Annotated in this window: 49 protein-coding genes and 1 pseudogene; 16 read left to right on the plus strand and 34 right to left on the minus strand. The window is 66.3% G+C overall.

All coding sequences use genetic code 11. The annotated features are described in order from the left end of the window. The first annotated feature begins 199 nt into the window (after positions 1–199). The gene (locus NFW30_RS15625; RefSeq protein WP_295354067.1) at positions 200–649 is read left to right on the plus strand and encodes a c-type cytochrome; all 450 of its coding nucleotides are present in this window, start codon (positions 200–202) and stop codon (positions 647–649) included. A gap of 106 nt (positions 650–755) precedes the next feature. Here the strand turns inward: NFW30_RS15625 and NFW30_RS15630 are convergent, their stop codons facing one another. The 19 genes from NFW30_RS15630 to NFW30_RS15720 all read right to left on the minus strand — a co-directional run bounded on the left by NFW30_RS15630 (position 756) and on the right by NFW30_RS15720 (position 17,023). Further along, positions 756–1,148, minus strand: a complete 393-nt coding sequence (locus NFW30_RS15630; protein ID WP_295354070.1) for a hypothetical protein — start codon at positions 1,146–1,148, stop codon at positions 756–758. 157 nt (positions 1,149–1,305) lie between these two features. Next, positions 1,306–3,291 carry a UvrD-helicase domain-containing protein gene (locus tag NFW30_RS15635; RefSeq protein ID WP_295354073.1) on the minus strand — a complete coding sequence of 662 codons (1,986 nt, stop codon included), beginning with the start codon at positions 3,289–3,291 and terminating at the stop codon, positions 1,306–1,308. Positions 3,292–3,356: 65 nt separating this feature from the next. After that, the gene (locus NFW30_RS15640; protein ID WP_295354076.1) at positions 3,357–4,748 is read right to left on the minus strand and encodes an ATP-binding protein; all 1,392 of its coding nucleotides are present in this window, start codon (positions 4,746–4,748) and stop codon (positions 3,357–3,359) included. Continuing rightward, the gene (locus NFW30_RS15645; protein WP_295354079.1) at positions 4,748–5,410 is read right to left on the minus strand and encodes a response regulator; all 663 of its coding nucleotides are present in this window, start codon (positions 5,408–5,410) and stop codon (positions 4,748–4,750) included. The genes NFW30_RS15640 and NFW30_RS15645 overlap by 1 nt, the downstream gene beginning before the upstream one ends. Continuing rightward, the gene (locus NFW30_RS15650; RefSeq protein WP_295354081.1) at positions 5,411–6,067 is read right to left on the minus strand and encodes a tetratricopeptide repeat protein; all 657 of its coding nucleotides are present in this window, start codon (positions 6,065–6,067) and stop codon (positions 5,411–5,413) included. 23 nt (positions 6,068–6,090) lie between these two features. Beyond that, positions 6,091–6,876, minus strand: a complete 786-nt coding sequence (locus NFW30_RS15655) for an SDR family oxidoreductase (protein WP_295354084.1) — start codon at positions 6,874–6,876, stop codon at positions 6,091–6,093. Continuing rightward, on the minus strand, positions 6,867–7,532 hold the full coding sequence (locus NFW30_RS15660; RefSeq protein WP_295354087.1) for an iron-containing redox enzyme family protein: 666 nt from the start codon (positions 7,530–7,532) through the stop codon (positions 6,867–6,869). Before NFW30_RS15660 ends, NFW30_RS15655 begins: the two co-directional genes overlap by 10 nt. Beyond that, positions 7,519–9,042 carry an AMP-binding protein gene (locus tag NFW30_RS15665; protein ID WP_295354090.1) on the minus strand — a complete coding sequence of 508 codons (1,524 nt, stop codon included), beginning with the start codon at positions 9,040–9,042 and terminating at the stop codon, positions 7,519–7,521. Before NFW30_RS15665 ends, NFW30_RS15660 begins: the two co-directional genes overlap by 14 nt. Then, the gene (locus tag NFW30_RS15670) at positions 9,039–9,641 is read right to left on the minus strand and encodes a thermostable hemolysin (RefSeq protein ID WP_295354093.1); all 603 of its coding nucleotides are present in this window, start codon (positions 9,639–9,641) and stop codon (positions 9,039–9,041) included. Before NFW30_RS15670 ends, NFW30_RS15665 begins: the two co-directional genes overlap by 4 nt. Positions 9,642–9,850: 209 nt before the next feature. Then, positions 9,851–10,426: a Uma2 family endonuclease gene (locus NFW30_RS15675; protein WP_295354272.1), complete on the minus strand. Its 576-nt coding sequence runs from the start codon at positions 10,424–10,426 to the stop codon at positions 9,851–9,853. A gap of 153 nt (positions 10,427–10,579) precedes the next feature. Then, on the minus strand, positions 10,580–11,203 hold the full coding sequence (locus NFW30_RS15680; protein WP_295354096.1) for a Maf family protein: 624 nt from the start codon (positions 11,201–11,203) through the stop codon (positions 10,580–10,582). Next, entirely contained in the window at positions 11,204–11,674 is a 471-nt protein-coding gene (gene rlmH / locus NFW30_RS15685) for a 23S rRNA (pseudouridine(1915)-N(3))-methyltransferase RlmH (RefSeq protein WP_295354099.1), read from the minus strand. Beyond that, entirely contained in the window at positions 11,671–12,054 is a 384-nt protein-coding gene (rsfS, locus tag NFW30_RS15690; protein WP_295354102.1) for a ribosome silencing factor, read from the minus strand. The genes rlmH and rsfS overlap by 4 nt, the downstream gene beginning before the upstream one ends. Before the next feature lie 7 nt (positions 12,055–12,061). Further along, positions 12,062–12,739: a nicotinate-nucleotide adenylyltransferase gene (nadD, locus tag NFW30_RS15695; protein ID WP_295354105.1), complete on the minus strand. Its 678-nt coding sequence runs from the start codon at positions 12,737–12,739 to the stop codon at positions 12,062–12,064. Further along, entirely contained in the window at positions 12,732–13,511 is a 780-nt protein-coding gene (locus NFW30_RS15700; RefSeq protein ID WP_295354108.1) for a BPSS1780 family membrane protein, read from the minus strand. The genes nadD and NFW30_RS15700 overlap by 8 nt, the downstream gene beginning before the upstream one ends. A gap of 13 nt (positions 13,512–13,524) precedes the next feature. Beyond that, the gene (locus tag NFW30_RS15705; protein ID WP_295354110.1) at positions 13,525–14,262 is read right to left on the minus strand and encodes a BPSS1780 family membrane protein; all 738 of its coding nucleotides are present in this window, start codon (positions 14,260–14,262) and stop codon (positions 13,525–13,527) included. A gap of 86 nt (positions 14,263–14,348) precedes the next feature. Then, positions 14,349–15,635: a class I SAM-dependent methyltransferase gene (locus tag NFW30_RS15710; RefSeq protein ID WP_295354112.1), complete on the minus strand. Its 1,287-nt coding sequence runs from the start codon at positions 15,633–15,635 to the stop codon at positions 14,349–14,351. Then, positions 15,628–16,629, minus strand: coding sequence for a homoserine kinase (locus tag NFW30_RS15715; protein WP_295354115.1), 1,002 nt, complete (start codon positions 16,627–16,629; stop codon positions 15,628–15,630). Before NFW30_RS15715 ends, NFW30_RS15710 begins: the two co-directional genes overlap by 8 nt. A gap of 52 nt (positions 16,630–16,681) precedes the next feature. Then, the gene (locus NFW30_RS15720; protein WP_295354118.1) at positions 16,682–17,023 is read right to left on the minus strand and encodes a DUF2782 domain-containing protein; all 342 of its coding nucleotides are present in this window, start codon (positions 17,021–17,023) and stop codon (positions 16,682–16,684) included. A 238-nt stretch (positions 17,024–17,261) separates the two neighbouring features. Here NFW30_RS15720 and polA point away from each other — a divergent pair, with 238 nt between their 5' ends. From polA to NFW30_RS15735, 3 genes are all read left to right on the plus strand, one after another. Beyond that, positions 17,262–20,006, plus strand: a complete 2,745-nt coding sequence (gene polA / locus NFW30_RS15725; protein WP_295354120.1) for a DNA polymerase I — start codon at positions 17,262–17,264, stop codon at positions 20,004–20,006. Between the two features lie 26 nt (positions 20,007–20,032). Then, positions 20,033–20,626 carry a DUF2242 domain-containing protein gene (locus tag NFW30_RS15730; RefSeq protein ID WP_295354123.1) on the plus strand — a complete coding sequence of 198 codons (594 nt, stop codon included), beginning with the start codon at positions 20,033–20,035 and terminating at the stop codon, positions 20,624–20,626. Positions 20,627–20,758: 132 nt separating this feature from the next. Next, positions 20,759–21,085 (plus strand): hypothetical protein, encoded by a 327-nt coding sequence (locus NFW30_RS15735; RefSeq protein WP_295354126.1) that lies wholly within the window; start codon positions 20,759–20,761, stop codon positions 21,083–21,085. 84 nt (positions 21,086–21,169) lie between these two features. Here the strand turns inward: NFW30_RS15735 and ahpF are convergent, their stop codons facing one another. Both ahpF and ahpC read right to left on the minus strand, forming a co-directional pair. Further along, a complete protein-coding gene (ahpF, locus tag NFW30_RS15740; protein ID WP_295354128.1) occupies positions 21,170–22,729 on the minus strand; it encodes an alkyl hydroperoxide reductase subunit F in 1,560 nt (519 codons plus the stop codon). Positions 22,730–22,854: 125 nt separating this feature from the next. Continuing rightward, on the minus strand, positions 22,855–23,418 hold the full coding sequence (ahpC, locus tag NFW30_RS15745) for an alkyl hydroperoxide reductase subunit C (protein WP_295354131.1): 564 nt from the start codon (positions 23,416–23,418) through the stop codon (positions 22,855–22,857). A 447-nt stretch (positions 23,419–23,865) separates the two neighbouring features. On the opposite strand from ahpC, the gene NFW30_RS15750 reads away from it, so the two are divergent. The 3 genes from NFW30_RS15750 to NFW30_RS15760 all read left to right on the plus strand — a co-directional run bounded on the left by NFW30_RS15750 (position 23,866) and on the right by NFW30_RS15760 (position 27,440). Then, positions 23,866–24,723, plus strand: a complete 858-nt coding sequence (locus tag NFW30_RS15750; RefSeq protein ID WP_295354133.1) for a class I SAM-dependent methyltransferase — start codon at positions 23,866–23,868, stop codon at positions 24,721–24,723. A 74-nt stretch (positions 24,724–24,797) separates the two neighbouring features. Next, a complete protein-coding gene (locus tag NFW30_RS15755; RefSeq protein WP_295354136.1) occupies positions 24,798–25,598 on the plus strand; it encodes a polysaccharide pyruvyl transferase family protein in 801 nt (266 codons plus the stop codon). Between the two features lie 207 nt (positions 25,599–25,805). After that, complete coding sequence (locus NFW30_RS15760) at positions 25,806–27,440, plus strand: ATP-dependent helicase (protein WP_295354139.1); 1,635 nt, start codon at positions 25,806–25,808, stop codon at positions 27,438–27,440. Positions 27,441–27,553: 113 nt separating this feature from the next. On the opposite strand, the gene NFW30_RS15765 is transcribed toward NFW30_RS15760, so the two are convergent. After that, positions 27,554–28,000: a DUF3427 domain-containing protein gene (locus NFW30_RS15765; RefSeq protein ID WP_363322116.1), complete on the minus strand. Its 447-nt coding sequence runs from the start codon at positions 27,998–28,000 to the stop codon at positions 27,554–27,556. 238 nt (positions 28,001–28,238) lie between these two features. Here NFW30_RS15765 and NFW30_RS15770 point away from each other — a divergent pair, with 238 nt between their 5' ends. From NFW30_RS15770 to vsr, 6 genes are read left to right on the plus strand one after another with little or no spacing between them, the layout of a single operon-like run. Continuing rightward, positions 28,239–30,395 (plus strand): sigma-70 family RNA polymerase sigma factor, encoded by a 2,157-nt coding sequence (locus NFW30_RS15770; RefSeq protein WP_295354142.1) that lies wholly within the window; start codon positions 28,239–28,241, stop codon positions 30,393–30,395. A 34-nt stretch (positions 30,396–30,429) separates the two neighbouring features. Continuing rightward, positions 30,430–31,902 carry an ATP-binding protein gene (locus NFW30_RS15775; protein WP_295354145.1) on the plus strand — a complete coding sequence of 491 codons (1,473 nt, stop codon included), beginning with the start codon at positions 30,430–30,432 and terminating at the stop codon, positions 31,900–31,902. After that, entirely contained in the window at positions 31,899–34,757 is a 2,859-nt protein-coding gene (locus tag NFW30_RS15780; RefSeq protein WP_295354148.1) for a Z1 domain-containing protein, read from the plus strand. The genes NFW30_RS15775 and NFW30_RS15780 overlap by 4 nt, the downstream gene beginning before the upstream one ends. Continuing rightward, the gene (locus NFW30_RS15785) at positions 34,741–35,763 is read left to right on the plus strand and encodes a PD-(D/E)XK motif protein (RefSeq protein WP_295354150.1); all 1,023 of its coding nucleotides are present in this window, start codon (positions 34,741–34,743) and stop codon (positions 35,761–35,763) included. The genes NFW30_RS15780 and NFW30_RS15785 overlap by 17 nt, the downstream gene beginning before the upstream one ends. Further along, complete coding sequence (locus tag NFW30_RS15790; protein WP_295354153.1) at positions 35,763–37,556, plus strand: AIPR family protein; 1,794 nt, start codon at positions 35,763–35,765, stop codon at positions 37,554–37,556. The genes NFW30_RS15785 and NFW30_RS15790 overlap by 1 nt, the downstream gene beginning before the upstream one ends. Before the next feature lie 15 nt (positions 37,557–37,571). Next, positions 37,572–38,036: a DNA mismatch endonuclease Vsr gene (vsr, locus tag NFW30_RS15795; RefSeq protein ID WP_295354156.1), complete on the plus strand. Its 465-nt coding sequence runs from the start codon at positions 37,572–37,574 to the stop codon at positions 38,034–38,036. Here vsr and NFW30_RS15800 read toward each other — a convergent pair. Genes NFW30_RS15800 through NFW30_RS15810 form a run of 3 tightly spaced genes read right to left on the minus strand, consistent with a single transcriptional unit; the run spans position 38,011 to position 41,531 of the window. After that, the gene (locus NFW30_RS15800) at positions 38,011–39,807 is read right to left on the minus strand and encodes a DNA cytosine methyltransferase (RefSeq protein ID WP_363322117.1); all 1,797 of its coding nucleotides are present in this window, start codon (positions 39,805–39,807) and stop codon (positions 38,011–38,013) included. The genes vsr and NFW30_RS15800 overlap by 26 nt on opposite strands. Beyond that, a complete protein-coding gene (locus tag NFW30_RS15805) occupies positions 39,779–41,098 on the minus strand; it encodes a hypothetical protein (protein ID WP_295354158.1) in 1,320 nt (439 codons plus the stop codon). Before NFW30_RS15805 ends, NFW30_RS15800 begins: the two co-directional genes overlap by 29 nt. Next, on the minus strand, positions 41,091–41,531 hold the full coding sequence (locus NFW30_RS15810; protein ID WP_295354161.1) for a hypothetical protein: 441 nt from the start codon (positions 41,529–41,531) through the stop codon (positions 41,091–41,093). The genes NFW30_RS15805 and NFW30_RS15810 overlap by 8 nt, the downstream gene beginning before the upstream one ends. Positions 41,532–42,120: 589 nt before the next feature. On the opposite strand from NFW30_RS15810, the pseudogene NFW30_RS15815 reads away from it, so the two are divergent. Then, positions 42,121–43,291: pseudogene (locus NFW30_RS15815) on the plus strand (WYL domain-containing protein). 40 nt (positions 43,292–43,331) lie between these two features. Here the strand turns inward: NFW30_RS15815 and NFW30_RS15820 are convergent. From NFW30_RS15820 to NFW30_RS15830, 3 genes are all read right to left on the minus strand, one after another. Next, complete coding sequence (locus NFW30_RS15820) at positions 43,332–43,568, minus strand: thioredoxin family protein (protein WP_295354166.1); 237 nt, start codon at positions 43,566–43,568, stop codon at positions 43,332–43,334. Continuing rightward, positions 43,565–45,013, minus strand: a complete 1,449-nt coding sequence (locus NFW30_RS15825; protein WP_295354169.1) for a permease — start codon at positions 45,011–45,013, stop codon at positions 43,565–43,567. The genes NFW30_RS15820 and NFW30_RS15825 overlap by 4 nt, the downstream gene beginning before the upstream one ends. A gap of 234 nt (positions 45,014–45,247) precedes the next feature. After that, entirely contained in the window at positions 45,248–45,799 is a 552-nt protein-coding gene (locus NFW30_RS15830) for a Uma2 family endonuclease (protein WP_295354171.1), read from the minus strand. A gap of 261 nt (positions 45,800–46,060) precedes the next feature. On the opposite strand from NFW30_RS15830, the gene NFW30_RS15835 reads away from it, so the two are divergent. Beyond that, complete coding sequence (locus NFW30_RS15835; protein ID WP_295354173.1) at positions 46,061–46,315, plus strand: AbrB/MazE/SpoVT family DNA-binding domain-containing protein; 255 nt, start codon at positions 46,061–46,063, stop codon at positions 46,313–46,315. Between the two features lie 198 nt (positions 46,316–46,513). Here the strand turns inward: NFW30_RS15835 and NFW30_RS15840 are convergent, their stop codons facing one another. Beyond that, the gene (locus NFW30_RS15840; RefSeq protein WP_295354174.1) at positions 46,514–46,927 is read right to left on the minus strand and encodes a type II toxin-antitoxin system VapC family toxin; all 414 of its coding nucleotides are present in this window, start codon (positions 46,925–46,927) and stop codon (positions 46,514–46,516) included. A gap of 8 nt (positions 46,928–46,935) precedes the next feature. Then, positions 46,936–47,193: a hypothetical protein gene (locus tag NFW30_RS15845; protein ID WP_295354177.1), complete on the minus strand. Its 258-nt coding sequence runs from the start codon at positions 47,191–47,193 to the stop codon at positions 46,936–46,938. A gap of 219 nt (positions 47,194–47,412) precedes the next feature. Here NFW30_RS15845 and NFW30_RS15850 point away from each other — a divergent pair, with 219 nt between their 5' ends. Next, positions 47,413–47,751 (plus strand): helix-turn-helix domain-containing protein, encoded by a 339-nt coding sequence (locus tag NFW30_RS15850; protein WP_295354180.1) that lies wholly within the window; start codon positions 47,413–47,415, stop codon positions 47,749–47,751. Positions 47,752–47,868: 117 nt separating this feature from the next. Here NFW30_RS15850 and NFW30_RS15855 read toward each other — a convergent pair whose 3' ends face one another. From NFW30_RS15855 to NFW30_RS15870, 4 genes are read right to left on the minus strand one after another with little or no spacing between them, the layout of a single operon-like run. Next, entirely contained in the window at positions 47,869–51,024 is a 3,156-nt protein-coding gene (locus NFW30_RS15855) for an efflux RND transporter permease subunit (RefSeq protein ID WP_295354182.1), read from the minus strand. 25 nt (positions 51,025–51,049) lie between these two features. Beyond that, positions 51,050–54,229: an efflux RND transporter permease subunit gene (locus NFW30_RS15860; RefSeq protein WP_295354184.1), complete on the minus strand. Its 3,180-nt coding sequence runs from the start codon at positions 54,227–54,229 to the stop codon at positions 51,050–51,052. Positions 54,230–54,247: 18 nt separating this feature from the next. After that, positions 54,248–55,426, minus strand: coding sequence for an efflux RND transporter periplasmic adaptor subunit (locus NFW30_RS15865; RefSeq protein WP_295354186.1), 1,179 nt, complete (start codon positions 55,424–55,426; stop codon positions 54,248–54,250). A gap of 36 nt (positions 55,427–55,462) precedes the next feature. Next, the gene (locus NFW30_RS15870; protein WP_295354188.1) at positions 55,463–57,166 is read right to left on the minus strand and encodes an efflux transporter outer membrane subunit; all 1,704 of its coding nucleotides are present in this window, start codon (positions 57,164–57,166) and stop codon (positions 55,463–55,465) included. Between the last annotated feature and the right edge of the window lie 107 nt (positions 57,167–57,273).

The raw sequence follows: 57,273 nt of genomic DNA on the forward strand, positions 1-57,273 counted from the left end.
GCCCGAGACGATTCGAACGTCCGACCCCTGCCTTCGGAGGGCAGTACTCTATCCAGCTGAGCTACGGGCGCGTGCAGGGCCCGAAGCTTAACCGGTTTGTCGCGGCCAGTCCAGCCCGCGAGCACTTTCCGCCACTTCTGGCTGGCGCCAAACGGCGGTAGAATACGGTCTTTGACCAGCAGACCACTAAGGACTTGGTATGGCTCAGCAGCAATCCTCCTCGCGCTTGATCCTCGTGATCACCATCGTCGTCGCGCTCCTCCTCATCGTCGTCATCTGGCCGTTGTCGCTGATGGGCAAGGGGGGGGCGGCCGCACCCCGCGCTGCGGATGACGCCGACGCGCGCATCCAGCCGGTCGCGAAGGTGGAACTGGCGAAGGCTGCTGCCGCCAAGTCCGATGGCAAGCCACGCGACGGAGCAGCGGTCTATCAGTCGGTGTGCATGGCCTGCCACGCCAGCGGCGCGGCTGGAGCGCCGAAGGCGGGCGACAAGGCGGCGTGGGCGCCGCGCATCGCGACGGGTACCGCCGCCCTGGTGAAGAGCGTCACCAACGGCAAGGGCGCCATGCCGCCGAAGGGAGGCGGCGCGGATCTCAGCGACGCCGAGATCAAGGCAGCGGTGGAACATCTCGTCGGTCTCGCAAAATAGACTTCCTCGGGGCAGGATGGAAAAGGAGGCCGCTGGCCTCCTTTTCCTTTCTGCTCGCAGTCGGCGCCGCTGCCGGACAACGGCGCCTGCTGCGCCCTGCTGGTGATTACTTGCCTGCTGCCGGGGCGGAACCGGTGGTGGCGGCCGGTGCGGGCGTCGTCACGGCGGGAGCAGCTTGCGCCTTCTTCGCCTGCGGTTTCGCGTGCGGGGTCTTCTCGACCGCTACCGTTTCGCCTTTCGCCGGCGTCGCGGTCGTTGCGCTGCCGGTGGCCGGGGTGGTGGTGACAGGGGCGGGCGCCGCGGCGACCTGGCCAACCGGCTTGGCGGATTCGACCGGTTTCGCCGCGCTGGTGGCACCGGTGGCAGCCGGCACGGCGGCAGCCTGGGCGGCCGGCTTGGCCGTGTCGGCCGGTTTCGCGGGACTCGTAGCGGTGCCCTGGGCAAAGGCGGCGGTGGCGAAAGCAGCGGCGACGGCGATGGCGATGACGTTCTTCAGCATGATGATCTCCTTGAGTTGATTGGGGTTTGCTCGGCCACTCCAGGGAACTGTCGGATTGTCCTGCGGCCTTGCACCGATCAACGCGGTGGCCCACGGCTTCGATGTCAGCGGTTGCGTAACGCGCTGTGACGTGCTTTGACCTCCTGCCCGAGCCGGCTTACCGGGCTCCGCCAAGCATCGCCCGCAGCGCCGCCAGGCGCTGCGCGCCACCCGCCCGGTCGGGCACGCCGTCGCTGCCACGCCCGACGAAGCGCAGGTCGGCACGGCCCATCTCGCCGATGAAGCGTGAGGCCTCGCTGGGCATCACCTGCCGGCCCTGCTGGCGTCTCTCGGCGTAGCTGAGATGCAGCGATCGCTGCGCACGGGTGATCCCGACATACATCAGGCGACGCTCTTCCTCGAGCCGGTTCTCGGCCTGCGCTTCGCGATGCGGCAGCACGCCTTCCTCGACACCGATCAGGAAGACATGCTTGAACTCGAGGCCCTTGGCGGCGTGGAGCGTCGACAGCTGGACGGCGTCGGCGTCGACCTCGTCCTTCTCGATCATGCTCATCAGGGCGATTCCCTGCGCCAGCGCGAGCAGGGTCTTGCCCTCCTCCACAGCCTTCCGGCCCAGCCAGTCGCACAGCTCGCGCACGTTCTCCAGCCGGCTGCGCGCCGTGCGCGCGTCGTCCTGCGTGCGCAGCCAGTCCTCGTAGGCGATCCCGGCAAGCAGTTCGTCGAGCACCGAGGCCGCCGGCGCGTGCTCGGCGCGCTGCCGCAGGCGGCGGACGAAAGCGGCGAACTCGAGCAATGGCGAGAGCTGGCGGGACTGCACCCGTTGCGCGAAACCCTCCTCGAAGACGGCCGTGAACAGCGGCAGATGGCGTTCGCCCGCATACTCGCCGAGTGCCTGCAGCGTGCTGCTGCCGACACCACGCCGTGGCGCGCCGACCGCGCGAATGAACGCCGGGTCGTCGTCGGAATTGGCCAGCAGGCGCAGATAGGCGGCAATGTCGCGAATCTCGCTCCTGTCGAAGAACGACTGGCCGCCTGACAACCGGTAGGGAACGCGCTGGTTGCGCAGGAACTCTTCAACCACGCGCGCCTGAAAATTGCCGCGGTAGAGGATGGCGTAGTCGCTGAACCGGCCGCGGTGCTCGAAGCGGTGCGCCTGCAGCTTCATGACGACCGACTCGGCCTCGCGCTCCTGGTCCGGGCAGGCGCTGACGGTGATCGGATCACCCGGCCCGAGCTCCGACCACAGGCTCTTGTCGAACAGCTTCTCGTTGTTGGCGATCAGCGCGTTGGCCGCCTGCAGGATGCGCGCCGTCGAACGGTAGTTCTGCTCCAGCTTGATCAGCTTGAGGTTCGGGTAGTCGCGTGGCAAGCCGCGCAGGTTGGCGAGGTCGGCGCCGCGCCAGCCATAGATGGACTGGTCATCGTCGCCGACTGCGGTGAAGGCCGCTCGCTGCCCGGCCAGCAGGCGGAGCAACGCGTACTGACCGGCATTCGTATCCTGGTACTCGTCGACCAGCAGGTAGCGCAGTCGGTTCTGCCACTTCTCGCGCAGCGCAGGCTGCGTCTCCAGCAGGCGCACCGGCAAGGCGATCAGGTCATCGAAGTCGACCGCCTGATAGGCGCGCAGGGTCTCGGCGTAACTCGCGTAGACCCGGGCAGCGCGCGCTTCGCCATCGTTGCCGGCAATCCGTGCCGCCTCCCCGGGGAGCACCAGCGCGCTCTTCCAGCTCGAAATCTGCCACTGCAACCGCCGCGCCAGGGCCTTGTCCGCGCTGCCGGACAGCTCGGCGAGGATGGCGAGGCAGTCGGCCGAATCAAGGATCGAGAAAGCCGGCTTGTAACCGATGGCCAGCGCTTCCTCGCGCAGCATGCGCACACCCAGGGCGTGGAAGGTGGAGATGACCAGGCCGGCAGCCGAACGACCGGCAAGCAGCTTGCCGACACGCTGCTGCATCTCGCGCGCGGCCTTGTTGGTGAAGGTGATCGCGGCGATGTTGCGCGGCTGCAGACCACAGGACTCGATCAGGTAGACGATCTTCTCGGTGATCACCCGCGTCTTGCCCGAACCGGCGCCGGCGAGGACCAGCAGCGGACCATCGAGGTAGCGAATCGCTTCGCGCTGCTGCGGGTTGAGAGCGGACATTGCGGCCGGGCCGGCTGGATCAGGGGCGCGATTCTAGCACGCGCCCGCCGCCGACGACCGCCGGCTCACCCCCGCTGCAGCACGCCGGCAGCCGGCCGTGGCCAGCGCAGGCGGGCCTCGAAGCCGCCAGCGGCGAGGTTCTCGACCTCCAGACGCGCGCCGTGCAGTTCGGCGATCCGCTGCGCGATGGCCAGGCCGAGGCCACTGCCATCGCCGCCGGCCTCGCTGCCGCGATGGAAACGATCGGCAAGGCGCGGCAGTTCGTCCGCGGCGACCCCCGGCCCGTCGTCGGCGACGGCGAGAGCCAGTCCCGCCGCCTCACGGCGGACGAAAACCGTGATCCGCGCTTCGTCTGGGGTATGGCGCAGGGCGTTGTCGAGCAGCGTGCGCAGCGCGATCTCGAGCAGTTCGCCGTCGCCGCTGACCGACAGCGGCGTCCCGCGTGTCTGCAGGCGTGGTCCCGGCCGGCTCGCCGGCACCTGCGTATCGGCGAGCACCCCTTGCGCGAGTTCGGCCAGGTTGATCTCGCTCGACGTCGGCAACCGCGCCAGCGGGTCGAGGCGGGCCAGGCGCAACAACTGCTCGACCACCCGCGTCGCCCGGTCGGTACCGGCCAGGACCTGGTCGAGCGCGTGCTGCCGATCGGCGCTGTCGGCAGTGAGTTGAGCCACCTGCGCCTGGATGCGGACCACCGCCAGCGGCGTTCGCAGCTCGTGCGCGGCATCGGCGGTGAAGCGGCGTTCGTTCTCGAGGGTGCCGCGCAACCTGAACAACAGGCGGTTGAGCGCGACCACCAGCGGCTGCGCTTCGGTCGGCACGTGACGTCCGGCCAGCGGCATCAGGTTGTCCGGAGAACGAGCGGCGACGTCGGCCGTCAGGTCGTCGAGCGGCTTCAGTCCGCGCCGCACCGAGTAGTAGAGCAGCAGCAGCAGCAACGGCGACATCAGCGCGATCGGCAGCACCGACTGCACCGCCACCTCCAGCGCCGCCCGGTCGCGCAGCGCGATCGACTGGCCGACCTGCACCCGGTAGTCATCCGACCTGGCGACGAGACTGAGGATCCGCCAGGGCTGGCCCGCGTGTTCGATGTCCGTGTAGCCGGCAGGAGCCGAGAGATCGACGGGCGGCGCGTGTTCGGAGCGCAAGAGCAAGGCTCCTCCGGCATCGCCGACCTGGAACTCGAGCGGCGGCTCGTAGAGGTTCTCCTCGCTGCTGCGCACCGTCGCCAGTCGCGTTGCCAGGTCGCCGAGATGCGCCTCGTTGTCGCGCACCAGCGCCAGCAGGAGCCGGGCGGACTGCGCCAGGTGGCCGTCCATCAGCTCCTCTGCCTCATGCTGCGCCTGCCAGTAGCTCATCGTCGCGGTCAACGCCAGTCCGCACAGCGAAGCGAGGCAGACGGTACGCAGCAGCCGCCAGCGCAGCGACTGCAGGCGAAAACTCTGCAGCGAACCGGGCATCAGGCGGGATCGCCGAGCTGGTAACCGAGCCCGCGCACCGTGCGGATGAAGTCCGCACCCAGCTTCTTGCGCAAGTGATGGACATACACTTCGACCGTATTGCTGCCGGTTTCCTCACCCCAGGAATAGAGGCTTTCCTCGAGCTGGGCGCGGGTGCGGATGTGGTTCCTGTGCCGCAGCAGATCGAGCAGGAGCGTGTATTCGCGCGCCGACAGGCTGACGGCCTCGCCGTTGCGGGTCACCCGCTTGCTCGCCGGGTCGAGCACGACACCCGCATGCTCGAGCGTCGGCGTCGCCGTACCGCCGGCGCGGCGCAGCAGCGCACGCAGGCGCGCCTGCAGTTCCGGCAGATCGAAGGGCTTCGTCAGGTAGTCGTCGGCACCGGCATCGAGCCCGGCAATCTTGTCGGCGCTGCTGTCGCGCGCGGTCAGGATCAGGACGGGAAGCTGGTTGCCGCGCTCGCGCAATTCCCTCAACACTGCCAGGCCGCCACGCTTCGGCAGCCCGAGGTCGAGCACGCAGGCCTGGTAGGCATGGTCGAGCAGCGCCAGCCGCGCTGCCTCACCATCGCGCACCCAGTCAACCGTGTACCCGCCCAGCTTCAGGCCGGCGCGGACGCCGTCGCCGAGCAGGGCATCATCTTCGACGAGCAGGACGCGCAATTACCTGGTTTCCTTCTTCAGCTTTGCCAGCAAGGCCTGAATCTCCTGCCGCCTGCCACTGTCGGCGAGTTCGCGCCCGGGACGGGGGGGCGCCTTCAATGCCTTCTCGAGGTAAGGCAGCGCTTCCGGCGAGCGGCCACGATCGGCGAGATATTCGCCGTAAAAGAAGTTCGGGTCAATACCATCGGGGTTGATCGCCAGCGCCTTGCGGAAGTACTCCTCGGCGCGTTCCTTGTCGCCAAAGCCGACCGGCCAGCCCGGCACCTTGGCGTAGAGCGTCGCCAGGCTGGTGTAGGCCGATCCGTTCAGCGCCCTGTCGTTGAGCTTGAGCGCCTCGTCGAGTCGCTGCCGGGCTTCCTTGGCCAGGGACAGGGCGCCGAGGCCACCCTTGGCACCCGCTTCACTGGACAGGACGATACCTTCCCAGATCAGCGCCTCGGGCATCTTCGGGTTGGCTTCGACGACCCGGCGAGCCTGCTCGGCCAGCGCATGATAGCCCTCGGCCTGCTGCTTCTCGGGCTGGCGGTACTTGATCTCCGCCCACTGTTCCTGGATCGGCCGGATGAGATCGTCGGCCGTGCTGGCGACGGCCAGCGAGCTGCCGGCGAGAAGGGAAAGCAGGGTGATCAACCTGCCCAGGACAAGCGCGATTTTCATGGGGACGTTCCTTTCGATACGATTCAGGGTGATGGACTGTGTTGCTTGACGATCGGCAGCTTGCCGGCCAGGCCGCGGTCGATCAACGATGGGGCGACGCCGTTGAGCCAGGCGAACAACCGTTCCGGAAAGCCGAAATGGTGCTCGCCGTCGCCACGGCGGAGGGCGGCGACGATCTGTCGCGCCACCTCGGCAGCCGGATCGCTGTGGTTTTTCAGCGCCCGGTTCAGTGCGTTGACCGCAGCGCTGTTGAGTGGCGTATCGATCGCCCGCGGCGCGACATGGATGACGGCGACGAGCGAATCCGCCAGCTCGCGGCGCAGCGCCTGCGAGAAGCCGCGCAGGCCCGCCTTGGCCGCCGAGTAGGCGGCGAAACCGGGAAACGGCAGGCTGCCGAAGGTCGACCCGATGTTGACGATCGCCGCCTGCGGCTGTGCCTTGAGCCACGGCAGCAAGGCATGCGTGAGGTGGATCGGGCCTTCGAGGTTGGTCGCCAACACCTCCTCGACGGTGCTCCACTCCTGCGTCTCGAGAAGGCCGAAGGCGCCGACGCCGGCATTGTTGATCAGCACGTTGAGCTCGAAGTCACGCGCTGCCGCAGCCAGCGCCGCCACGCCGGCGGGACGGCCAAGGTCGCCGGTGACGCACGCCGAGCCGTTGCCGAGCGAGGCGCTCAGTGAGCGCAGGCGGGCATGGTCACGTCCGGCGAGCAGCAACACGGCACCGGCGGCGGCCAGCTGGCGGGCCAGCTCCTGACCGAGACCGCCGCTGGCGCCGGTGAGGAGGATGCGGGCATGGTTCAGCTGCATGCCGCTTCCTCGACGCAAGGCAGGGCACGAAAGACATCGCCGTAAAGCTTGTAGAAGACCCGCGCGCTATGCACGACGTCGGCCTGGTCGTCGGGCGTCATCCGCTCGAGCAGGCGGGCAAGATGCATCGTGTGCTCCTGATCCAGCGTCCCGTGCGAACGCAGGTAGGAGAACGCGCTGTCGGGCAGACCGAGCGTCTGCTGGATGCGGTCAGCCGCCTGCAGCGCGAGCGCGACGCTGGTGCCTTCGAGGACGAAGACCATGCCGAAGAAGGCCGCCGGGTTGCCGCGATGGAGCAGGTCGTAGGCATAGGCGACCATCAGCTCGGCCGGCAAATCCGGCTGGCTGGCACGCACCGCGTCGGCATCGCCACCGGCCGCGGCAATGTCGTCGAGAATCCACTCCTCGTGGCCGATCTCCTCGTCGATGTAGGCGGCGACCGGCCGTCGCAGCCACGACAGCCGCTCCGGCAGCCGACCGCCGAGTGTCATCAGCAGCGGCGTGGTCTGCCGCACGTGGTGATAGGCCTGGCCGAGAAAGGCGAGGTAGGTACCCAGGCTGACCCGTCCCTGCAGGCAGTCGGCGATCACCGGCACGGCCAGCAGGCGCGCGCGCTCGGTGACCGTGGCGGCGATCAGTCGTTCATGAAAGGACATCGTTTGCTTCCCTTTCCGGATGGAAGAGCGCCGCCAGCATGGCAGCGTGATGTTGGAGGATGGCGTTGCGCCGCGGCCGTCCGTTGCCGGTGGCGAGCCCGTTGTCGACGCTGAAGGGAGCCGCCGGCAGCCAGTCGGCAATGCGCGCGTAATCCGGCAATCCGGCGTTGACGCGCGCCACCGCCGCGCTGAGGGCGGCGTGATCGGCGCCCGGCGCGGCGACCAGCAGCGCACACAGGCCGGGCATGCCGTCGCCGCAGACGAGCGCCTGCGCGATTGCGGGCTCGGCGAGCAGCAGCGACTCGACCCATTCGGGCGCCACGTTGCGACCGAAGGAGGTGATCAGCAGGTTCTTGCGACGCCCGTCGAGGTGCAGATGGCCATTGCCGTCGATCCGGCCGAGGTCGCCGGTGGCGAACTCCGGCAGCTGCGTCGCCGTGGCCGGCTGCGGCAGCTCGTCGCCGACGTAGCCGAGAAAGGCCCGCCCGCCCACCAGCACCTCGCCGTCGGCGATCCGCACGCGAACATGCGGCAGCGGGCGCCCGACGCCATCGGCATCGTCGCCGGGACGGTTGAGGCTGACGACCGAACCGCACTCGGTCAGTCCGTACCCCTGAAAGGCCGGCAGACCGACGGCACGCGCCCGCGCGAGCAGGTCCGGGGCGACGCGCGCGCCGCCGACGGCAACGTAGCGCAGATCGTTCGCTGCCACGGGTCCGCCCGCCGCCCGATGCGCGCTCCACATCTTGAGCAGTTCGGGAACGAGGATCAGGCTGTTGGCAGCACTGGCGACGACGGTCCGCTCCAGAGCGACCGGGTCGAAACCCGCCATGCCGCGCCAGCCAAGCGTCTGCAGCCCGGCGACGCGAATCTCGGCGCCGAGCAGCAGCGACGCGTGGATGCCGGCGCTGTTCTCGAGCAGCAGCGGCAGCGGCAGGACGGCCAGATGCCGTTCGATCGCCAGGTCGGCGAAGCAGCCGGCAACGGCAGCGGCGGTATCGAGCAGGCCGGCGGCGCTCAGGCAGACGCCGCGAGGAGCACCGGTACTGCCGGAAGTGAACGAGATCCGGGCGGTTGCCGACGGCAGCAGCGCCGCAGGGGTCGCGCGCGCCATCCACAGCAGCCCGTTCGCCTTGCCGGCCACGGTGAATCCGAGGTCCAGACTGGCGATCCGCGCCGGCTGATCGGTCAGCACCGTGTCGGCGCCGGCCTGCGTCAGGGCGTGCGCCAATTGCGCCGGGCTGAAGAAGCCCGGCAACGGCAGATGGACGACGCCGGCCCGCAAGGCGGCAAGGTCGGCGATCACCCAGGCCGGCCCGTTGTCCGCGAGCACGGCGAGCACCCGCACGCCGGCGAGGCCGCAGGCCAGCGAGTCGATCGCCGACTGCAGCTCGGCGGCCCGCCACGTCTCGCTGTCGCCACGCAGGACGACAGCATGGCGCGGACGCGCGGACAGCGAATCGAACAGGCGCTCGCCGAGGTCCTGCGCGGTCTGCTGCGCGCCGCTCATGCGCGTCGGGCGACGCGCGCCAGGGCCGTGCGGATACGCCCGGCGACGACGACCGGCTGCTGGCTGTAATAGCTGCCCCAGGCTGCCGCAGCCTCGCCCAACCGCTGCGGATCAGCCGGCGCCAGTGCCAGCGCCGGCAGCCCCAGTCGGTTGAGGATGGCGATCAGCTCGCGCGTGGCGGTGAAGGTGAGCCACTTGTAGCCCAGCCGATCGAGGTGGGCGGTCAGCGCCATCACGACCTGTATCGTTCCGCCCGGCTTCTCCGCTGCCAGATTGCCGACCTCGACGATCTCGTCCCGGCGAACCGGTTGTTGCGCCAGGCCGGTCATCGCGTGCTCGATGGGCTGCTCGAGATAACATTCGAGAAACAGCTTCTCGCTGGCTGCCGGCCGCCAGCCGCAGGCGGCAACGATCTGCTGGTGGCGCTCGAAGAGCACCAGGTTGGGAGCGAAGGAAGTGACGTCGGCGGCATGGTGGCGCGCGAAGACCTGGCGAATGAACGACTCGGCTTCCTCGCGACGGGGCGAGGCTGGATCGGCGTGCGTCACGGTGACCGGGTCGTTCCGGTTGTCGAAGAAGTGGCGGCGTGCTGGCTGCATGGCAGGAACCCTCTGAGCAAGTGCGCGCAGCTTGAGGGCGCTTCCTTAACAAGCTCTTAAACGGAAACGCCGCGGGGCGCCTGACCGGAAGGGGGGGGCGGGGGGGCGGGTGCCAGCGACGGACGCCGGCGATGCCGGCAGCTACGGCGAACGGCTCACCAGTTGTGAACAAGTCTGCTGCGCGACCGCTCTGCGGCGTGGCTCCCTGATCAATAGGGGACAGACCACGTTTTTCCGTCGCCCAATCGCCACTTCACCTCTGGCATCAGCAGCGGCGCCACTTCATCTCGATCGCGCGGTTGATGCACGACCCGATACTGCTCCTCTACCGGCTCGCGGCAGATCAGCAATTCGCCGCCCATCAGGTCGAGCAGCCAGACTTCCGGAATGCCATGCCGAGCATAGAGTGGCAGCTTCACTCCGCGATCGAACTGCACCGACGAGTGCGCAACCTCGACAACCAACAGCGCATCGGTTGCGCCGGGTAGCCGCTCCATGTAATCGTCCGGTCGCAGCAAGACGATGTCGGGTTGCGGTTCCGAATGCTCGTCGAGACGCAGCGGGTTTTGCACACTGACCAGATACTGATCACCGGCGGCGGCGGCGAAGAACTGCGCGAGACGGTTGACGACAAAGGCGTGCTTGCTGCCGATGGGCGCCATATCAACGATCTCCCCTTCGATCAGCTCGACCCTGCTTTCCGACGACAGGATGCCCGCTTCGCCCATCCTGTGGAAGTCGTTCACGCTGAGGCGGTGGCGGGCTTGCGCCATCAATTCGATCATGCTGCCCACGGTGCATCTCCGATGTGATTGCATCGTTCCGCTGCATTGGTGCGCCAAAGGGTAGGAAATCCGACGGCACCAGCGAGAGTGTATGGAGTATCCGAGCCTTCATCAAGGGGCGTCAATCCGGGATAGGTGCCCCTTGACCGGCGCCTAGGGCAGGACGCCGCAGCGCCTGAGCAACAGCGCCGTCTCGCACAGCGGCAGACCCATGACCCCGGAGTAGCTGCCGGCGAGATGCTCGACGAACATCCCGGCGCGGCCCTGGATGCCGTAGGCGCCGGCCTTGTCCAGCGGCTCGCCGCTGGCGACGTAGCGGCAGATTTCGCCATCATCGAGGTGACGGAAGCGCACCACGCTGTCGGACAGCGCGAGTTCGATGCGGCCCTGGAAGGCAACCGCGACGGCGGTCAGCACTCGATGACTGCGGCCCGAAAGGCAGCGCAGGATGCGGCAGGCATCGTCGGCATCGACCGGCTTGCCGATCAGCTCACCGGCCAGTTCCAGAGTCGTGTCGGCGGCGAGAACCGCCTGCGGCAACAGCCGTCGCCGGCGGACCAGCTCGCAGCCGTGCTCCGCCTTGCTGCGCGCCAGGCGCTCGACGTAGTGCCGCGCATCCTCCCCGGGCAGCGGCGTTTCATCGACCGCCGCATCTTCGCGCGGCGCACCGCGGAAGCTGATGGTGTCGAAGGCGACGCCGATCTGCGCCAGCAGCTCGCGCCGGCGCGGGCTGCGCGAGGCGAGATGGACGCGTTGCTGCAGTGGGCCGCCGGCCACTCAGTCCTCGCGATGGTAGGGATGGTTGCGGATCACGCTGCAGGCGCGGTAGAGCTGCTCGCACAGCAGCAGCCGCGCCAGCGCATGCGGCAGGGTCAGGCGCGAGAGGCGAATGATCTCGTCGGCCTGCTGCTTCAACGCCGCGTCGACGCCGTCGGCACTGCCGATGACGAAGGCGGTGTCGCCGCCAGCCTGCATCCAGCCGGCAAGGCGCTGCGCCAGTTCGAGCGTGCTCAGGTCGGACCCGCGCTCGTCGAGTACCACCAGCCGGCGGAAACCCTGCAGCGCCGCCAGCAGTCGCGTCCGCTCGGCGGCAAGAAGCTGTTCGCGGCTCTTCGTGCCACGCACCTCGGCCTTGACCTCGATCACCGACAGCGGCAGCTCGCGCGGCATCCGCTTGAGGTACTCGGCGCAGCCAGCGCCGACCCAGGCGGGCGGTCTGTTCCCGACGGCGACGATGGCCAGCCTCATGCCTCGCCGAGGCTGGCCTCCGAAAGCTGGCGACCTGCCTGGCGAACGCGCAGCGGCCCCTTGCCGCCCCACAGTTCCTCCAGGTTGTAATAGCTGCGCACCGCCGGCTGCATGACATGGACGATGATGTCGCCGAGATCGACGAGGATCCACTCGCCCGCCTCCTCGCCCTCGCAGGAGAGGATGCTGCCACCGGCCTCGCCCACCTTTTCCTGCACGTTGCGTGCCAGCGACCGGACCTGGCGGTTCGAATCGCCACAGGCGATGATCATCCGGTCGAAGAGCGCCGTCAGGCGGCTGGTGTCGATGACCTCGATATCTCGGCCCTTGATGTCGTCGAGCGCAGCGACGACCAGCTTTTCGAGATCGGCAAGTTCCATGGGCGGCTCAGCAGTGGGGATAAAGGCGATGGCGCCGAATATAAGCGATAACCGGATCGGGCAGCAAATAGCGGACGCTCTCGCCATTGGCGAGCAGCTGGCGGACACGCGTCGCCGAGATCGCCAGTTGTGTCATCGCAAAGGTGGCGACCAGCCCGGCCGGCGAAGCCGCAAGTTCGGCCGGACTGCTGCAGAAGCGGTCGCGGCAGTGCGCCGCCAGCGCCGGCGGCAACTGCGCCGGATCAAGCGGATAACCCGGGCGATGGGCGACCGCGAGGTGCGCCAGGGCAAGCAGCGACTGCCAGCGGTGCCAGCCCGGCAGGCCGGCAAAGGCGTCGGCGCCGAGGAGGAGGACGAGCGGCCGGCGCCCCCCGCAGTGTTCGGGCGAACGCAGTCGTTCCAGCGTCGGCACGGTGCGACTCGGCTGCGCGACCGTCACCTCGCTCTCGTCGACCTCGAAAAGCGGGTTGTCGGCAGTCGCCAGACGGACCATCGCCAGGCGTTGACTGGCGGTCACCCGCGGCGCGTCACGCAGCCTCGGCTGACCCGCCGGAAGCCAGCGGATCGCGCTCAGCGCGAGGGCGCCGACGGCCTCCTCGGCAAGGCGCAGGTGCCCGTAGTGAACCGGATCGAAGGTGCCACCGAAAATCCCCAGCGGGCCATCGCCGCTGCCCTCGTCAGGCATCGCTGTCGCCGGTGCTGACGAAGACATCGCGATAACTGACGTAGAAGCTGGCAAAGACCGCCGGCGCGACGACAAGGAGGACGAGGACGGTCATCCCGGTGGCCACCAGCGATGCGCCGAGCTGCAGCAGCGTCCCGACGACGCCGAGCAACAGCGCCGGCAGCACCACCGCGACGAGGGCCAGCGCCAGCGAGTAGACGAGGAAGGCGCGCCAGTTGCGGGCACAGGCGACGAAACTGAAGAACAGTGCCTTCGCCGGCGGCAGCGAATGCCAGCCGACGAGAACCGGCGCATACCAGTAGGCCATGACCAGCGGGCAGAGGAGCAGCAGGGCGAGCTGTGCCGCAAGAAGGATGTCGCCACTCGCCAGCACGTCGTCCGCCGGTTTCGTGCCGAGCAGCATCATCGCCATCAGTGCGCCGCCATCGGCCACTGCCGAGATCGCCAGGATGCCGACCGTCGCCGCCAGGTACACGGCGCCGAGAGCCAGCAGCGAACGCTGATTGCTGCGAAAGCCCGAGAACAGCATCTGCGGTGTCACCGGCAGCGAACGGTCGATGTTGCGGCAGACGTTCATCAGGCTGACCGAGAAGGCCGGGATGCACAGCGTGGTGAGCACCGTGCCGATCACCGGCAACAGGTTGACCATCGCCATCAGCAGCCAGTAGCTGACGACGAGGAAGGTCAACATCACGTGCCCCTTGCGAAAGATGCGGAAACCATCGCTGAGCCAGCGCCATCCCTGCGCTGCGGAAAGAGTCAGTGCTTGCATGTTTTCGGGCGGTTCAGGCGGTCATGAAGGTATCGCGATACGAAGCATACACGGAGCCGGCGAGCACCGGTCCGAGGACCAGGAATCCGAGGCCGAGCGGCAGGGCGGCGAAGAAGCACAGGATCATCGTCAGCAATCCATAGACGAGCAGGCAGGGAAGGTTCTTCGTGCAGGCCTGGAAGCTGGCCTTGAGCGCCGCCGTCGGCGGCATGCCGTTGAACACGACCAGCGCCGGCGCGAACCAGACGGCCATGACGACCAGCAGCGACAGCAGCAACCAGATGAGGCCGGCAACGGCGATGCCGCCGAGGGCGATGCCGACACCGAGCGGGTTTGCCAGCACCAGGCCACCGGCGATGCCGCCGCCGAGGGAAAGGAATACCAGCACGACGAGCAACAGCATCGCCAGCATGTAGAAGACGCCAAGCGTCATCAGCGCACCCGTATCACGCCTGAAACCGGCAAACAGGTCGCCGATCTCGATTGCCTCGCCGATCACCGCCTTGCGACAGGCGAGCAGCATTCCCGCCGCCAGCAAGGGCGTCAGCAGGTAGGCGGCGAGGTAGCCGATGACCGGGACGATCGCCAGCCCGACGTAGATGACGATCATGATGACCATCATGGCGATCCAGACGGCCGGGTTGGCGGCGAAGATCGCCCAGCCCTGGCGAAACCAGTCGAACACGCTGCCCGCATCGAGCCGGCGGCTGGCGCCGTCGAACTGCGGCGCGGGGATCGGAAATTGCTCCATGGGGATCGCGGCCTGATGACAAAGGGTAGGAGATGCTAGCGTCCCGCAACGAACGAGGCAAGCCGCACCGCTGGTCCGCGCCGCCATCAGGTGGGGCAACGCGTCAGCAGCATGCGCTCGATGGCGTTGAGAAAGCCGTAGAGCGGTGCGAAGTCCGCGAACAGCGTGGCATCGTCGGGCGGCGAGCGACGGAACTTCTCCTCGCCGCGCACCAGCGCGAAGACCTCGGCAAAGCTGCGCCGGCCGTCGATGTACTTGAGGATGAACTTGCCGAAGCGGCCGACGTCGAGTGGCAGGCTGATGCCGGTATGGCTGTGCCGCATGATGAAGGGCACCTCGGTGCTGCGGTGGATGATGGCCGACAACTCGGGCCCGCTCACCGGTTCGTGGCAGAAGAACGGGATGTACTGCGGGTCGCCGTAGGGAGCGACGCGAGCGCCGCGGCAAAGATAGAAGGAGTGCGTCACCAGCGTACCGCCGAGCAATTCGGCGATCGCCTGTTGCTGGCGCAAGGGCAGGAGCGCGACGGCTTCGAGGAACGGCGGCCGTCGCGGCGCCAGCACCAGCGGCGGCAGGTACGGTGCACGCCCGCGGCCGACATCGGAGAACTCGATGTGCAGACCGTGCGCATCGTGCAGCCACGCGTACAGTTCCTCGACGGTGTACGCACGATCCTGCGCATGCAGCAGCAGATCGTAGATGCCGGCGTCACCGCGTCGATGGTCGGATATCAGGGCCTCGCCGCGGGCAAACCAGTTCGTCTGCGGCAACGCCGCCAGCACCTGGCGGGCATGGTCGAGGCGCTGGTCGATGCTGTCGCAGCCGACGTTGATCCGGCGCAGCAGTTCCTGCATCTGGTAGACGCCGGTACGACCGTAGGTCGCGTAGACCAGCACGCCGATCGCGCCACCGGCCGCCAGGACGGCGAGCAGCGCGCGCAGGCCGGCATCGGGGTCCGGCAGGTGGTGCAGGACCCCCGAACAGTTGATGTAGTCGAACTCGCCCAGCCCAAGCCGGGGCAGCTCGAGCAGCGACGCCTGCAACCAGCGGATGTTCCCGAGTCCGCGGATTTCGGCCCGTCGGCGCGCGATGGCGATGCTCGCCGCGCTCAGGTCGAGGTGCACGATCTCGGCGTCGGTAGCGCGCAACTGTTCCGCGAGATAGATCGTCGCGTCGCCGGTACCGCCGCCGGCAACGAGAACGCGCCAGCCGCGGCGGAAATCCTGCTGGCCGGCGAAGCAGTAGTGGTTGATCATCGGCAGCGAGTCGAGCCAGGTCGGCAGCAGCCGCCGGCTTTCCTCGTCGGGATCGCGCGGGGGATAGGGCAGCGCTTCGTACTGCTCCCTGACCTGCGGCAGGACACCGTCACTCATGCCATGCCAGCCCCGGAACTTCGTCTGCCGGAAGTCCATCGGCAGCCCGCGCAAGGCCGTGCCGGCGGCCGTCGTCGGCCCGGTGCGCCAGCAGAATCTCCTCGTAAACCGATGGATCGCGCTGCGTCACCACCTCACCGGGTCTGGGCAGCAACTGGTCCTGCAGGCGCGAGAGCCAGAAACGAAGGGCCGCGGCACGCAGGAGAATCGGCCACGCCGCCCGTTCGCCGGCAGTCAGCGGCCGCCGGCGATGATAGGCGGACAGCAGCAGCCGGCAGCGATCGACATCGATCCCGGTGCCGGCAGCGGTGCACCAATCGTTGGCCACCACCGCCAGGTCGAAAAGCAGGTCGTCGACACCGGCGAAATAGAAGTCGAGCAGACCGCTGACGCGATCACCGACGAAGAGGACGTTGTCGCGGAAGAGATCGGCATGGATGATGCCTCGCGGCAGGCCGCCGGGCCGCAAGGCCCGTTGCTGCCGCAGTTCGTCGGCCAACAGGGCGGCCGTGCCGGGACGCAGCCGCGGTGCGAGCTGCGCGGCGACGGCGGCACACCACTCCGCGCCGCGCGGGTGCGGCTGGCGCAGCGGGCACGATTGCGCCGCCAGGTGCAGTTCCGCCAGCGCCGCACCAGCCGCCGCGCACTGCTGCGGGTTCGGCGATGCCTCGGAAGCACCGGCGAGACGACTGACGATCAGTGCCGGCCTGCCCGCAAGCTCGCCGAGATGGCTACCGCGCCGATCGGCGACCGGCGCCGGGCAGGGAATCCCGCGCGCCGCCAGATGAACCAGCAACTGCGTGTAGAACGGAAGCTGGGCATGCGGCACCTGCTCGAAGAGCGTCAGGACGTAATCGCCGCTCGTGGTGCCAAGGTAGAAGTTCGAGTTCTGGACGCCCTCGGCAATCCCGGTGAGGTCCCGCAGCGTTCCCAGAGAATGGTTCTCGAGCCAGGCAGACACCACACTGGCGCTGAGTTCGGTGAACACCGACATGGGCGCGGTCGATGTCGGGCGGGCAGCGGCGGGAAGGCTGGTGACCCGCCGCTCAGAAGGTGCCGATGGTCCACATCGGCACGCTGATCGGCGGACCGCCGATCGAATGCCGCGCAAAGTTCCCGTCGCCCTGGTGGTCGACCAGGATGTAGGGCACGCCATGCGCCGGCGTCACCCGGATCATGTAGAGCCTGCCACCGACCCGGTGTTCCTCGATCGTCTCGCCGTCACGCCTGACGATCGTCACTTCCGGCTCCATCGAAGCGTCGACCGGGGCCATCTCCGGCGGTGGCGGCGGCACTGCCGGCAACGGCTGCAGATCGGGCGGAGTCTGGGCAAGCACTGGCGCCGTGGCAAGGACCAAAGTGGCCAGAAAGGCATGGGTGCGGCGCATCGGCGGTCTTCCGGATGATTGATCGGTTCGCCGACATGCTGCCGGCCAGCACCGATTGTAGTACAGAATCACGCGCTGTCCGCGGCTGCCGGCAACCCGCGCAGGCGGCGCGGTCGACCGCCGAACTCTGCCATAATGCCGGGGATCCGTCGCGCCTGCGCTGGCGACGGCACGACGCGCGGCATGCCGCTCGCGCCAGCGGCCAGACCCGTTCACCTCCATTGCCCTGACCCCGCCCATGCCCACCCTGCTGCTGGTCGACGGATCCTCCTATCTCTACCGGGCCTTCCACGCCCTGCCCGACCTGCGCACGACGCAGAGCGAGCCGACCGGCGCCATGCACGGCGTCCTCAACATGCTGCGGCGACTCGAAAGCGACCATCAGGCGTCGGGAGTCGACTACAAGGCCTGCGTCTTCGACGCCAGGGGGCGCACCTTCCGCGACGACTGGTACGCCCCCTACAAGGCCAACCGGCCGCCGATGCCCGACGACCTCGTCCGCCAGATCGAGCCACTGTACGCCGCCATCGCCGCGCTCGGCTGGCCGCTGCTGGTCGTCGACGGGGTCGAGGCGGACGACGTCATCGGCACTCTGGCGACGCAGGCAGCGGCGCAGGGCATGCAGGTGGTGGTGTCGACCGGCGACAAGGATCTGGCGCAACTGGTCGGCCCGCTGGTCCGGCTGGTCAACACGATGAGCAACGAAACCCTCGACGAGGCCGGCGTCGTCAGCCGCTTCGGCGTCCCCGCCGGGCGTATCGTCGACTACCTGGCGCTCGTCGGCGACGCGGTCGACAACGTCCCGGGCGTCGACAAGGTCGGGCCGAAGACGGCGGTCCGCTGGCTGCAGCAGTACGGCTCGCTCGACGGGGTGATCGCCGCCGCCAACGACATCGGCGGCGCCGTCGGCGACAACCTGCGGCGCGCGCTCGACTTCCTGCCGCTGGCACGCCGCCTGCTGACCGTGCGCTGCGACCTCGAGCTGCCGCTGGCGCTCGCCGAGCTGCAGCCGCGTGCCCTCGACCGCGAGCGACTGCTCGAGATCTTCCGGCACTACGAGATGCGCTCGTGGCTGCGCGAGGTGCAGGGCACGGCTGACGCCGCTGCAGCGCCGCCGGCAGCGGCGCCGCCCGCCGCCACGCCGGCGGCGGCCGACGGCGCGCACCGCGCCGCCTACGAGACGATCCTCGACTGGCCGGCCTTCGAGCGCTGGCTGCAGAAGGTCGGCGACTGCGAACTCTGCGCGCTCGACACCGAGACCACCAGCCTCGACCCCTTCGCCGCCCGCCTCGTCGGCCTCTCGCTGGCCGTCGCGCCGGGCGAGGCGGCGTACCTGCCGCTCGCCCACCGCTACCCCGACGCGCCGTCGCAACTGCCGCAGGACGCCGTGCTGGCACGCCTGCAGCCGTGGCTCGAGGACCCCGCGCGGGCAAAGATCGGCCAGAACCTCAAGTACGACCAGCACGTCCTCGCCAACCACGGCATCCGCCTCGCCGGCGTGCGGCACGACACCCTGCTGCAGTCCTACGTCCTCGAATCGGGTCGCGACGGCGTCCGCGGGCACGACCTCGGGCAGCTCGCCAGCCGCCACCTCGGGCTGCAGACGATTCCCTACGAAGCGCTGTGCGGCAAGGGCGCGAACCAGATCGGCTTCGAGCAGGTGGCGATCGACCAGGCGGCGGCCTACGCCGCCGAGGATGCCGACCTCTGCCTGCGCCTGCACCGGCAGCTGCATCCGCAGATCGCCGGCGACGGCGGCCTGCGGCGGATCTACGACGAGATCGAGATGCCGGTGCGCGACGTCCTCTTCCGCATGGAGCGCACCGGCATCCTGATCGATGCCGGGCTGCTGACGCAGCAGAGCCACGAGATCGGCAGGCGCCTGCTCGAACTCGAGGAACGTGCGCATGCCGCCGCCGGGCAGCCGTTCAACCTCAATTCGCCGAAGCAGCTCGCCGAGATCCTGTTCGACCGCCTCGGGCTGCCGGTGAAGAAGAAGACCCCGTCGGGAACGCCATCGACCGACGAGGAGGTGCTCTCCGAACTCGCACTCGACTACCCGCTGCCGAAGATCCTGCTCGAGACGCGGCAGCTCGCCAAGCTCAAGGGCACCTACACCGACAAGCTGCCGAAGATGATCAACGCCACCACCGGCCGCGTGCACACCAGCTACGCGCAGGCGGTGGCGGTCACCGGCCGCCTCGCGTCGAGCGACCCAAACCTGCAGAACATCCCGGTGCGCACCGCCGAGGGCCGCCGCATCCGTGCCGCTTTCGTCGCCCCGCCCGGCAGCCACCTGCTCTCGGCCGACTACTCGCAGGTCGAGCTGCGCATCATGGCGCACCTGTCGCAGGACGCGCGGCTGCTCGCCGCCTTCGCCGCCGGCGAGGACGTGCACCGGGCGACGGCGAGCGAGATCTTCGGCGTCGCGGCGGCGGAAGTCGGTGCCGACCAGCGGCGTGTCGCCAAGGTGATCAACTTCGGCCTGATCTACGGCATGAGCGCCTTCGGCCTGGCACGCCAGCTCGACCTCGAACGCGGCGCAGCGCAGTCGTACATCGATCGCTACTTTGCCCGTTACCCGGGCGTCGCCGCCTACATGGAAGAGACGCGCGCGGCGGCGAAACGCCAGGGCTACGTCGAGACCGTCTTCGGTCGCCGCCTGTGGCTGCCCGAGATCCGCTCGAGCAACGTCGGCCGCCGCCAGGGTGCCGAACGCGCGGCGATCAACGCGCCGATGCAGGGCACCGCCGCCGACCTGATCAAGTCGGCGATGATCGCCGTCCAGCGCTGGCTCGACGGCGAACGGCTGCGCACCCGGCTGTTGCTGCAGGTGCATGACGAACTCGTCCTCGAAGTGCCGGACGACGAACTGCCGCGCGTGCGCGGCGAGCTGCCGCGACTGATGAGCGAGGTCGCCAGCCTGCGCGTGCCGCTGGTCGTCGACATCGGTTTCGGCGGCAACTGGGACGAGGCACATTGAGACCACGCGCAAGGGCGGTCCGCAACATGCGCCCCACGTGCCGCCAACCACCCGCGCAGCAACCGCCAGCCCCGCGGACAGCGCGCGCGCGCAGCCTGCTTCTGGCGGCACTGCTCGCCGGCGGACTCGCCGCCTGTGGCGGCGCGACGCGCAACGCCACCGTCTACCAGAGCGAGGATTTCGCCGCCGACGAGACCTTCTCGCGCCTCTTCGACGCCAGCGCCGAAGCGACCTGCGAAGCCGCCCGGCGCGCGCTGCTCAGCCAGGGCTACCTGCTGACCGCCGTCAAGCCGGATGCGGTCAGCGCCAGCAAGAACTTCCAGCCGCAGGCAGACGTGCACGTGCAGATCGTCTTCAACGTCGTGTGCACCAGCGAGGCCGGCCACGAAGAGCTGGCGACAGCCTACGTCAGCGCCATCGAGGACCGCTACACGCTGAAGAAGAACCCGAACTCGGCCAGCGTCGGCGTTGCCGCCATCGGCTCGTTGTCGATCCCGCTCGGCGCGAACGAGGATTCGCTGGTCAAGGTCGCCAGCGAGACGATTCCCGCCGGACCGTTCTACGACCGCTTCTTCGCCCTGATGCACCGCAACCTGGCGCAGCAGGCAGGTGGGCGCTGAGCGGCACCGGCATCGCCCGCCGGCAAGCGGGCCCCTGGCTCGGGCGGGCGCCCGGCGTAACCGCCGCGTGAGCGGATGCGTGCCACCCTGCCGCGGTATTGCCTGCCCGGAGAGCCGCGAGTCGGTGGCGTGATGAGCCCTTACCAGAAAAGCGAGATCCCGGCCCGCTACGAGACGCTGATGGTCCTCCACCATCTGGGGCGGGGCGAACCGTTCATGATGCTGCCGGGAGACGAAGACGGCTACGGCACCCGCTGGACCCTCGGCGGGCAGCAGGTGCAGCCGGCGATCGCGCAGTTCCTGATGCGGCATTCCTTCGTCAGGGATGCCGGGCTGACCGAGTTCGGCGCCCACCAACTGCGCCTGACGCCGTCGGGGCGCAGCTTCCACGACAAGGGCCGGCAGTGGTGGGACGGGCTCGGCTTCTACGACAAGCTGAAGGTCATCGTTCTCGGCTGAACGCGCCCGCCGCCCGGCGGCCGGCCGCCAGGTGCAGGGGCGCCCCGCTCGTGGCCGGCACGCGCGCCGGCCACGAGCGGGGCATCAGGAGACCGAGCTGCGGATCAGGTGATCGAAGGCGCTCAGTGCGGCTTTCGAACCTTCGCCCATGGCGATGACGATCTGCTTGTAGGGCACGGTCGTCACGTCGCCGGCGGCAAAGACGCCGGGCAGCGAGGTCTGCGTGCGCGCGTCGATCTCGATCTCGCCGTGCCGCGAGAGCGCCAGCGTGCCCTTCAGCCAGTCACTGTTCGGCAGCAGGCCGATCTGCACGAAGACGCCCTCGAGGTCGATGCGCAGCGACTCGCCGCTGGCGCGATCGGTGTAGATGAGGCCATTCACCTTCTGCCCGTCGCCGCTGACCTCGGTGGTCAGCGCCTGCGTGATCACCTTGACGTTCGGCAGGCTGAACAGCTTCTTCTGCAGCACCGCGTCGGCGCGCAGGCTGGCTTCGAACTCGAGCAGCGTGACATGGCCGACGACGCCGGCGAGGTCGATCGCCGCCTCGACACCCGAGTTGCCGCCACCGATGACGGCCACCCGCTTGCCCTTGAACAGCGGGCCGTCACAGTGCGGGCAATAGGCGACGCCATGGCCACGGTACTGCTTCTCGCCGGGGACGTTCATCTCGCGCCAGCGGGCGCCGGTGGCGATGATCACCGTCCGGCTGCGCAGGCTGGCGCCACTGGCCAGGCGCACCTCGGCGAGGCCGTCGTCGCCGGCGGCGACCAGTGCCTCGGCACGCTGCAGGTTCATGATGTCGACCTCGTACTCGCGCACGTGCTGCTCGAGGCCGGCAGCGAGCTTCGGGCCGTCGGTCTCCTTGACCGAGATGAAGTTCTCGATCGCCAGCGTATCGAGCACCTGGCCGCCGAACCGCTCGCTGACGACGCCGGTGCGCACGCCCTTGCGCGCGGCGTAGATCGCCGCCGCGGCGCCCGCCGGGCCGCCGCCGACGATGAGGACGTCGAAGGGTGCCCGCGCCGAGACCTTCTCCGCCTCGCGCTGCACGGCACCGACGTCGATCCGGCCGACGATCTCCTCGAGCGTCATCCGCCCCTGGCCAAAGTGCTCGCCGTTGAGCAGGACGGTGGGCACGCCCATGATCTGCCGCTCGCTGACTTCCGACTGGAACAGTGCGCCGTCGATCATCTGGTGGCTGATGCCCGGGTTGATCACCGCCATCAGGTTGAGCGCCTGCACGACGTCGGGACAGTTGTGGCAGGAGAGCGAGATGAAGGTCTCGAAGTGGAAGCGGCCGGGGATCGCGCGGATCTCGTCGAGCACGCTCGCCTCGGCCTTCGGCGGATGGCCGCCGGTCTGCAGCAGGGCGAGGATCAGCGAGGTGAACTCGTGCCCCATCGGGATGCCGGCAAAGCTGATGCGCGCCGCCTCGCCGACCCGGGCGACGGCGAACGACGGCCGGCGCACGGCATCGCCGTCCTGGCGGACGCTGACCTTCGCCGACAGCTCGGCGATTTCCTGTACCAGCGCGAGCATCTCGCGCGCCTGGTCACTGTCGTCGAGCGACGTGACGAGTTCGATCGGCTGCTGGATCTTCTCCAGGTAGGCGCGCAGTTGATTCCTGATGTTGGCGTCGAGCATGACTGTTTCTCCATTGACGAGTGGCATTGAAAAGGGGCCGCCAAGCTGTGCTTCGCGGCCCCTGTGCATTGGCACCCGCGGCGGCTGCCGGACTGCACGCCCGGCAGCGGCGCGTGCAGCGGCGCTCAGATCTTGCCGACGAGATCCAGCGACGGTGCCAGGGTGGCCTCACCCGGAGTCCACTTGGCCGGGCAGACCTCACCCGGGTGGCTGGCGACGTATTGCGCGGCTTGCACCTTGCGCAGCAGTTCCTTGGCGTCGCGGCCGATGCCGAGGTCGTGGATTTCGCAGACCTTGATGACGCCCTCCGGATTGACGACGAAGGTGCCGCGCAGCGCCAGGCCCTCGGTCTCGATCATGACGTCGAAGTTGCGCGTGATGTTGCCGGTCGGGTCGCCGATCATCGGATAGCGGATCTTCTTGATCGTCTCCGACGCATCGGCCCACGCCTTGTGCGTGAAGTGGGTGTCGGTCGACACGGCATAGACTTCGACGCCGATCTTCTGGAAGGCATCGTACTCATCGGCCAGGTCGCCGAGTTCGGTCGGGCAGACGAAGGTGAAGTCGGCCGGGTAGAAAACGACGACGGACCACTTGCCCTTCAGGTCGGCATCGGAAACGGGGACGAACTTGCCATTGTGAAAAGCGGTGGCTTTGAACGGCTTGATTTCGGTGTTGATCAAGGACATCGTGAGTTCTCCTTCGAGTTCGGTGGATGAAAAGAAGCGACGGACGAATCGTAGTGCAGGCGGCGGATTGGTTCCAATTGATTCTGGTAATTTCTGCCATAGCCCGGCGCTATCCGGCGCGACCGCGGGCGACGGCGGATCCCGGCGCAAGGAGCAATGGCGGCGGGATCGCGCCTGCGGGACGGACGCGGATTGACGGCCGACGACCATTTCGCCGATACTCGGGGCTCTGCCGATGAGCACGAACCCCCCCGCTCGGCAAGGTGATCGCCCGGTCATTCCGGCGCGCCACTTGGCGGTTGACCGGGCCCGGTCCGGGCAGTGGCGCGGCACGCAGCCGTTCGACGCAGGCAACCTTGTTTCAGGATCCGGACCGGTGAATCCCCCTTTCCCTGCACCACCCCTCCCGGCAGGCCTGCCGGCGAACACCATGGCGGAGCCCTGGCGATGAGCATGGTCGACGTCATCGATGGCGCCAGCTTTCCACGGCTCGAGCCGATCGCCTGCCCGCTCTGCGGCCAATCGAACCCGGCGCGCGTCATCCCCGCCCGCTTCGGCATGCTGACGTCGGTGGCCGAGTGCGCTCCCTGCCGCCTCGCGTACCAGACGCCGCGGCCATCCGAAGAAGCTTCGCGCGCCTACATGAACTGGCGCTGGTCCTCCGGCGACAGCTACGTGACCGATTCGGAGAACAAGCGCCGCGCCGCGCGCGCCAAACTGGAGCACGTGCAGGAAGTGCGCCCGCTGCCTGGCCGGCTGCTCGACTTCGGCGCCGGTTCCGGCGCCTTCGTCCGCGCCAGCCTCGATGCCGGCTGGCAGGCCATCGGCGTCGAACAGAGCGAAGCGGCGATCGCCCGCGCGCGCGAGTACTACGGCGTTGAACTGCAGGCGACGCTGCCCGACGAGGAGTTCGACGTGATCACCATGTGGGACGTCGTCGAGCACCTGCGCGACCCACTCAGCGTGTTGCGGCTGCTGCACGACCGCCTGCGCCGGGAAGGCGTGCTGCTGCTGGAAACCGGCAATTACGAGAACTGGCGCCGGATCCTCGAAGGGGAGCGCTGGAGCCTCTATCTCCTCGACCACCACTTCTACTTCTCGCCGCACAGCCTGGAGACGGTCGTCACGCGTGCCGGCTTCTCGGCCTTCCGGGTACTCGACGTCGACCACTCGGCGCCCTCGCTGCGCCGCACGCTGACGCGGCCACGCTGGAGCCTGCGTGCCTGGCAGACCTACCTCGCATCGAAGCGCGCCTGGCCCGAGCACGGCGACATCAACGTCATGGTCGCCGCCGCCACCGCCTGAGCGGGCCGCGGGCGGGCAGCGGCCGCAGCCCGCCGGGCGAGCGGTGACCAACCCAGAGGGCGGGAGAGGGACTCTTGAAGCCGATCAGACTCTACTGGTGGCAGGGCGAAGGCCGCGATGACCCGACGCGGCAGAATTTTGGCGACTACCTGTCGCCGTTGATCGTCGGCATGGTGTCGGGACGACCCGTGGTGCACGCCCCGGTCGCCAGCGCCGACCTGCTCGCCATCGGCACGATCCTGAAACGGGAACGGCAGGCCCGCCGACTCCTGCTGCCGCGCCGCCTGCACATCTGGGGCAGCGGGGCCGGCGACGCCAGCGAACGATTCTCTGGCCGCCACCACTATCACGCCGTCCGCGGCCGCCACACGCTGGCGGCAATCGCCGGCGGCGGCCAGGGTGCCGCGCTCGGCGACCCGGGACTCCTCGTCGGCCACTACTGGAGCGGCCGGCCGCGGCCGCCGAAGCGGCACGCGCTCGGCGTCATCCCGCACTTCGTCGACCAGGACAGCGCCGCCGTCGCCGCGCTGCTGCGCATCCCCGGCGCGCGGCTGATCAACGTCTTCGCGCCGATCGACGACATCCTGCACGAGGTGCTCTCCAGCGCACAGGTGCTGTCATCGAGCCTGCACGGACTGATCATCAGCGACGCGCTCGAGGTCCCGAATCGCCGCATGATCATCTCCGAAAACATCCGCTCGAGCCTGAAGTTCGCCGACTACTACTCGGCCTTCGGCCTCGCCGAGCCGACCCCGCTCGACGCGCGGCTGCTGCGCGGCAACGAAAGCCCCGAGCGCCTCGTCGGCGACTATCGCCGACCCGACGTCGACAGCCGTTGCGCCGACCTGCTGCGCTCGTTTCCGGACGTCGTCTGAGCGGTCGTCACGAAATCGTCGCGAGCAGGCCGGGAGGCAAGGCGCGAGCGAACGACGAGGCCTGACGGTCGTTCGTTCTCAAAGCCCGGCCGCTCCATTTCCCGCAAGTCCCGGGGCACCAAACCGCGGTTGCCGGCGGAGTGCACCGATCGCCCCGACCTGCCGTACCATCGTGTGCTGACAGACAGTGCTCGGCAGGAGACCCGCATGGCCCGCATCATCCCCGACGGCTGGCGCGAACTCTCGGTCACCGGGGGCGCGCAGCGCGAGATCGAAACGCTCGCCCTCCTCGCCGCCGGCCTGCCCGACGCGTATTCGGTGTATCACGCCGTGCACTGGACCGCGACCGAAGGGCGCCAGGCCATTTTCGGCGAGATCGACTTCGCCGTGGTCAACCTCGCCGGCGACATCCTGCTGATCGAACAGAAGAGCGGTTTCCTCGGCGAAACCGCCGCGGGGCTGGTCAAGCAGTACCCCGGGCGGTCGAAGAGCGTCCCCGTGCAGATCTCGCGCATGGTCGGCAAGCTGCGCGGCAAGCTCGCCAGCCGCGCCGACATCCCCTCGGTGCACACCGATGCCCTGCTCTACTGCCCGGATTACACGGTCCGCAACCCGGAAACCGCCGGCCTCGTCCGCGAGCGCATCGTCGACGCCAGCACGCGCGAGCAGCTGTGCCGCATCATCCAGGAACTGCTGCCGGCGCGCGCGAAGACGCCCGCGACGCCGAAAGTCGACGCCTTCCTGCGCGACCTGATCCAGCTCGACAGCGACGTCAGCGCGCTCATGGGACAGGCGCGCAAGCTCGTCACGCGGGTTTCCGGCGGCCTCGCCCAGTGGGCGCGGCGGCTCGAATTCGAGCCCTTCCGGCTGCGCATCACCGGCACGGCCGGATCGGGCAAGACGCAGCTCGCGCTGGCTGAATACCGCGCCACCATCGAGGCCGGCAAACGGCCGCTCTACGTCTGCTTCAACCGCCCGCTGGCCGACCATTTCAAGCGCATTGCCCCGCGCGGCGGCGTCGCCTGCACCTTCCACCAGCTCTGCGACCAACGGCTGCGCGACGCCGGCAAGAAACCGGACTTCAGCGCGCCCGACGCCTTCGAGCGCCTGCAGCAAAGCGCCGCGGCACTGCCGGTGGACGCCGCCTTCGTCTTCGACACGATCATCGTCGACGAGGGCCAGGACATCTCCGAGACGTGGCGCGATTTCATCTTCCGCCATGCCCGGGCCGATGCGCGCCTCCTCTGGCTGGAAGACCCGATGCAGAACCTCTACGGGCGCCCGCCGACGCCGCTGCCGGGCTGGGTGACGCTGCGCTCGCAGAGCAACTACCGCAGCCCGCGGCCGATCGTCGAGCTGCTGCGTCGCCTGCTCCCCGGCGAACCCGCGATCGAGGCCGCCTCGCCGATCGCCGCCGACGAGATCGAGTTCCTCGACTATGCCGACACCGCCGGCCTGTTCGCGCGCATCAAGGAAGCCATCCGCATCTGCTACTCGGCGGGCTTCAGGAAGCACGACCTCGCCATCGTCAGCTACCACGGCCGCGAGCGCTCGCAGCTGATGGCCCTCGACCGGCTCGGCCAGACCAGCCTGCGCCACTTCACCGGCAACTACGATCTCTTCGGGCAGCCGGTGTACACGGATGGCGACGTACTGGTCGAATCGGTCTACCGCTTCAAGGGCCAGTCCGCGCCCGCGGTGATCCTCGCCGAGGTCGACTTCGAGGCGCTCGACGACCGGGCGGTGCGGAAGCTCTTCGTCGGCGCGACGCGCAGCTCGATGAAGCTGATCCTCGTCGTGCAAGAGAGGTCCGCCGCGCGGCTGCTCGAGTGCATGGGCTGAGCGGTTTTCGGCAGGAGGATCATCCTGCGGGCCTGGCGGTGCTTGGCCTGCCGGCATCGGCCGGCAGTGGCGCAGGAAGGACAGGAGGCCCGGCGACGGCCAAGACACCCGTATCAGAGACTGAAAATGACGCTCATCGGGCGACTGCCTTCGTGTGACCGGTAGCGGACCTTGCCGATATAGACGAAAGGAGCGCCCTTACCACCCTGCAGCTTCGTCTCCCGCACGAAGAGGTGAATACGGATGCCCAACATCTCGTGCTGGATCAGTTCCTGTCCGCGCTTGCTGGTCGGAGTCGTGGCGTTCTGGCTTTGCCAGTGGAAGGTGTTCGCGTCGATCCAGTAGTCGTGATAGCGGTTTTGATCGGCCTTGCCTTGTTTGTTGAGCGTCACCAGCAGCACGTGGATCTTCTGCTCGTTGAGAACAATATGGCCGACGTTCCAGTTGCCGGGATTGAAGGTCTCGCCGAATAGGCTCGGAATCTGTTCGCGATCGAAGCTCTCGCCCAAGACGAAATCCAGTGGATCGACGAGGGCCTTGAGTCGCGCCAGCGTTCGCACGACAATGCCATCTGTACATGAAATAACAATCAGATAGGTCCGTTTTGTCCACAGAGGCTGTGACGCGCATCGAGACTGAACCTCACAAGCGGGACTCCGCCAGAATTCTGAACTGTTCAGGAGAGGTGGCCAAGTACCTCGGCAACGCCTGTCGATCGCTTCATCTCACGTCAGTCAGAATTGATGGAATCATGAGTGCTGGCCCGCTAGCAGAGCATCCGGCATCAGGAGGAGGGGCTTGAACGATCGTCCAGCTCACTGCAGAAAGGCCCTCAATCCGCTTCTCAAGATGGCCGTGCTGGCCGGCGTCCAGACCGCAGTCCGCCTCCACATCCGGCGGGGGGACGACGTCAACGCCACCGATGACCGGGGACGTTCAGCCCTGATTCTGGCAGTCTCACGCGGGCATACCGAAACCTGCCGCCTTCTTCTGGAGGCTGGAGCAGATCCCCGCATCCTCGACAATGACGGCAACGATGCCGTTGCGCTCGCGAAAGGCGCCGGCAGGATCGAACTCGCATTGCTGCTAGGCCAATATCTGTCCGTGTCGCCGAAAACGCAAACCGGAGAGATACCGAGATTCGGGCCCGCGTCGGTCGACGGCGACAATAGGGCGTTCTCGGACGAGGCCCGCATCGACCTGTCAGCCTGGGAGGCAGAGGAGGAATCCGAGCCGCCACCCAGCGACGAGCAATGCCTGGCAACGGCCTCGGCACTCCAGCGGGACATCTCGGCCCATGTTCCAATAGATGCCGACGAAGATTGGTCGGACGTCGACATCGACCTGCCGAACATCCAGAAGGGCCCCAGGCGCCGAAATCCCTTGGACGATGACAACCGCGATGCCGCACGGCACCTTTTCCTTGTCGGCCTGCGGGACGGCAATGTGCCGCGGAGACGCATCGCCGAGGTGGCTCTCGGAACTGATGGTGAACCGGACGTTGAGCTTGACGGGCGCCTGTCACTTGCGCTCGGAGACCTTGGCGTCGTCATAGACGAGGAAGACTGGGAATGGCGTGATCCTGTCTTCATGGATGAGGAATCGGAACGGCTGGCCAACGATGCCCTCACTTTCCTCACCGAACTGACGTACCAGGACAATGATCCCCTGCGGCTGTACGTCAAGGACATGGGGACTGAAAGCCTGCTCTCGCGTGAGGACGAGGCCGCGCTTGGACGGGAAATGGAAGCGGGACTTGAGAATGCCGTCGCTGTCGTCGCAGGTTGCATTCCAGCTGTCGAGGAAATTCTCAAGGTGGCTGGCGAAATCGGGTGTGGCGACATGTCGCTTCGGATCATGGTCGACAGGGATGCGGTCCCCCAGATGGGGCACCGTGAGATCGACGACTTCATGCCGGGCGAGGAAGTGGTTGGCTGGGGAGGCCCTGACGAGGACAAAGACGGAGATGATGATGCCGCGGAGGAACGCGCGGCACCTCCAGACTTCCTCTCCCGCATCGACGCCGTTCGCAGACTGCTTCCCGGCATGCCGCAGGCCGGCAGCGACACCATGGTCGATCTGCTGCGAGGACTCGGGCTGACCTGGGCATTCCTGGAACATCTCCGCGACGTGCTGGGACGAACCGGAGCCGATCCGGCCACCCACCGGACATTGTCCTTGGCGCTCGACAGGGCGGGCAGGGCAAGACGCCGCATGACTGAAGCAAACCTGAGGCTGGTCGTTTCCATCGCCAAAAGATACAGCCGCAGAGGGTTGCCCTTCCTCGACCTGATCCAGGAAGGAAATATCGGCCTGATGAAGGCTGTCGAGAAATTCGAGTACCGGCGCGGCTTCAAGTTTTCGACCTACGCCACTTGGTGGATCCGTCAGGCAGTCACGCGCGCAATTGCCGATCAGGCGCGTCTTGTCCGCGTGCCGGTGCACATGGTCGAGACGATCAACCAGGTTGAACGGGCACGCGAGCAGATCGAAGCGGTAACCGGTCGTTCGGAGGATCTCCGTGCGATTGCCGACCTCTTGGCGATCCCGGTCGGAAAGGTCGCAAAGGCCCTCAGGGCATCAGGTGAAACCGTGTCCCTCGAAGCGTCGACCGGAGAAGAGGACGGTTCGACCATAGAGGAAACCTTGGTGGCTACAACGTCGGAACCCGAGGAATGGGCAATGCATCGTGCCCTGCGCGAGGCGCTGGACCGACAGCTCGCCAGTCTGTCTCCCAGGGAGGCCAAAGTGTTGCGGATGCGCTGCGGCCTCGATGACGGCCATGACCGGACTCTGGAGGAGGTGGGGCAGGCATATGGCGTCACGCGGGAACGCATCCGCCAGATTGAAGCCAAGGCCCTGCGCAGGTTGCGGCACCCCTCCCGTGCCGACAGCTTGCGGCCGTTCCTCCCCGGTTCAGGAAACACCAAACAGGAAGAGGACGATGAATCCTAGCAAGTCCCGCCATGCTCCTCCAAAGGCAGGCGCCATGATTGAAGCCCTGCGAGGTCTTGGCTATTCGACGGCCACCGCGTTGGCCGACCTCATCGACAACAGTATCGCCGCAGGTGGGAACCTCGTGGATATCCAGTTCTCCTGGAAAGGATCGGCGAGCACCATCGCCGTTCTTGACAACGGCGAAGGAATGGATGAGGGCGAGCTTGATCTGGCCATGCGCCTCGGAGAGAAGAGCCCTCTCGACCAGCGTGCTGCCCACGACCTCGGCCGGTTCGGGCTTGGTCTCAAAACTGCATCATTCTCGCAGTGCCGAAGGCTGACTGTAGCCAGTCGCAAGGCGGGAAAGACGAACTGTCTGCGGTGGGATCTGGATGTCGTGGCGGCCAGCGACGATGACGGCTGGCATCTCCTTGAAGGACCCGCCGAAGGCTCTGAGGCACTGCTGAGTTCACTGGATTCCCCGGAACATGGCACGCTCGTGCTCTGGGAAATCCCTGACAGGATCGTCACTCCCGGTTTTGCCGAGCAGGACTTCCTCGACCTGGTCGACCGGATAGAGCGGCACCTTGCCATGGTCTTCCACCGCTTTCTCTGCGGGCCACGACCCAGGTTGCATCTGGCCATCAATGGCCGTCCGGTCCGACCGTGGGATCCATTTCTCATTGGGCATGCAGCCACCTGGTCATCGCCTGTCGAGCGCATTGCTGCCGACGGCGGACTGGTGGAAGTTCAGTGCTACGTGCTGCCGCACAAGGATCGCCTCGATGCGCACGAGCACGACGCGGCGGCCGGACCTGACGGCTGGACGGCACAACAGGGCTTCTACGTGTACCGGAACGAGCGTCTTCTCGTCGCGGGAAGCTGGCTGGGCCTTGGGCGGGGACGTTCCTGGACAAAGGAGGAGGCCCACCGCCTGGCACGAATCAGGCTGGATATTCCGAATACAGCTGACGCCGAATGGAAGATTGATGTCCGCAAGTCTACTGCGCGGCCACCGGTATCCATTCGCGAGCGTCTCAACCGGCTCGCCGAAGATACCCGGGAGCGAGCACGCCGCGTCTTCGCCCACAGAGGGCAGCCGGTACGGACCGGCAACGGCGGGCCCCTCCTCCAAGCATGGCGCGCAGAGCACTTCAAAGGGGGGATTCGCTACCGGATCGACATCGATCACGCCGCAGTGAGGGCAGTCCTCGACGATGCCGGCCCCATGGAGGCCCAGGTTCGGGCCATGCTGCGCGTCATCGAAGAAACCATCCCAGTGCAACGAATCTGGCTGGACACCACCGAGGCGCGCGAAACGCCGCGCACCGGCTTTGCCGGAGAACCGTCGGAGGAAATCATCCCGGTACTCTCGGTCATATACAGGAACATGGTGTTGCGCAATGGAATGTCACCGGCACGTGCAAGGGAGCAACTCCTGCGTACCGAACCCTTTAATGCCCACCCGGATCTCGTGGCTGCCCTTCCCGACGAACCTACCCCCCCAAGAGTAATAGAAAGATGACGACAGCAGCAGAGGAAAACAGGCAGAGGGTGGTCAAATTTGTCCAGGAGCTTCTGCTCGACGAGGAGGATCGGTCCGCCATTACGCCGGCGCTCATTGCCGGGAAGATCGACATGATCGTAGCGATGAAGCCAAAGTGGGGCGAGGAACTGGATCGGGATGCCGTGACGGACGAGCTCATCCGTCGTTTCAGCTTATGGATCGGACAAGACACGACGCTCAAGAGCGATGCCGGACACGAGCCATGGTTGACCTCGTCCAGGAAGCAGGACTGGCGGTACTGGCAACGCTACCGGGAGTGGCTGGAGCGGAAGATTTCCTGGAAGGCAGTCGAGGCTCTGGATCAGTCGACGGATGCAGTCCTCGGCCTTCTTGAGGACCCCAGCCGGGAAGGTCGCTGGGATCGGCGGGGACTTGTCGTCGGCCATGTGCAGTCCGGCAAGACGGGCAACTACACCGGTCTTATCTGCAAGGCGGCAGATGCAGGCTACAAGATAGTCATCGTCCTCGCCGGGCTGCACAACAATCTGAGATCGCAAACCCAGATGCGTCTTGATGAGGGCTTCCTCGGCTATGAAACTAAGCCTGTGCCTGACGACATCAGGATCATTGGTGTGGGGGAGATCGACGGTGATCCGAGCATCCGTCCGAACTACGCCACGAATCGCTCCGACAAGGGGGACTTCAACACCTCGGCAGCCAAGAGCCTTGGCATTACGCCGGAACAACGGCCTTGGCTGTTCGTGGTGAAGAAGAACAAGACGGTGCTCGAAAGGCTATACCGCTGGATCCGGAATCATGTGGCCAACATGCAGGATCCCGAGACCGGCATAAAGGTCGTGACCCATCTCCCGCTGATGCTAATCGACGATGAGGCCGATCACGCCTCCGTCGATACCGGGGAACAGATATTCGATGCCGAGGGCAAACCCGATGAGGAGCACGAACCGACCGCCATCAATAGCCGCATCCGCAGGATCCTCCACTCCTTCTCCCGCTCGGCCTATGTCGGGTATACGGCTACACCCTTTGCCAACATCTTCATCCACGAAAGGGGCGCAACGCGCGAGGAGGGGCCGGATCTTTTCCCCTCTTCCTTCATCATCAACCTCGCAGCTCCCTCCAACTACGTCGGCCCTGCAAAGGTCTTCGGACTGCTTTCACCGGAAGGTCGCCGCGGCGGGCTGCCATTGGTCCGTCAGATCGACGACTATGCAACCGACGATGGTCGCGGCGGGTGGATGCCGCAAAGACACAAGAACGGCCACATCCCGCTCCATAACGGCATTGATGGCCTGCCTCCCTCCCTCGTCGAGGCAATCGACGCCTTCCTCCTCGCCTGTGCGGCCCGGCGCATTCGCGGCCAGGGCAACGACCACTGCTCAATGCTGGTACACGTCACACGCTTCAATGCTGTTCAGAGGGACGTTTACCGACAAGTCGAGGAGCATGTCCGCCATCTGCGCCAGAGAATCCTTCGGCAGATTGATCACGAAGACGCTATCGCGCGCCTCAAGGCACTCTGGGAGAACGATTTCGTGCCCACGTGCGAAGCCATCCCCGCTGTTCAGTCCGATCTGGCCGCGCCGAGGAATCTGGCATGGGACGAGGTCCTGCCAGTGCTGCGAGAGACCATCGCGGATATCGAGATCAGGATGATCAACGGCACGGCCAAGGACGCACTGGATTATGCCGAACGCCACGCTACTGGTCTCAAAGTCATTGCCATCGGGGGCGACAAGCTCGCCCGCGGACTGACTCTGGAGGGGCTTTGCGTCAGCTACTTCCTGCGGGCGTCAAGGATGTACGACACGCTCATGCAGATGGGACGCTGGTTCGGATATCGCCCTGGCTACCTCGACCTGTGTCGCCTATATACGACTGCTGAGCTCTCCGAGTGGTTCGGGCATATCGCCGCCGCCGCCGAGGAACTGCGCGAGGAATTCGATCTGATGGCGGCAACCGGTGCGACTCCGAGGGAGTACGGCCTCAAGGTGCAGTCCCACCCCGTGCTGATGGTTACCTCTCGCCTCAAGATGCGTGCTGCGCGGAACCTGTTGCTCTCGTTCAGCGGGCAGCTTCTTGAAACCGTATCCCTCTACCGTGATTCCCAAGTGCTGGGGCGAAACCTCGAAGCTGCGGCACGACTGCTGTCCGGCCTCGGCAAGCCGGAAATTGATCCGGTCCGCATTCGTGCAGGTACTCGCCAGCAATGGAAGGGATTCCTGTGGAATGACGTTGCAGCGGCCGACGTGGTGGATTTCCTGACGGCCTACAGGACGCACCCTGAGGCATACAAGGTGAACAGCGCCCTGCTCGCCGAATTCGTTCGGTCGATGGCCGCTGCCGATGAGCTGACACACTGGACGGTTGCGGTCATTGGTGGCGGCGAGGGTGGCGCCTGCGAGATCTGTAGCGGCATCCGCGTGGACATGCTCAAGCGCGTCAACAATGGTCCTTATGAGAACCGGTACTCGATCGGCCGCCTGATGTCATCTCGCGATGAAGCCATCGATCTAGACGAAACCGCCTGGGCATCAGCTCTTTCGGTGACGCGCGACTCTTGGCACGCGGACCCGGCGAGGCTTCGGGAAAGCAAGGAGCCGGACACCCCGAACGGGCCGGCCGTCCGCAAGGTTCGGGGATTCGGGGCAGACGGTGTGGCTCCACATCCGGAACGAGGTGTGCTGCTGCTCTATGTGCTCGACCCAATGAAGGCAGACGCAGGCCTCCCCGCGGACACGCCGCCCGTCATTGGATTCGGTGTGAGCTTCCCGGGCAGCAACTCCGGTCTCAAGGTCGAATACAAGGTCAACAATGTCCTATGGGAGCAGGAATATGGCCCTGCAGAGTAGGAGGGAAGAACTGCTCGCGGCTTGGCGCGCCCTGACCGGCAACCAGGAAGGGGAAGGCTGGCGCACCATCCCAGTTGCCCATGGCGGACCATGCCGATTTCTTGCCGGGCGGCGCTTTCCGGGAAACGACGAGGCCCTGCTCGTGGGCTTCAATTCGGTGCGAGTACCGGCGGGCGACCATCTTCCCGAAGGCAGGGGATTTCTGGTGTCCAGGGCATCCCTTGCCGGGGCGGGTGCCGACCGCGTCTGGATCGCGCTCTGCCGGCAGAGTGCCGGCAGTCTTGACCTCTTCGCGATGATGACCGACGACGTGCTCACCACGATCCAGGGTCTTCGAGGCGCTGACGACGAGAGACTCTTCAACATATTCCTCGCGCGCATCAGGGCTTGGCAGGATTTCATGCGCCGAGGGGTAGATGGCGTCCTCTCCCCCGAGGCCGAGGTGGGCCTCTTCGGCGAGCTCGAATTCCTGCAAGACCTCATTTCGGCCGGTGTGCCTGCTGCCATCGCAGTCGACGCGTGGCAGGGGCCTCTGGACGGAATTCAGGACTTCATCCTCGGACCGGGAGCGATCGAGGTCAAGAGCACGGTGTCCCCAAGCAGCTTTCCTGGAGCCGTAGGCTCCCTCGAACAACTGGACGACTCGTTGACCCGGCCGATTTTCGTTGCCGGCATCCGGCTCGTACTGACCACTTCAGGAGGAACCCTTCCCGACCAGCTTGTCGGCCTGCGAAGACTCATGGCGAATGAGCCTGCCGCGCTGGAACTTTTCGGCGCACGCCTGCTTCACGCGGGATTTGTCGACGGGGTCGCTGATCGCTACACGCGCCGGTTCGTCCGAGTGTCGACACGGATGCTCCATGTCACTGACGACTTCCCCCGCCTGACACGGGCAAACGTCGCGATTGAAATCAGAAGGGCGCGTTACGAGATCGACCTCGACCTGATATCCTCACGCGACCTGGAGATTGGGCACGTCCTCAGACAACTTGGGATGATTCAATAATGGAATTGGTGGATTTCCTGCGCCAGACACAGGCCGAAGTGCAGGCAGAGATCGGCGAGCGCCTTGGCGCCGCGCCCGAGGCCTATCCGTATCCCGAATCGGTCTTTGCCGAGGTGGTCATGCAGCACATGTCCGAAATCGGCATGACTTTCGAGCCCGAGGTATGCCACTACTCTGCCAGGGTCGCGAATGCGAACCTCCGCCTGAGCGGTTTCGCAGTTTCGGACGATGCTGACCAGCTTGATCTGTTCGTGAGCCTCTATGCCGGGGTAGACCAAGTCATGCCCGTCCCGGACTCCGAAACCAAAACGGCAGCCGAGCAATGCCTGCGATTCCTCGCCAAGTGCGCCGAGGGCAGGCTTGCGGCCACCATGGATGAGTCCAACGATGCCTATGCCCTCGCGGTGACCATTCAGGGGTGCTACGCCAACCTCGACCAGATCAGGATCTATGTCCTCACCGATCGACAGGCGAGAGCCAAGAACTTCACGGCGCGTGAGGTTAACGGCAAGACCGTCAAGCTCGAAGTCATGGACATCGAGCGCCTCCACCGTCACTGGTCCGAGGGCAAACCCCGTGACGAACTCGTGGTGAACTTCGACGAGGTATCAGGCAGCGCTCTGCCTTGCGTCTATGTTCCGGGCAAGATGACCGACTACGACTGTGCGCTTACCGTCATTCCGGGGGAGGCGTTGCGCTTCCTTTATGACAAGTACGGTGCCCGTCTTCTGGAAGCCAATGTTCGCTCGTTCCTGAGTGCAACGGGAAAGGTCAACAGGGGCATACGGGACACCCTCAGGGAAGATCCCGAGAGGTTCATGGCCTACAACAATGGCATCGTGATCGTCGCGGATGAAGCCCATCTCGGCAGAACTGCCGATGGTAGTCCGGGCATTGTCTGGCTCAAGGGCATGCAGATCGTCAACGGCGGGCAGACAACGGCCTCAATCTATTTCACCAAGAAGAGGGGGCCCGAAGTCGATCTGCGGCAGGTCCGTGTGCCGGCCAAGGTCATCGTCCTGCGGTCGCGCGACACAGCTGCGGAAGAGGCCCTTATCTCGGACATATCGAGATACGCAAACAGCCAGAATTCCGTCAGGCAATCCGACTTGTCGGCCAACAAACCCTTCCACGTCGAGATGGAGAGGCTTGCGCTGTGCACGTATTGCCCCGATGGTGTCGGACGCTGGTTCTATGAACGGGCTGCCGGCAGCTACAACACGATGCTCGCCCGCGAGGGAAACACGCCGGCTCAACTCAGGCGCCTGAAAGAGATCGTGACGCCACCATCGCGGAAGATAATCAAGACGGATCTGGCGAAGTACATCAACGCCTGGGACCGAAGGCCCGATCTGGTCAGTCTTGGGGCACAGAAAAATTTCGAGTGTTTCATGGATGGCCTCAGGGCGCCCGAGGGGCAGCCGCCGGCACCACTGCCAGACGTTGCTGCGTTCAAGGGGATGATTGCCAAGGCGATCCTTTTCAAGAAGACTCATGCACTGGTCAGACCCATGTTCCCTGCCTTCCAGGGAAATGTGGCTGCCTACCTTGTTTCCGTGCTTTCGGATCAACTGGGCGGCCGGATCGACCTCGACAGGATATGGGCAAAGCAGGATATCTCACAGGAGCTGAGGGAGCAGCTACGGACGTGGGCCGTTGAGGTGAATGACTCGCTGCACAGGAGTTCCGGAGGAAGGATGATCTCGGAGTGGGCCAAGAGGCCCGAGTGCTGGGATGCGGTCCGAGCTCAGAGATATTCGCCGGTCAGAGACGGGATTCCAGAACTGCGCTGACTGTAGAAGGCAGCGATGGCCGACATTGTCACTCCTGAGAAACGCAGCCGGATGATGGCAGGCATCCTTGGGAAAGATACCAAGCCGGAAATGCTCGTTCGCCGCGCGCTGTTCGCCGAGGGATTCCGCTTCCGCCTGCATCGAAGTGATCTCCCCGGTGGGCCGGACATCGTTCTACCGGGTAGGAAGGTAGCCATCTTCGTTCATGGCTGTTTCTGGCATCATCATGCCGGATGCCGATTTGCAAAACTGCCATCGTCCAACACCAATTTCTGGCGCAACAAGCTTGATGGCAACGTCGAGCGTGACAGACGAGCCGCCGAGGCACTGCGCTCAGCAGGCTGGCGGGTGCTGACGGTGTGGGAATGTGCCACTCGTGACAAGTCGGTCGTGCTGTCCATCGGCGCACTGGTTCACCGGTGGGTTGATGATGGTGCGCCGGTTGGCGAGATAGCTATGCGTGATTCCGCTGCTCCGTAGCAGCCCTCGCCAGGAAATCGGAGACCACTCCTGCTATCTGCCGGGCCAGGTAGGGTGGCACGGCATTTCCGACCTGGACGTACTGCTCGGTCCTGTTGCCCTCAAAGAAGTAGTTGTCCGGAAAGGTCTGCAAACGAGCTGCCTCCCGCACGGTAAGGCTTCGACACTGTGATGGATCGGGATGAATATAGTAGTGCCCGTCCTTCGATATGTGCGATACGACAGTAGTGGATGGATACTGGCTGACTTGGACGCGAAAGCGATCGGTGAAAGGTATGCTGTCAGCTTTCACGTTGCAGTGTTCCGGCAGGAGCCCCTTTGGAAATTGTGCCAGTTTGGGTGAATAGCCGAACTCGGCGGCATAACAGGAAGCGAACAGATAACGGTGAAGGTCTGAACGCATATGGGCACGGGTTTCGTGCAGCGTGGTTCCTCCGAGCCGCGGATCGTGATACCAGGAACGAAGGGCTGTCGGCATCGAGGTCTCGGTGTTCACGTCACCTGCCACGAACCTGCCCCCGGTCGACTGGTGTGCTGCGGCTCTCGTCGCCGCTTCGCGCATCCACTCCTCGATCTTTTCTCTGGTCTTGGTCCTCCATCCCTTGAGGCTGCGTGGAGCTTCCCTGATCACCTGGAACCACGACTCGAAGGAATCCGGCTCCCTCGACAGACGGCTGCGCAAGAGTGGCAAACCTGAAATGGCCTGCCGCACCGATACCCTGCCGGTCGTCGCCGGCGACAGCACGTCATGATCGAGCCATGACAGATCGCGCCGCACTCCGAAAAGAATGACCCTGTGGCGCATCTGCGGGATGCCAAAATTCTCGGCTTCGATGATGAAGTCCCGGGGCCTGACGCTGTCACCGTGACCATCAACCACGAATGATCGTATGTCATATTCAAGACCGTTGCCGGGCCAGGAGAGATCGTCCAGTATCCGCTCGAAGATGAGCGACCCACCATGTTTGGACGTAAGGATGCCCTTGACGTTTTCCATCACGAAGATGGCCGGGCCGAAGCTGCGGATGATTCGCAGATACTCCCTGTAGAGAAAATGGCGCTTGTCCTCTTCGAACGCCTTCGGGTCGGCCCCACGCATCCGTGAACGTCCCGCAATCGAGTATGCCTGGCAGGGTGGACCTCCTATCAGGATCCACGGATCGCTATTCCTGATGGACTCGCGGATCCACTGGTCAACCTTCTCGCGCGGAGTTTCGCCCAACGTCGCGTTCTTCGCCTCGGCGTAGGCCGCACGCGAAGCATCCGTTATTGAAGGATGAGAGAGCACTTCTGCCCTGGTGATATCACCCCTCACATAATCGTAATAGGGGTCAGGGGCACTCCCTTCTGGAAAACTGCGGAACAGGGCGCGAAGCGAGAGCGTCCTGTGCGCGACAGGATCTTTCTCAATGGAGACGCGAACGTCAAAGATCCGCGAGCCCGATCTGTCCGTTAGTGAAGAGAAACCTTCTCCGAGCCCCCCTGGGCCAGCAAAGAGATCTACAACCGGAATCGGTGTCGGCATCAATTCCTTGGTTTGATGGTCGAGGCGTTGGTTGTCGCACAAACCTGGGACGTCTTCCCGCTCGTCGACCTCACCGGCCATTGCGGGTGGCGACGGTCGAGAGCCGGTATCCCCTGGATTGCTGTCGTTAGCGGCTTGGGTCGGTTGAAAATCAGCTACTGCCTTGGGGAACGCGAACTCTCGACCGTAAGCGGAAGTTGAGATCACGAAAAGCAGATCAGGCTGCCATTCGATACGGCATGCCATCGGTCCAGTGATCGTGCATGTAGCCATTGTTGCGCAACAGGCTCGTTATCGTCTGCTCGCTGACGTCGAACTCGGCGGCGGCTTCTTCGATGGCGTAGGAAGAGAAATCACCGTTCAGGAAAGACGTCAATGAATCGATGGGGCAAAGAAACTCTGCGGCGAAAGCGCGCTGGTACTTCTGACGGAAAGTCCATAGGTCGGTTGATACAAGCCAACGCAATTCGTCAGCCGCGGGACGGAGGTACTCGCCCAGGAAACGTGCCAACTCGAAGCGTTTCCCGCCAGGGTTGCGCTTGCGCGGAACGAACTTCAACCGGTGATCGTTCGTCGGTATCGCCACCGCGACTGGCGACCGTCCAACCGGCACCGAGTATTTGGCCGCAGCTTCACTGCTCATGCCAAGCAGGTCATGCAGACTGCGGTCGGGAACTGGGCCTCTGACATTGCCAATCTTGTTGCGAAGCGCACGAGCGTCATGAACCGCGCGCTCCCAGGGTGCCCCGTGGTCCAGGTGATCGATGCTGCCAGGCGAGACATCGGGGCTGCCAACAATTCCGTCGGCGCTGGCCAGCTGCCCAATCAGCGCCAAATCCGGGGGTCCTCCCGACGCTGCAATCGCCGGTGCCAGTTCTGAAAGTGCCGCGTCTCCGACCTGGCTCTCCCGCTGCAGCGCCGCGTCCAGCGCTTGCTCCGGACACTCCTCGGGATCAAATCCCAGTTCGGCCTCCAGCTTCCGCCGGCGGACCGCCTCGGGGTCGGCCAAGTCTTCCTGCACGAGGGCCCACAGGTGCGCCAAATTCGACCCAGCGAGCCCCTTGGCATCCAGGCGGGCCAGCACGCTGTATATGAAGCGCTCGACGCTCTGCTGAAAGCCAGTCAACGTGATCATTCTCGGCACCTCCAGCGCTTGCAGGTACTGCACCGACTGCTCCGGCATCATCGACGTCCCGGCCCACACGTGAATCGCCTCACCATCTGGGATGAAGATGACGCGCGGCCATACGAAGCCGTGATTGGCTGCACCGAGTTCATGGACCATACGCCAGTCATGGCGAGGCTGCTGCGTTGGCAAGGGCTCATGGTTGAGGCGCCACCACGAACTCGCAAACCACATGGCCAGCGGGTAGGCAGAGACAAAGACGTTGTCACGCACGGTCTCCGCCCAGATGTCCTGGTTCCGAGTCAGGCTGATGTTGTCGACATACATCTCGACACAGGCTGCTGTGGCCATGACTTCCGGTTCCCCGGATACTGATGCCATCCACTTTGCGTCGATGCGCAGCTCAGCCATTGAGGCACCGCCAGCGACGAATGACTTCCAGCGACAGGGGATCAGTCTCAGGCATGGGGTACCCGTGATAGGTCCCCAAATCCGGGCTTTCAAGCTGCGCTTCCACGGCAAGACCGTCGTCAGTGACTGCCCATACGTTCTTCGGCCAATCGCCAACCATCCGGTCGCTGACAAGGCCCTTGCGCAGTCCCGCGCGAAGTAACGCTTCAGCTTCGTTACGCTTGAGAATCTTGGCGAAATCGCACAGCGATTTCCCTTGTCTTGGATCGGAAGGTGGAACGAGCCCAAAATCGCCGGGGTTCTTCTTATGCTCCGGGTTGCCGCCATAGCGAGCGCGACTGGCCAACGCACGGAGTTCGGCCACGCGAACTTCCACCTCAGCGGGCGAGAGTAGTTTGCGTTTGGGATTGAACTGTGCGTAGCGACGCTTCATCGTGTTCAGGGCAGGGGAGACAAGTACCGCCGTTGAGTTTACCAGCCCATTCGATGGTACTGGCCAAAATGGACCGGTAGTTCGCGTTCGTCATCCGGGAACGCCAACGGTCAGGCCATTCAAGCTGACAGCGACAGCAATCCGTGCGACTTCAGCCATGCATCCTAGCCACCCCCAATGACTGCTCTGGCCGAAAAGCAGGCCGACCCACTACAGCGCCGAGCGGCCGGTCTCTGATCGGTTACCTGCCGCTCGGGCTGCTCGATCTTCAGGGGCCGCTGCGGCCGCTACCGGCCGGTCACCGACCGCCGCCATCCTACACCCAGTGGCCGCTTCCTGCACAGGAGCGGTCGGGAAGTCGAGAGAATCCGCAGCTCAGCCCAATGGCGGCTTCTGACCGGTCGCTCGCGGCCAACCTTGGCTCACCGTGAACAAGCATCGGGGCCCAAGGACCGGATGTTGTATCGGATTTCTGCAAACGCGCCTGGCCCCTGCGTTGCCTCCCGTCCTGTGCGAGGATGCCAGGCGGCGGGCTCACAGCAAGGCGATGACTGAGACCGCGGATCACTCGAGGACTGCCATGAACAACATGGAACGTATTTATCAGATCGACCAGATTCTCGGCGCACGCCACTGCGTCACCCGCAAGGAGTTGCAGGAACGTCTCGGCGTCTCCTGGGCCACGCTCAAGCGCGACCTCGCCTACATGCGCGACCGCCTGAACGCGCCGATCCGCTTCGACCGCAACCTGGGCGGCTACCGCTTCGAGAAGGCCGGACAGCGGGTCGGCGCGCACTATGAGCTGCCCGGCCTGTGGTTCAGCGCCGAGGAAATCCATGCGCTGCTGACCATGCATCATCTCCTGTCGAACCTCGACACCGGCGGCCTGCTCGCCCGTCTCACCGGCCTGCTCGGCAGCGCCGACAACCCGGCCGAGGAGGTGCAGCGCCGCATCCGTATCCAGACGGTCGGTGCCCGCGAATTGCACTTGGACCACTTCCAGAGCGTCGGCTCCGCCCTGCTGCGGCGAAAACGCCTGCTGATCCGCTACCATGCGCGCGGCACCGACGAGGTGACGCAACGCGAGGTCTCGTCGCAACGCCTCAACCGCCACCGCGGTAAGGGGTACCTCGACACCCGGTGCCATCTGCGGGACGGCCCGCGCGCCTTCGCGGTCGACGCCATCGCGCACGCCGAAGTCCTCGACACGCTCGTCCGCGACGTCGCCGACCAGCGCCTCGACGAAGTGCCGGGATCGGGCTACGGCCTATTGTCGGGGGAGCGCATCGCCTGGGCGGTACGCGCTTCACGCCGGAGCGGGCGCGTTTCTCGCCGCCAGCCGCTACGAGCTGCGTGTTCCCTACACCGACGACCGTCAATTGATCATGGACATCATGAAGTACGGCGGCGACTGCGAGCTCGTCGCGCCGGAAGCGCTCAGGGCGCGGGTGGCTGCGGAGTTCGCGGCAGGACCAGCGCGCGCTACGGATCCAGCAGCTGATCGGCTGCACGACTGTCCGTCGATGCCGCGCAGCGCACGATGCATCCAAGCCTGCTCCTGCGCGCGGAATCGGCTTCGCGGCAGGTGCCACTTGCGGCTTGCCGCCGGTTCGGGCAGCGGCTCTGGGCCGCCTCCGGAAAGCGATGCCGACCGACGGGTGACGATGACGAATCTCCCCTCGCCCGCTCGCGGGAGAGGAGTCGGGGCAGAGGCGAACGGTCATGGCTTTCGTCATCCGGAGTGTCCGGCGAAGCCATGACCGTTGGCTCGATTCGGCCGGCGCGCCCGAAATCCGGGAATCAGCCGGCCTTCAGCCAGCCGACCAATTCAGCCTTGCTCGGAATGCGCCCGGCAACCTTGACGTGCTCGTCGACCACCAGTGCCGGCGTCGTCATGATCGGATAGGCCATGATCTTGTCCATCTCCTTCACATGCTCAAAGGTCGCCTCGATTCCGAGCTCGGCCACGGCCTCGCGGGTCAGTTGTTCGAGGCGATTGCACTTGGCGCAGCCACTTCCGAGAATCTTGATGATCATGCTTTCACCTCTATGAGAGTCTTGCGATGGGCTTCAATCCAGTTCAGGGTACCGATGATCAGCGCAATGAAGCCGCCAATCAGACCCGCCAGCATCCATGACGACGTGCCATCGACCCAGGCGCCGTAGGCCAGGCCCGACACCGTCGAGAACAGCGCCACCAGCCCGACATAGGTCCAGGCCCGCAGCTTGCCGATGATGGCGGCGGTGATCAGGATGCTCTGCAGGGACAGTTCCGGGTCGGCCATCAGGTAGGCAATGAGCGGCCCCGGGTGCATGCCGAGCGACAGGAACATCTTGGCGATGGGGACTTCGACCAGCGTCGGGAAATACATGAAGACGCCGAACACGACGCCAGCCAGATTGGCCAGCACGGTGTTCTCGCCAGCCACCATGCGAATCCACTCGGGCTGGATGAACACGCGGATGACACCGACGAGGAACACGCCGACCACCAGCAGCGGAAAGATCTGCTTCACGAAGCGTCCGGTTTCCCACAGCCACTGCTGCACATCCCAGGGATCGAAGCGGCGAGCCAAGGGAACGAGCGCCAGACAGGACAGCGTCACCGCGAGGCTTCGCCCGGTCACGGTCAGCGCGATGCCGGCATCGTTCACCTTGCAGCCCAGCGCGGCAAACACCAGGGTCAGGATCGTCAGCCCAAGGGCGATGGGCGTGCAGCGGTTGAAGCCTTCATCGACCTTGCCCAGCCCTCGCCAGGCGAACACGCCGATGGCCGCCAGCAGGGCAATCAGGATGGCCCCTTGCAGGCTCAGGCCTTCCGCACCGACGGCTTCATCGACCGGCACCCAGCGGTCGAGGGCTTGCTGGATGGCCGTTGCGCCGCCCCACGGCAGTTCCGCAGCGAACAGTACGGCCTGCAGGAAGTCCAGCTTCAGCGTACCGGAAATCAGGAGTGCCACCAGCGCGCCGATGAAGAGCAGCGTCTTGCCCGGGATGCCACCACCTTCGGCAAAGGTCTGGGCACCAGCCACCCGCGCCACGTCCGTCTCGCGGAAGATGATGGCCATGATCATGCCGATGCCAATGCCGAACGACAGCGCCAGCAGGATGCGGGCAGTGGCGAACTCGGCGCCGAGTGCGACACCGGTATAGGCCAGGGCCAGGATGTTGGCTGCAGGCGCGAAGAACAGGAAGGTCACCGCCGGGCCAAGGCCAGCACCTTTCTTGTAGATGCCGGCGAACAACGGCTGGATGGTGCAGGAGCAGACGGCCAGCAGGCTGCCGGCGCCGGCGGCGGCCGAGTAGGACTTCCACTTCGGCGCATCGGGTCCGAGGAAACGGATGATCGACTGCTGCGGCACCAGGGCCGACAGCGCGCCGGCGATGAAGAAGGCCGGCACCAGACAGAGCAGCACGTGGGCGGCAAGATAGGAGATGAGGCTGGCAAGGCCACCTTGCAACGCGGTCATCATCCAGTTCATGGGTCATTCCCCGTTGACCAGGTTTTCTGCGTCCTTGCGTACGGCCGCTTCGAGGCGTTCGCGACCTTCGCCACCAGCAAGGCCGGAATCGAGCACGCGCCCATCCCGGTCATGGCGGCCTGCCGTGAAAGTCGCCCTGGCGACTCACCCGATCCGACCCTTCTTTCGTTCACGGCATCGGCTGCAACGAAACCCGCCGCCCGGGCACGGGGCACGCGCGACATCCGGGGGCCTTCACGCCTGGACGCCCTTGCGCTTCCACAGGCGGCCGAAATCGAAATCAAGGGCGCATCGGGACAGTTCGAAACGGCAGCTTTCGTCGTGGAAGTCGCCGACCTTGCGATATTCGCCCTGCACCAGACGCCACACCTTGGCCTTTTTTGCCTCCGGGTAGACCAGCACGTAATGGGACACGCCTTCCGCGCGGTAAAGATCGAACTTGAGGACTTCATCCCGGCGGGCAGTCCTGGGCGAGATGACTTCGAAAATCAGATCGGGGGCGCGGGTCAGCCGTTCACCCTCAGGTTGGTAGCAGATCACCAGCACGTCGGGCCGGACGACGGTGTCCTGGGCAAATTCCACGTCCACCTCAAACGCCGCCTGGCAGTGCGGGCAATCGTCGAGGGATTCGTCGAGTTGCCGGAATGCGGCGGCGCTCACCCGCTGATGATCGAAGCTGGGCGACGGGGCCATGGCTACCGGTTGGCCGTGAATCAGCTCCCAGTCACCTTGCCATTGCTGGTAATCCTGCACCGTGTAGGCTTCGCTTGCTGGCCGCATGGGCATGGCGCTGATGATTCCCTTCGTTTGCAGACGGACCGGGGGTCCGACGGAGCCTCATCAGTGTATGAAGCCCGGCCGATGGCCGTCAAGCTTGGTCTTCGCATTGCGGGAGTGCTTCGCTACAGCGCCGCTGGGCGGCGAAAGGACCTCATGGAGCGCGCAAACGGTGGCGGGCAACGCGTTGTTGGATCGCTTCCGGGTCGCCCGGGCGTGCGGCATGATTTCCCGGTTTCCGGCGTGGCGGGTTGATTGAGGATGGTTCTCATGGAGTTGGTCAAGCTCGGCAAGAAGGGACGGGTATCGATTCCCCGATCGATACTGAAAAAGCTCGGACTCGAAGGCGATATCGCGCTGCTGGTCGACACCACCGGTGACGGCGCCATCGTGCTGCGTCCTGCGGCGGTTTATCCCGTCGAAATCGAGAAGCAGTGGCTCGCCGCCGGCCTCGATTCGCACAGGGTGGTCTGCGTCGGAGTCGCCAATGGCCCGGGTGCGTTGCCCGACGCTGCGGTACGATGAGTGCCGTCTTCGATCTTGCCGAATGGCAGCGTCGCGGTCCCGATGCGTTTCCGCCGCAGTGGGCAGGCGCCTGGGGCGACGATCACTTCGGTCCGTGGGCAGATCTGCAGGTCGCGGGCGAAGTGCAACGCCTGCGCTGGATCGAAGCGGGCGGGCACACGGACTGGAACTCCGGCTGTCCCCGGAACTCGATGTCGTTCATGCGGCAAGCTGTTCGAGCAGCACGATGCGTCCGAGATGGGCCGCCTTGTCATGGTAGCGGCGGTCGGCAGTAATCATCAGCGCTTCGCTTTCGATCGCGGTGGCGTGGTACAGCGTGTCGAACAGGTGGTGTGACAAGCCGACGGCAAGCTCCACGGCGCGATGATGGATCATCGGCGTGTCGATGACCTGGATGCCTTCGAGCAGGTTCAGGTCGTCAAGGTCGGCGGCGGCAGTGGTCGGCGCGCGGCGCGCCAGCACGCTGGCTACCTCGGCTTTCCAGTGCGCCGGCTGCACCAGCGAGACTTCCGCCGCCCGCAGTCGCAGAAACAGCTCCAGCGCTTGCAGCGTATCGGCTTCGTCCGCCGCATCGGGCAGGAACCATTTGATCGCGACGCTGGCGTCGATCACATAGCGGGTCATCGCCCCGGGATGCCGTGGGCGCTGTCGGATTCGGCCCGGATATCGTCGCGCATCTGGAGGATCTCCTCGCTGGAAACATGCGGCGCCTGTTGCCGGCGCACGAGGATACGCATGAACGCGGCGTCGCTTTGCGCCTTGCGCCGCGCCTGCGCGACGGCTTCCTGCAACAGGCGGGTCACGATGGCGCTCTTGTTTTGGTTGGCAAAGGTCTGGTTGAAGCTTTCCTTGACGTCGTCAGGAACGCTGAAGTTCATGGTAGCCATGGCTTGCTCCGGTTGTGGAATATTTCAACAATGATGATATTTCCGGGAGCAAGGCGCCGCAAGGACTTTCGTCAAGGTCAGGGCGGAATTCCGGTGTCGAAATCCGTCGGTGACGACGAATCGTTTGCCCAATCGCGTTTGCCGCGAGGAATCTTCCGGCATTGCTGACATGAGGTCTTTCCGCTCGTCTGTGCACGCTGCGGCGGCGAGATGCGAATCATCGCCGTCATCACCGACGCCGGTGCCGTCCAGAAGGTGACAGCGGCCATTGAGTCCGATGCCGGTGAATCCCTGCCTGATCTGCGTCAGGCGCTGTTGGAGGCGAAGGCGGGTCTCGGGCGGGCAACAACGCCAGGGCGGATCTTGGTGCGCCAGGCGCGGGAAAAGTCCGGCCTGACCCAGGCGGCCTTCGCTGCGCGCATTCAAACCCCCGTGGCAACGTTGCGAGATTGGGAACACGGCCGGTTCACGCCCCCGGGAGGCGTCCTGTGCCTGCTTCGGCTGATCGTCAAGCACCCCGAGTTGTCGCAGGAACTGGCGGAAGCATGAAGCACGCGCGCTGGCGCCCACAGCACCACCGCGCGGGCTGTCTGCTGACTGCTCAACCGTGGCGACCATCTCCGGGCCCCTGCCACCAGCCATGCGCAGCCATCGCTGCTCGCTCGCTCAAGGCGCTGACCCGCTCGCGGCGGGGCGGTGCATGAGCACGTAGAAGACGGCAACGAAGGGTATGGCGAGAAAGGTGGAGGCCAGCATGCCGCCGAAGACGACGGTACCGAGCGCCTGCTGGCTCGCTGCGCCGGCCCCGGTGGCGGTGAGCAGCGGCACGACGCCGAGGATGAAGGCCAGCGAGGTCATGACGATCGGCCGGAACCGGCGCCGCGTCGCTTCGATCGCCGCCTCGGTCGGCGCCATTCCGGCGGCCGTCAACAGACGCGCGAACTCGACGATGAGGATCGCGTTCTTGGCCGCCAGCGCGGTCATCAGCACGAGGCCGATCTGCGTGTAGATGTCGATCGGGAAGCGCCGCAGCAGCAGCGCGATGACGATGCCGACTAGCGCCATCGGCACCGTCAGGACGACGGCGAGTGGATCGGTCCAGCTCTCGTACTGCGCCGCGAGGACGAGGAAGACGAGGACGATCGACAGCGCGAAGAGGAAGTAGGACTGGTTGCCGATCAGCTTTTCCTGGTAGGCGAGCCCGGTCCACTCGTAGGCCATGCCGGGCGGCAGCGTCGCCGCGGCGAGATCGTGCATCCGGCCGAGCGCCTCGCCCGAGCTGTACTTCGGCGTCGGGATGCCGATGAGCGCGGCGGCCGGGTAGAGGTTGAAGCGATAGATCAGCTCCGGGCCGAGCATCGGGCGCAGATCGGCGAGCACGCCGAGCGGCACCATCTGTCCGCTGCGGTTGGCGACGGCGAGATTGCGGATGTCCTCGACGCTGCGGCGGTAGTCCCCATCGGCCTGCACGCGCACCTGGAAACTCTGGTTGAACTGGTTGAACAGGTTCACGTAGCTCGATCCGAGATGCGTCTGCACCGTCCGGAACACCTCGTCGACGGGAACGCCGAGGGCCCTGGCCAGGTTGCGGTCGAGATCGAGAAGGAGCTGCGGGCTGTCGGCGCTGAAGGTGGTGAAAGCGAGGCGAAGGAACCCGGGCTCGTCGCTCGCCCGGCGCAGCAGTTCGTCCGTCGCCGCCTGCAGCCCCCGCGCCCCGAGGCCCGCGCGATCCTCGATCATCATCTGGAAGCCAAAGGCAACCCCCAGGCCGGGAATCGGCGACGGCGGCAGGACGGCGAAGCTCGCCTGCGGGATCGACCGGAACTGCTGCTGCAGCTCGCCGATCAGTTGCAACTGGGAGAATCCTGGCGGGCGCCTGTCCCAGTCGTCGTAGATGACGAAGGTCGTCACGGCGTTGGCGATCCTGGCCGAGTCGAGCGCGGAATAGCCGCCGATCGTCACCCAGCCGCGGACGCCGGGGGTCTTGCCGAGCAGGGCATCGACCCGGGCGGCGACCTCGCGCACGCGCGGCTGCGCCGCGCCGGGCGGCAGCCTGGCGGTGACGACGCAGTAGCCCTGGTCCTCGAGCGGCATCAGCGCCGTCGGGTAGACGGCGAAGACGCCGGCGGCGAGCCCGACCAGCACCAGGAAGACGCACGCCATGCTGCGCGGCCGCTGCGCCATCCAGCCGACGAGGGCGAGGTAGCGCTCCTCGAGCGCGCCGTAGGTGCGGTTGAAGCCGCGGTAGAACGCGTTCGGGCGCTGCTGCGGCGGGCACGGCTTGAGGTGGAGCGCGCACTGTGCCGGCTTGAGCGTCAGCGCATTGAGCGCGCTGATCATTGCGGTGGCGGCGATGACGAGCGCGAACTGGCGGAACATCTGGCCGCTGATGCCGGGCAGGAACGACGCCGGCAGGAAGACCGCGGTGAGCACCAGCGTGACACCGAGGATCGGGCCGGTCAGCTCGCGCATCGCCTCGATCGTCGCCTCCCTGGGCGCGAGGCCCTGTTCGATGTAGCGCGAGCTGTTCTCGACGATGACGATGGCGTCGTCGACGACGATGCCGATTGCCAGGATGAGTGCGAAGAGGGTCATCAGGTTGACGGTGAAGCCGAGCGCCGCCATCCCCGCGAAGGCGCCGATGATCGTCACCGGCACCGTCGTCGCCGGCACCAGCATGGCGCGCGCGTTCTGCAGGAAGAGCAGGATGACGACCAGCACCAGCACGCCGGCCTCGAGCAGCGTCTCGTAGACGGCGCTGATCGACTGCTGGATGAAGACAGTGGTGTCGTAGAGCGAGGTGTACTCGAGACCGGGCGGAAAGTCCTGGCGCATGCCGGCCAGCAGCGCGCGCACCTCGCCGGCAACCTGCAGCGCGTTCGCTCCCGGCAGCGCGAAGACCGCCACGTGTGCGGTCTTCCTACCGTTCAGGCTGGAGAAGACGGTGAATGCCTGCTGGCTCAGTTCGACCCGGGCGACGTCCTTCAGGCGCACCAGCGAGGCGGTCTGCAGCGGCTGCGCGGCGCTCGCGGCCGCCGCGCTGCGGATCGGCGGCGGCTCGCTGCTGACGACGATCTCTTCGAACTGGGCGACGGTCGACAGCCGGCCGAGCGCGTTCACGGTGAGTTGGAGGAACTGCTCCGCCGCCGCCGGCGGGCCGCCGACCTGCCCCGCGACGACCTGCGCGTTCTGCCGCTCGATCGCCCGCTGCACCTGCATGGCGGTCAGCCCGTAGGCCTTCAGCTTGCCCGGGTCGAGCCAGACGCGCATGCTGTACGGCGCGCCGCCGAAGACCTGCACCTGGCCGACGCCGGGCAGGCGCGCCAGCGGACTCAGCAGGTTGATGATCGCGTAGTTGCTGAGGAAGGTCTCGTCGAAGCGGTCGTCCTGCGTGAAGAGGCTGGCGATCAGCAGGATGTTGGTGCTGAGCTTGCGCACGCTCACCCCCTGCGCCCGCACCGGCTGCGGCAACTGCGGCACGGCGCTGTTCACGGCGTTCTGCACCAGCGCCAGCGAGGTGTCGAGATCGGTGCCGATGGCGAAGGTGACGGTGAGCGTGTAGCTGCCGTCGCTGCCGCTGGTCGATTGCAGGTAGATCGAGTTCTCGACCCCGTTGACGGCACGCTCGAGCGGAATGGCGATCGTGTTCGCCACCGTCTCGGCATCGGCTCCGGCGAAGCTGGTCGCCACCTGGATCGTCGGCGGGACGATCTGCGGGTACTGCGCGACGGGCAGCCCGTACAGGCAGACGGCACCGAGCAGGAGCGTGACCAGCGCGATGACGTTGGCGAGGATGGGGCGGTCGATGAAGAAGGTCGACATGGGTCGCGAGCGCCGCCGCGCGCGCCTACGGCGCCGGCGGCCGCCCGGCGGCGGCGCTCCGGCGCTTGCGCTCGGCGAAGTTCTCCATCACGACGTAGAAGCCGGGCACGAAGGGAATGGCGATCAGGGTCGAGGCGAGCATGCCGCCGAAGACGACCGTGCCGAGGGCCTGCTGGCTGGCGGCGCCCGCCCCGGTCGCGGTCAGCAGCGGCACGACGCCGAGGATGAAGGCGATCGACGTCATGACGATGGGCCGGAAGCGGCGGCGCGCGGCCTCGACCGCCGCGTCTGTCGCCGACATGCCGTCGGCGCGCAGCTGCTTGGCGAACTCGACGATGAGGATCGCGTTCTTCGCCGCCAGCGCGATCATCAGGACGACGCCGATCTGCGTGTACAGGTCGGCGGGAAAACCGCGGATGGCGAGCGCGGCGACGATCCCGACGAGGGCGATCGGCACCGACAGGATCACCACCGCGGGATCGGTCCAGCTTTCATACTGGCCGGCGAGGGTGAGGAAGACGAGGGTCAGCGACAGCGCGAAGATGAAGTAGGCCTGGTTGCCGAGCAGCCGCTCCTGGTAGGCGAGCCCGCTCCAGTCGTGGCCGACTCCCGGTGGCAGCTTGGCGACGGCGACGCGCTGCATGGCGTCGAGCGCCTGGCCGGAGCTGAAGCCGGGTGCCGCGCCGCCGACGATCGATGCCGATGGATAGAGGTTGTAGCGGGTGACCAGTTCCGAGCCGAGCGTGCGGCGAACGCTGACGATGGCGCCGAGCGGCACCATCTGCCCGCTGCGGTTGGCGACGTGCAGGTCGGCGATGTCCTGCAACTGCCGGCGTTGCGCGGCCTCGCCCTGTACCCGCACCTGCAGGCTCTGATTGAACTTGTTGAACTGGTTCACATAGGTCGAGCCGAGATAGGTCTGCAGCGTCTGGAAGACGTCGTCGATGGTGACGCCCAGCGACTCGGCCATCGTCCGGTTGATGTCGAGATGGAGCTGCGGGCTGTCGACGCTGAACGTCGTCGTCACGCCGCGCAGCTCGGGCTGCTCGCGCGCGCTCGACAGGGTCTGCCGGACGACCTCCTGGAACGGACGCGGGCCCATGCCGCCGCGGTCCTCGAGCACCATCTCGAAGCCGCCCGCCTGCCCGAGCCCGGGGATCGGCGGCGGAATGAGGACGGCGAACTCGGCCTTGCGGATGGTCGCGAGCCGCTCGCGCAGATCGGCGATGAGCTTAGCCTGCGAGAAACCCGTTGGCCGCTGCGCCCAGTCGTCGTACATCACGTACTCGGTGACGACGTTGGCGAGCGTGGCCGAGTCGAGCGCGGAGTAGCCGCCGCTCGTCACCCAGCCCTTGATCCCTGGCATCGCGCCGAGCACGGCGTCGATGTCGGCGGCCAGCTCGCGGACGCGCGGCTGCGCGGCGCCGGGCGGAAGGCGGGCGACGATGATGCAGTAACCCTGGTCCTCGACCGGCAGGAAGGCGGTGGGATGGCGGGCGAAACTCGTTCCGGCGACGGCGACGATGGCCACGAACAGGCAGCCCATGCTGCGCGGATGAACCGTCAGCCAGCGCACGACGCCGATGTAGCGCCGCTCGACGGCTTCGTGGACCCGGTTGAAGCCGCGGAAGAAGGCGTTCACCCGCCGCTCACCGGTGTCCGCCCTGAGGTAGAGCGCGCATTGCGCCGGGTTGAGCGTGAGCGCGATCAGCGCGCTGATGAGGGCGGTGGCAGCGATGACGAGGGCAAACTGGCGGAACATCTGGCCGGTGATCCCGGGCAGGAACGACGCCGGCAGGAACACCGCGGTGAGCACCAGGGTGATGCCGAGGATCGGGCCAGTCAGCTCGCGCATCGCCTTGATCGCCGCGTCCTTCGGCGTGAGGCCCTGCTCGATGTGGCGCGCGCTGTTCTCGACGATCACGATCGCATCGTCGACGACGATGCCGATGGCGAGAATGAGCGCGAAGAGGGTCATCAGGTTGACGGTGAAGCCGAGCGCAGCCATCGCCGCGAAGGCGCCGATGACCGTCACCGGCACCGTGACGACGGGCACCAGCATGGCGCGCGCGTTCTGCAGGAAGAGCATGATGACGACCAGCACCAGCACCCCGGCCTCGATCAGTGCCCGGTAGACGCCGTCGATCGAATCGCCGATGAACGCCGAGGTGTCGAGCAGCGCGGTGTACTCGAGGCCCGGCGGAAATTTCTCGCGCATCTGCGCCATCGCTCGACGCACTTCTTCCGCCACCTTGAGGGCGTTCGCCCCGGGCAGGGTGTAGACGTTGATCTGCGCCGCTTTCCGGCCGCTGAGACCGGAGAAGGTGTTGAACGTCTGCTGGCTCAGCTCGATCCGCGCCAGGTCCTTGAGGCGAACGATCGCGGCCGTCTCGCCCGTTGGCGTCGCCCTCAGGAGTTGCGCAGCCTGGCTCGCCGGCGGCTTGCTGCGGACGACGATGTTCTCGAACTGCGCGACGTCGGACAGCCGCCCCAGCGTCAGGACGGTGAACTGGAAGATCTGGTCGGAGGGGACCGGCGCCGCACCGAGCTGCCCACTGGCGACCTGCACGTTCTGGTTCTGGATCGCGTTCTGGACGTCGAGCACCGTCAGGCCATAGGACTGGAGCTTCGTCGGGTCGAGCCAGATGCGCATGCTGTAGGGCCCGGCGCCCAGGATCTGCACCTGGCCGACGCCGGGCAGGCGCGCCAGCGGGCTCTGCAGGTTGATCAGTGCGTAGTTGCTGAGGAAGGTCTCGTCGAAGCGGTCGTCCCGGGAATAGAGGCTGCCGATCAGCAGGACGTTGGTGCTCACCTTCTGCACGCTGACGCCCTGCGCCTGGACTTCCTGCGGCAGCTGCGCGAGCGCGCTGTTGACCGCGTTCTGCACCAGCGCGATCGAGGTGTTGAGATTGGTGCCGACGTCGAAGGTGAGCGTGAGCGTGTAGCTGCCGTCACTGCCGCTCGTCGATTGCATGGCGATCGAATTCTCGACGCCGTTGACCGCCTGCTCGAGCGGAATGCCGACGGTGGTCGCGACCACCTCGGCGCTGGCGCCCGGGTAGGTGGTCGCGACCTGGATCGTCGGCGGGACGATCTGCGGATACTGGGCGACGGGCAGGGTGAACAGGCAGGCGAGCCCGAGCACGACGACGATGATCGCGATGACGTTGGCGAGGATCGGCCGTTCGATGAAGAATCGCGACACGCCGGCCTCCCCCGTGCTTCAGCTGCCCGGTCTGGCGGCCGCCGCGCCTGCGCTGGCCGCCGCCGGTTGCGGGCTTACCGCGCGACCGGGAACCGCCTGCAGCAGGCCTTCGACGATCACCAGGTCGTCGGCGGCGAGGCCTTCGCTGACGACGAGGCGGTCGCCGACCTGCAGCCCCAGCTTGACGCCGCGGCGTTCGACGATGTTCTGCGCATTGACGACGAGGACGTATTCGCCCTGCTGGTCGAAGCGGACGGCATCGCCGGGAACCAGCAGGGCGTCCTTCGCTTCCAGGGCGGACACCCGCAGCCGCGCGAAGAGGCCGGGCAGGATCCGCTGGTCGCGATTGGCGAAGACGCCGCGCACCTGCAGGGTGCCGGTGGTCGGCGCGATGCCGATGGCGGCGAAGTCGAGGTGCCCCTGGTGCGGATGGCCTTCTTCGGTGAGCAGGCCGAAGGTCGCGGGAACGAGTCCGCGGCTGATCGCGTCGCGCGGCAGCGCCTTCTGCCGCTCGATCAGCCGCAGGAGCTCGCGCTGGTCGATGGTGAAGTAGACGTGGATGGGGTCGATCTGTTCGATCTCGGCGAGCGACGTTGGCTGGCCGATGCCGCCGACGAGGTTGCCCGTGTCGACCAGGTGCCGGCCGATGCGGCCGGCGATCGGTGCCCTGACCAGCGTGTAGCCCAGGGTGAGCTGCGCGATTTCGACCTGTGCCTGCGCGGCGAGCAGCCTCGCCGCCGCCTGCTCCTTCTCCGTTCGCCAGTGGTCGACCTGCGTCTGCGTGGCGGCGTCCTGCCGGACCAGGTCGGTGTAGCGGCGCAGCTCGGTGGTTGCGTGCCAGAGCGCTGCCTTCTCCACCGCCACCTGCGCCTGCGCCTTCTTCAGCTGCGCCTGGTACTGCGCCTGCTGGATGGTGAACAGGAGATCGCCCTTTTTCACCTGCTGACCGTCGGTGAAGTGGATCTTCTCGAGATAGCCCTCGACGCGCGCCACCACGGTGACCTTCTGCGTCGCCGCGGTGTTGCCGGTGAAGTCGAGGTAGTTGGCGACGCTCTCGCTGACCGGCCGGGCCACGGTGACGGCCGGCGGCGGCGGGGCCGCGGTCTCCTGCGCATCCCGGCAGCCGGGCATCGACGCCACCGCCGCCGCGACGGCGAGCAGGAAAGCGCGGCAGCGGCGCCCGCTCGAAGCGATCATTTGCGTTCTCCCGTACACTCGGGCCGGCTCAGCGGATCACCACTCGGGCGGGCGGAACAGGGGCCCGACGTCCTCGGGCCCCGGCAGGCCGGGCGCTTGCGGGCGCAACAGCTCCGGCGCCCCCCAATCGGTGCGGGCTGCCATCTCTTCCCGCGTCGCCAGCGGCACGAAATCGCGACCATCGCGCAACGCCCATCCGCCCCCGAGCGCGCGGTAGGCCTTGATCAGGCCGAGCGGGATGTTGCCCTGCGCGACCGCGAGGCTGTTCTGTGCCTTGTAGAGGTTTTCCTCGGCGTTCAGCACGACATTGAAGTCAGCGGTGCCCTCCTTGTATTGCAGGAGGGCGATCTGGAACGCGCCCGTCGCGGCGACGACGCTCGTCTGCAGCAAGGCCGCCTCGACGCGCGACTGGCTGAACTCGGTGATGCCGTTCTCCACCTCCTGCTGCGCCTTGAGCACGACGTTCCGGTAGTCGACGAGCAGCCCCTGCAGTTTGGCATCCTGGACGCGCACGTTGTTGGTGATCTGGCCGTAGTTGAGGATGCTCCACTGGATCGCGGGCCCGGCGGAGTAGCCGACACTGCCGGAGCCAAGGCTCGACTGGCCGACGTCGGAACTCAGCCTGCCGATGCTGCCAATGAGCGAGAAGGAGGGGAAGAGCGCGCCCTTGGCGAGGCCGATCTGCGCCGACTGCGCTGCCGCGTGGAGCTCCGCCTTGCGCACGTCGGGGCGGCGCCGCAGCAGGTCGGCGGGAATGCCGACGACCAGGCTCGCGGGCGCGACCGGGATCCCGGACGTTCCCGCCAGCAGGTCGTCGAGCGGCGCCGGTGGCATGCCGAGCAGCACGCTGAGCGCGTTCGTCGCTTTCCGTCGCTCGATGGTGAGCTGGGGGATCGTCGCTTCGGTGGCGCCGAGGACGTTCTCCGCCTGGTAGACGTCGCGCCTGGTCACGACGCCGCCGGCGAAGCGGGCACGCGCGATCGCCAGCGCCTTTTGCTGGCGCAGGATGTTCTCGCGGGCGATGTCGAGTTGCACGTCGATGGTGCGAATCCTGACGTAGGCGCTGGCGACGTCGCCGGTCAGGGTGACGAGCACGTCGTCGTAGGCGGCGACCGACGCGAGAAAGGCGCTGCTGGCCGACTCGATGCCGCGCCGCACCTTGCCCCACAGGTCGAGCTCCCAGCCGACCTGTGCGCCCAGCGTGAGCTGCCAGAACGTGTTGTCAATGGGCGCATAGGGCACCGAGACCGGGATCCGGTTGTAGCTCGCCGTGGCGCTCAGTTGCTGCTGCTGCGGGTAGATTTCGCCGATCGCAACACCCAGCTGGGCGCGCGCCTCGAGGACGCGTACACCGGCGGACAGGAGGCTCAGGTTCCGCTCATAGGCGAGGTCGATCAGCTTCGACAGGACCGGATCGTCGAGCGACGACCACCAGTCGCGGTACTGCGCCCGGCCGGAGTCGATCGTCCCGCTGCCGGCATCCATCCAGTCGGTCGCGACCTCCACGGGCGGGCGCTTGAAGTCGGGACCGATCATGCATGCGGACGACAGCAGGGCGAACGTACAGGCAAGCCACACGCGCCGTGCTGGCCGGCAGTCGCCGCGCGAACGGGTGCGCCGAGGGCTGGCAACCGGTAAGGTCAGGAAACTCAGAGCGCCCGTCATGCTGCAACCAGGGACAAGGATAGGGAATCGAGCGACACCACCGGCAGTGTATGAGCTCCCGTGAAGCAGCGTCAATCCCGGACCGTGTTCGCGGGAGCCGCACTGGCTCGGGTACCGCCTGGTTTTTGCCCATCACCAGACGCATCCAGTGCGCGATGCACGCGGGGGAATGGCGCAGCAAC

This window comes from Accumulibacter sp., from assembly GCF_023806635.1.
Taxonomy (GTDB): domain Bacteria; phylum Pseudomonadota; class Gammaproteobacteria; order Burkholderiales; family Rhodocyclaceae; genus Accumulibacter.

Coding starts and splice junctions, on each gene's coding strand:
- NFW30_RS15625 (WP_295354067.1), top strand. CDS start 200: ATGGCTCAGCAGCAATCCTCCTCGCGCTTGATCCTCGTGATCACCATC.
- NFW30_RS15630 (WP_295354070.1), bottom strand. CDS start 1,148: ATGCTGAAGAACGTCATCGCCATCGCCGTCGCCGCTGCTTTCGCCACC.
- NFW30_RS15635 (WP_295354073.1), bottom strand. CDS start 3,291: ATGTCCGCTCTCAACCCGCAGCAGCGCGAAGCGATTCGCTACCTCGAT.
- NFW30_RS15640 (WP_295354076.1), bottom strand. CDS start 4,748: ATGCCCGGTTCGCTGCAGAGTTTTCGCCTGCAGTCGCTGCGCTGGCGG.
- NFW30_RS15650 (WP_295354081.1), bottom strand. CDS start 6,067: ATGAAAATCGCGCTTGTCCTGGGCAGGTTGATCACCCTGCTTTCCCTT.
- NFW30_RS15655 (WP_295354084.1), bottom strand. CDS start 6,876: ATGCAGCTGAACCATGCCCGCATCCTCCTCACCGGCGCCAGCGGCGGT.
- NFW30_RS15660 (WP_295354087.1), bottom strand. CDS start 7,532: ATGTCCTTTCATGAACGACTGATCGCCGCCACGGTCACCGAGCGCGCG.
- NFW30_RS15665 (WP_295354090.1), bottom strand. CDS start 9,042: ATGAGCGGCGCGCAGCAGACCGCGCAGGACCTCGGCGAGCGCCTGTTC.
- NFW30_RS15670 (WP_295354093.1), bottom strand. CDS start 9,641: ATGCAGCCAGCACGCCGCCACTTCTTCGACAACCGGAACGACCCGGTC.
- NFW30_RS15675 (WP_295354272.1), bottom strand. CDS start 10,426: ATGATCGAATTGATGGCGCAAGCCCGCCACCGCCTCAGCGTGAACGAC.
- rlmH (WP_295354099.1), bottom strand. CDS start 11,674: ATGAGGCTGGCCATCGTCGCCGTCGGGAACAGACCGCCCGCCTGGGTC.
- rsfS (WP_295354102.1), bottom strand. CDS start 12,054: ATGGAACTTGCCGATCTCGAAAAGCTGGTCGTCGCTGCGCTCGACGAC.
- nadD (WP_295354105.1), bottom strand. CDS start 12,739: ATGCCTGACGAGGGCAGCGGCGATGGCCCGCTGGGGATTTTCGGTGGC.
- NFW30_RS15700 (WP_295354108.1), bottom strand. CDS start 13,511: ATGCAAGCACTGACTCTTTCCGCAGCGCAGGGATGGCGCTGGCTCAGC.
- NFW30_RS15705 (WP_295354110.1), bottom strand. CDS start 14,262: ATGGAGCAATTTCCGATCCCCGCGCCGCAGTTCGACGGCGCCAGCCGC.
- NFW30_RS15710 (WP_295354112.1), bottom strand. CDS start 15,635: ATGAGTGACGGTGTCCTGCCGCAGGTCAGGGAGCAGTACGAAGCGCTG.
- NFW30_RS15715 (WP_295354115.1), bottom strand. CDS start 16,629: ATGTCGGTGTTCACCGAACTCAGCGCCAGTGTGGTGTCTGCCTGGCTC.
- NFW30_RS15720 (WP_295354118.1), bottom strand. CDS start 17,023: ATGCGCCGCACCCATGCCTTTCTGGCCACTTTGGTCCTTGCCACGGCG.
- polA (WP_295354120.1), top strand. CDS start 17,262: ATGCCCACCCTGCTGCTGGTCGACGGATCCTCCTATCTCTACCGGGCC.
- NFW30_RS15730 (WP_295354123.1), top strand. CDS start 20,033: ATGCGCCCCACGTGCCGCCAACCACCCGCGCAGCAACCGCCAGCCCCG.
- NFW30_RS15735 (WP_295354126.1), top strand. CDS start 20,759: ATGAGCCCTTACCAGAAAAGCGAGATCCCGGCCCGCTACGAGACGCTG.
- ahpF (WP_295354128.1), bottom strand. CDS start 22,729: ATGCTCGACGCCAACATCAGGAATCAACTGCGCGCCTACCTGGAGAAG.
- ahpC (WP_295354131.1), bottom strand. CDS start 23,418: ATGTCCTTGATCAACACCGAAATCAAGCCGTTCAAAGCCACCGCTTTT.
- NFW30_RS15750 (WP_295354133.1), top strand. CDS start 23,866: ATGAGCATGGTCGACGTCATCGATGGCGCCAGCTTTCCACGGCTCGAG.
- NFW30_RS15760 (WP_295354139.1), top strand. CDS start 25,806: ATGGCCCGCATCATCCCCGACGGCTGGCGCGAACTCTCGGTCACCGGG.
- NFW30_RS15775 (WP_295354145.1), top strand. CDS start 30,430: ATGATTGAAGCCCTGCGAGGTCTTGGCTATTCGACGGCCACCGCGTTG.
- NFW30_RS15780 (WP_295354148.1), top strand. CDS start 31,899: ATGACGACAGCAGCAGAGGAAAACAGGCAGAGGGTGGTCAAATTTGTC.
- NFW30_RS15785 (WP_295354150.1), top strand. CDS start 34,741: ATGGCCCTGCAGAGTAGGAGGGAAGAACTGCTCGCGGCTTGGCGCGCC.
- NFW30_RS15790 (WP_295354153.1), top strand. CDS start 35,763: ATGGAATTGGTGGATTTCCTGCGCCAGACACAGGCCGAAGTGCAGGCA.
- vsr (WP_295354156.1), top strand. CDS start 37,572: ATGGCCGACATTGTCACTCCTGAGAAACGCAGCCGGATGATGGCAGGC.
- NFW30_RS15800 (WP_363322117.1), bottom strand. CDS start 39,807: ATGGCATGCCGTATCGAATGGCAGCCTGATCTGCTTTTCGTGATCTCA.
- NFW30_RS15805 (WP_295354158.1), bottom strand. CDS start 41,098: ATGGCTGAGCTGCGCATCGACGCAAAGTGGATGGCATCAGTATCCGGG.
- NFW30_RS15810 (WP_295354161.1), bottom strand. CDS start 41,531: ATGAAGCGTCGCTACGCACAGTTCAATCCCAAACGCAAACTACTCTCG.
- NFW30_RS15820 (WP_295354166.1), bottom strand. CDS start 43,568: ATGATCATCAAGATTCTCGGAAGTGGCTGCGCCAAGTGCAATCGCCTC.
- NFW30_RS15825 (WP_295354169.1), bottom strand. CDS start 45,013: ATGAACTGGATGATGACCGCGTTGCAAGGTGGCCTTGCCAGCCTCATC.
- NFW30_RS15830 (WP_295354171.1), bottom strand. CDS start 45,799: ATGCCCATGCGGCCAGCAAGCGAAGCCTACACGGTGCAGGATTACCAG.
- NFW30_RS15835 (WP_295354173.1), top strand. CDS start 46,061: ATGGAGTTGGTCAAGCTCGGCAAGAAGGGACGGGTATCGATTCCCCGA.
- NFW30_RS15845 (WP_295354177.1), bottom strand. CDS start 47,193: ATGAACTTCAGCGTTCCTGACGACGTCAAGGAAAGCTTCAACCAGACC.
- NFW30_RS15850 (WP_295354180.1), top strand. CDS start 47,413: ATGCGAATCATCGCCGTCATCACCGACGCCGGTGCCGTCCAGAAGGTG.
- NFW30_RS15855 (WP_295354182.1), bottom strand. CDS start 51,024: ATGTCGACCTTCTTCATCGACCGCCCCATCCTCGCCAACGTCATCGCG.
- NFW30_RS15865 (WP_295354186.1), bottom strand. CDS start 55,426: ATGATCGCTTCGAGCGGGCGCCGCTGCCGCGCTTTCCTGCTCGCCGTC.